Source organism: Haloferax mediterranei ATCC 33500 (assembly GCF_000306765.2).
Classification (GTDB): Archaea; Halobacteriota; Halobacteria; order Halobacteriales; family Haloferacaceae; genus Haloferax; species Haloferax mediterranei.
Genome location: NC_017941.2, coordinates 1,062,465 through 1,116,923 on the forward strand (window position 1 = coordinate 1,062,465; position 54,459 = coordinate 1,116,923).

General features: G+C 61.8%; 59 protein-coding genes and 3 tRNA genes (1 of these 62 cut by a window edge). 25 read left to right on the plus strand and 37 right to left on the minus strand.

What is annotated here, in order from left to right:
* A protein-coding gene (locus HFX_RS05420) for a PUA domain-containing protein (RefSeq protein WP_004572559.1) crosses the window boundary here: on the plus strand, positions 1–222 show its final stretch. It extends 258 nt beyond the left edge of the window; 222 of the gene's 480 nt are visible here — the last part of the coding sequence; the start codon falls outside the window, past its left edge; it ends in the stop codon at positions 220–222.
* A 51-nt stretch (positions 223–273) separates the two neighbouring features.
* Here HFX_RS05420 and HFX_RS05425 read toward each other — a convergent pair whose 3' ends face one another.
* Genes HFX_RS05425 through srp19 form a run of 3 tightly spaced genes read right to left on the minus strand, consistent with a single transcriptional unit; the run spans position 274 to position 1,823 of the window.
* Positions 274–1,272 carry a presenilin family intramembrane aspartyl protease PSH gene (locus HFX_RS05425; protein WP_004572558.1) on the minus strand — a complete coding sequence of 333 codons (999 nt, stop codon included), beginning with the start codon at positions 1,270–1,272 and terminating at the stop codon, positions 274–276.
* A gap of 48 nt (positions 1,273–1,320) precedes the next feature.
* Positions 1,321–1,545 carry an H/ACA ribonucleoprotein complex subunit GAR1 gene (locus tag HFX_RS05430; RefSeq protein WP_004572557.1) on the minus strand — a complete coding sequence of 75 codons (225 nt, stop codon included), beginning with the start codon at positions 1,543–1,545 and terminating at the stop codon, positions 1,321–1,323.
* Entirely contained in the window at positions 1,545–1,823 is a 279-nt protein-coding gene (gene srp19, locus HFX_RS05435) for a signal recognition particle subunit SRP19 (RefSeq protein ID WP_004572556.1), read from the minus strand. Before srp19 ends, HFX_RS05430 begins: the two co-directional genes overlap by 1 nt.
* A 119-nt stretch (positions 1,824–1,942) precedes the next feature.
* Between srp19 and HFX_RS05440 the strand changes: the two genes are divergently transcribed.
* The gene (locus tag HFX_RS05440) at positions 1,943–2,890 is read left to right on the plus strand and encodes a hypothetical protein (protein WP_004572555.1); all 948 of its coding nucleotides are present in this window, start codon (positions 1,943–1,945) and stop codon (positions 2,888–2,890) included.
* Between the two features lie 65 nt (positions 2,891–2,955).
* On the opposite strand, the gene HFX_RS05445 is transcribed toward HFX_RS05440, so the two are convergent.
* Positions 2,956–4,074, minus strand: a complete 1,119-nt coding sequence (locus tag HFX_RS05445; protein WP_004572554.1) for a PGF-CTERM-anchored ABC transporter substrate-binding protein — start codon at positions 4,072–4,074, stop codon at positions 2,956–2,958.
* 60 nt (positions 4,075–4,134) lie between these two features.
* Here HFX_RS05445 and btuC point away from each other — a divergent pair, with 60 nt between their 5' ends.
* The 4 genes from btuC (at position 4,135) to HFX_RS05465 (ending at position 8,708) form a co-directional block, all read left to right on the plus strand.
* Entirely contained in the window at positions 4,135–5,229 is a 1,095-nt protein-coding gene (gene btuC, locus HFX_RS05450) for a vitamin B12 ABC transporter permease BtuC (RefSeq protein WP_004572553.1), read from the plus strand.
* Positions 5,226–6,626 carry a heme ABC transporter ATP-binding protein gene (locus HFX_RS05455; protein WP_004572552.1) on the plus strand — a complete coding sequence of 467 codons (1,401 nt, stop codon included), beginning with the start codon at positions 5,226–5,228 and terminating at the stop codon, positions 6,624–6,626. Before btuC ends, HFX_RS05455 begins: the two co-directional genes overlap by 4 nt.
* Positions 6,627–6,749: 123 nt before the next feature.
* A complete protein-coding gene (locus tag HFX_RS05460) occupies positions 6,750–7,901 on the plus strand; it encodes a tubulin/FtsZ family protein (protein ID WP_004572551.1) in 1,152 nt (383 codons plus the stop codon).
* Positions 7,902–8,009: 108 nt separating this feature from the next.
* Complete coding sequence (locus HFX_RS05465; RefSeq protein ID WP_004572550.1) at positions 8,010–8,708, plus strand: RNA ligase partner protein; 699 nt, start codon at positions 8,010–8,012, stop codon at positions 8,706–8,708.
* Positions 8,709–8,888: 180 nt separating this feature from the next.
* On the opposite strand, the gene HFX_RS05470 is transcribed toward HFX_RS05465, so the two are convergent.
* Both HFX_RS05470 and HFX_RS05475 read right to left on the minus strand, forming a co-directional pair.
* The gene (locus tag HFX_RS05470) at positions 8,889–9,089 is read right to left on the minus strand and encodes a DUF7511 domain-containing protein (RefSeq protein ID WP_004572549.1); all 201 of its coding nucleotides are present in this window, start codon (positions 9,087–9,089) and stop codon (positions 8,889–8,891) included.
* Entirely contained in the window at positions 9,089–9,430 is a 342-nt protein-coding gene (locus tag HFX_RS05475; protein WP_004572548.1) for a winged helix-turn-helix domain-containing protein, read from the minus strand. Before HFX_RS05475 ends, HFX_RS05470 begins: the two co-directional genes overlap by 1 nt.
* Positions 9,431–9,615: 185 nt before the next feature.
* On the opposite strand from HFX_RS05475, the gene HFX_RS05480 reads away from it, so the two are divergent.
* Complete coding sequence (locus HFX_RS05480; protein ID WP_004572547.1) at positions 9,616–10,257, plus strand: helix-turn-helix domain-containing protein; 642 nt, start codon at positions 9,616–9,618, stop codon at positions 10,255–10,257.
* 95 nt (positions 10,258–10,352) lie between these two features.
* On the plus strand, positions 10,353–10,487 hold the full coding sequence (locus HFX_RS20685) for a DUF7560 family zinc ribbon protein (protein WP_425497317.1): 135 nt from the start codon (positions 10,353–10,355) through the stop codon (positions 10,485–10,487).
* Between the two features lie 33 nt (positions 10,488–10,520).
* On the opposite strand, the gene HFX_RS05485 is transcribed toward HFX_RS20685, so the two are convergent.
* Positions 10,521–11,021 (minus strand): halocyanin domain-containing protein, encoded by a 501-nt coding sequence (locus HFX_RS05485; protein WP_004572546.1) that lies wholly within the window; start codon positions 11,019–11,021, stop codon positions 10,521–10,523.
* Between the two features lie 100 nt (positions 11,022–11,121).
* Between HFX_RS05485 and HFX_RS05490 the strand changes: the two genes are divergently transcribed.
* The 3 genes from HFX_RS05490 to HFX_RS05500 are packed head-to-tail and all read left to right on the plus strand — an operon-like array spanning position 11,122 to position 12,836.
* Positions 11,122–11,406, plus strand: a complete 285-nt coding sequence (locus tag HFX_RS05490; protein ID WP_004572545.1) for an Htur_1727 family rSAM-partnered candidate RiPP — start codon at positions 11,122–11,124, stop codon at positions 11,404–11,406.
* Entirely contained in the window at positions 11,403–12,599 is a 1,197-nt protein-coding gene (locus HFX_RS05495) for a TIGR04347 family pseudo-SAM/SPASM protein (RefSeq protein WP_004572544.1), read from the plus strand. Before HFX_RS05490 ends, HFX_RS05495 begins: the two co-directional genes overlap by 4 nt.
* A gap of 51 nt (positions 12,600–12,650) precedes the next feature.
* The gene (locus HFX_RS05500; protein ID WP_004572543.1) at positions 12,651–12,836 is read left to right on the plus strand and encodes a hypothetical protein; all 186 of its coding nucleotides are present in this window, start codon (positions 12,651–12,653) and stop codon (positions 12,834–12,836) included.
* 241 nt (positions 12,837–13,077) lie between these two features.
* Here the strand turns inward: HFX_RS05500 and HFX_RS05505 are convergent, their stop codons facing one another.
* Complete coding sequence (locus HFX_RS05505; RefSeq protein ID WP_004572542.1) at positions 13,078–14,127, minus strand: NAD(P)/FAD-dependent oxidoreductase; 1,050 nt, start codon at positions 14,125–14,127, stop codon at positions 13,078–13,080.
* A 153-nt stretch (positions 14,128–14,280) separates the two neighbouring features.
* Here HFX_RS05505 and HFX_RS05510 point away from each other — a divergent pair, with 153 nt between their 5' ends.
* Together HFX_RS05510 and HFX_RS05515 are read left to right on the plus strand one after the other, a co-directional pair.
* Positions 14,281–14,565 carry a DUF357 domain-containing protein gene (locus tag HFX_RS05510; RefSeq protein ID WP_004572541.1) on the plus strand — a complete coding sequence of 95 codons (285 nt, stop codon included), beginning with the start codon at positions 14,281–14,283 and terminating at the stop codon, positions 14,563–14,565.
* Positions 14,566–14,624: 59 nt separating this feature from the next.
* Positions 14,625–16,664 (plus strand): histidine kinase N-terminal 7TM domain-containing protein, encoded by a 2,040-nt coding sequence (locus HFX_RS05515; RefSeq protein WP_004572540.1) that lies wholly within the window; start codon positions 14,625–14,627, stop codon positions 16,662–16,664.
* A 53-nt stretch (positions 16,665–16,717) separates the two neighbouring features.
* On the opposite strand, the gene cysS is transcribed toward HFX_RS05515, so the two are convergent.
* Positions 16,718–18,202 carry a cysteine--tRNA ligase gene (cysS, locus tag HFX_RS05520; protein WP_004572539.1) on the minus strand — a complete coding sequence of 495 codons (1,485 nt, stop codon included), beginning with the start codon at positions 18,200–18,202 and terminating at the stop codon, positions 16,718–16,720.
* Between the two features lie 74 nt (positions 18,203–18,276).
* On the minus strand, positions 18,277–18,771 hold the full coding sequence (locus HFX_RS05525) for a DUF7523 family protein (RefSeq protein ID WP_049917418.1): 495 nt from the start codon (positions 18,769–18,771) through the stop codon (positions 18,277–18,279).
* A 141-nt stretch (positions 18,772–18,912) separates the two neighbouring features.
* Here HFX_RS05525 and HFX_RS05530 point away from each other — a divergent pair, with 141 nt between their 5' ends.
* On the plus strand, positions 18,913–19,791 hold the full coding sequence (locus HFX_RS05530; RefSeq protein WP_004572537.1) for a CbiX/SirB N-terminal domain-containing protein: 879 nt from the start codon (positions 18,913–18,915) through the stop codon (positions 19,789–19,791).
* A gap of 2 nt (positions 19,792–19,793) precedes the next feature.
* Positions 19,794–20,894 carry a DR2241 family protein gene (locus HFX_RS05535; protein ID WP_004572536.1) on the plus strand — a complete coding sequence of 367 codons (1,101 nt, stop codon included), beginning with the start codon at positions 19,794–19,796 and terminating at the stop codon, positions 20,892–20,894.
* Positions 20,895–21,065: 171 nt separating this feature from the next.
* Here HFX_RS05535 and HFX_RS05540 read toward each other — a convergent pair whose 3' ends face one another.
* From HFX_RS05540 to HFX_RS05545, 3 genes are all read right to left on the minus strand, one after another.
* A complete protein-coding gene (locus HFX_RS05540) occupies positions 21,066–21,644 on the minus strand; it encodes a DUF7524 family protein (protein ID WP_004572535.1) in 579 nt (192 codons plus the stop codon).
* Between the two features lie 43 nt (positions 21,645–21,687).
* A complete protein-coding gene (locus tag HFX_RS19620) occupies positions 21,688–21,873 on the minus strand; it encodes a methytransferase partner Trm112 (protein WP_014732238.1) in 186 nt (61 codons plus the stop codon).
* 95 nt (positions 21,874–21,968) lie between these two features.
* Positions 21,969–23,300 (minus strand): adenylosuccinate synthase, encoded by a 1,332-nt coding sequence (locus HFX_RS05545; protein WP_004572533.1) that lies wholly within the window; start codon positions 23,298–23,300, stop codon positions 21,969–21,971.
* Positions 23,301–23,532: 232 nt separating this feature from the next.
* Here HFX_RS05545 and HFX_RS05550 point away from each other — a divergent pair, with 232 nt between their 5' ends.
* Positions 23,533–23,838: a hypothetical protein gene (locus tag HFX_RS05550; protein ID WP_004572532.1), complete on the plus strand. Its 306-nt coding sequence runs from the start codon at positions 23,533–23,535 to the stop codon at positions 23,836–23,838.
* A gap of 135 nt (positions 23,839–23,973) precedes the next feature.
* On the opposite strand, the gene HFX_RS05555 is transcribed toward HFX_RS05550, so the two are convergent.
* The gene (locus HFX_RS05555) at positions 23,974–25,371 is read right to left on the minus strand and encodes a hypothetical protein (RefSeq protein WP_004572531.1); all 1,398 of its coding nucleotides are present in this window, start codon (positions 25,369–25,371) and stop codon (positions 23,974–23,976) included.
* Between the two features lie 152 nt (positions 25,372–25,523).
* A complete protein-coding gene (locus HFX_RS05560; RefSeq protein ID WP_004572530.1) occupies positions 25,524–27,740 on the minus strand; it encodes a DUF7527 domain-containing protein in 2,217 nt (738 codons plus the stop codon).
* A 200-nt stretch (positions 27,741–27,940) separates the two neighbouring features.
* Between HFX_RS05560 and HFX_RS05565 the strand changes: the two genes are divergently transcribed.
* Positions 27,941–28,846: a hypothetical protein gene (locus HFX_RS05565; RefSeq protein WP_004572529.1), complete on the plus strand. Its 906-nt coding sequence runs from the start codon at positions 27,941–27,943 to the stop codon at positions 28,844–28,846.
* Between the two features lie 67 nt (positions 28,847–28,913).
* On the opposite strand, the gene HFX_RS05570 is transcribed toward HFX_RS05565, so the two are convergent.
* The 4 genes from HFX_RS05570 to HFX_RS05580 all read right to left on the minus strand — a co-directional run bounded on the left by HFX_RS05570 (position 28,914) and on the right by HFX_RS05580 (position 30,698).
* Positions 28,914–29,804 carry a CDP-alcohol phosphatidyltransferase family protein gene (locus HFX_RS05570; RefSeq protein WP_004572528.1) on the minus strand — a complete coding sequence of 297 codons (891 nt, stop codon included), beginning with the start codon at positions 29,802–29,804 and terminating at the stop codon, positions 28,914–28,916.
* Positions 29,797–30,135, minus strand: a complete 339-nt coding sequence (locus HFX_RS05575) for a hypothetical protein (protein ID WP_004572527.1) — start codon at positions 30,133–30,135, stop codon at positions 29,797–29,799. The genes HFX_RS05570 and HFX_RS05575 overlap by 8 nt, the downstream gene beginning before the upstream one ends.
* Positions 30,132–30,305 carry a hypothetical protein gene (locus tag HFX_RS19990; RefSeq protein ID WP_004572526.1) on the minus strand — a complete coding sequence of 58 codons (174 nt, stop codon included), beginning with the start codon at positions 30,303–30,305 and terminating at the stop codon, positions 30,132–30,134. The genes HFX_RS05575 and HFX_RS19990 overlap by 4 nt, the downstream gene beginning before the upstream one ends.
* 132 nt (positions 30,306–30,437) lie before the next feature.
* Complete coding sequence (locus tag HFX_RS05580; RefSeq protein WP_004572525.1) at positions 30,438–30,698, minus strand: hypothetical protein; 261 nt, start codon at positions 30,696–30,698, stop codon at positions 30,438–30,440.
* A gap of 228 nt (positions 30,699–30,926) precedes the next feature.
* On the opposite strand from HFX_RS05580, the gene HFX_RS05585 reads away from it, so the two are divergent.
* On the plus strand, positions 30,927–32,585 hold the full coding sequence (locus tag HFX_RS05585; protein WP_004572524.1) for a potassium channel family protein: 1,659 nt from the start codon (positions 30,927–30,929) through the stop codon (positions 32,583–32,585).
* Positions 32,586–32,861: 276 nt separating this feature from the next.
* Here the strand turns inward: HFX_RS05585 and HFX_RS05590 are convergent, their stop codons facing one another.
* A complete protein-coding gene (locus HFX_RS05590) occupies positions 32,862–33,710 on the minus strand; it encodes a cytochrome c oxidase subunit 3 (RefSeq protein WP_004572523.1) in 849 nt (282 codons plus the stop codon).
* Between the two features lie 228 nt (positions 33,711–33,938).
* Complete coding sequence (locus HFX_RS05595) at positions 33,939–35,015, minus strand: phytoene/squalene synthase family protein (protein WP_004572522.1); 1,077 nt, start codon at positions 35,013–35,015, stop codon at positions 33,939–33,941.
* 104 nt (positions 35,016–35,119) lie between these two features.
* On the opposite strand from HFX_RS05595, the gene HFX_RS05600 reads away from it, so the two are divergent.
* Positions 35,120–36,262, plus strand: a complete 1,143-nt coding sequence (locus HFX_RS05600) for an acyl-CoA dehydrogenase (RefSeq protein WP_004572521.1) — start codon at positions 35,120–35,122, stop codon at positions 36,260–36,262.
* 6 nt (positions 36,263–36,268) lie between these two features.
* Here the strand turns inward: HFX_RS05600 and HFX_RS05605 are convergent, their stop codons facing one another.
* The gene (locus HFX_RS05605) at positions 36,269–36,583 is read right to left on the minus strand and encodes a hypothetical protein (RefSeq protein ID WP_004572520.1); all 315 of its coding nucleotides are present in this window, start codon (positions 36,581–36,583) and stop codon (positions 36,269–36,271) included.
* A gap of 114 nt (positions 36,584–36,697) precedes the next feature.
* On the opposite strand from HFX_RS05605, the gene HFX_RS05610 reads away from it, so the two are divergent.
* On the plus strand, positions 36,698–36,973 hold the full coding sequence (locus HFX_RS05610) for a DUF7111 family protein (RefSeq protein WP_004572519.1): 276 nt from the start codon (positions 36,698–36,700) through the stop codon (positions 36,971–36,973).
* A gap of 37 nt (positions 36,974–37,010) precedes the next feature.
* Here the strand turns inward: HFX_RS05610 and HFX_RS05615 are convergent, their stop codons facing one another.
* The gene (locus HFX_RS05615; protein WP_004572518.1) at positions 37,011–37,682 is read right to left on the minus strand and encodes a protein sorting system archaetidylserine synthase; all 672 of its coding nucleotides are present in this window, start codon (positions 37,680–37,682) and stop codon (positions 37,011–37,013) included.
* A gap of 108 nt (positions 37,683–37,790) precedes the next feature.
* Between HFX_RS05615 and HFX_RS05620 the strand changes: the two genes are divergently transcribed.
* Positions 37,791–38,237: a cupredoxin domain-containing protein gene (locus tag HFX_RS05620; RefSeq protein ID WP_004572517.1), complete on the plus strand. Its 447-nt coding sequence runs from the start codon at positions 37,791–37,793 to the stop codon at positions 38,235–38,237.
* A gap of 174 nt (positions 38,238–38,411) precedes the next feature.
* Here HFX_RS05620 and HFX_RS05625 read toward each other — a convergent pair whose 3' ends face one another.
* Genes HFX_RS05625 through HFX_RS05640 form a run of 4 tightly spaced genes read right to left on the minus strand, consistent with a single transcriptional unit; the run spans position 38,412 to position 40,893 of the window.
* Entirely contained in the window at positions 38,412–39,068 is a 657-nt protein-coding gene (locus HFX_RS05625) for a 30S ribosomal protein S3ae (RefSeq protein WP_004572516.1), read from the minus strand.
* Positions 39,061–39,303, minus strand: a complete 243-nt coding sequence (locus HFX_RS05630; protein WP_004572515.1) for a KEOPS complex subunit Pcc1 — start codon at positions 39,301–39,303, stop codon at positions 39,061–39,063. The genes HFX_RS05625 and HFX_RS05630 overlap by 8 nt, the downstream gene beginning before the upstream one ends.
* The gene (locus HFX_RS05635) at positions 39,300–40,421 is read right to left on the minus strand and encodes a hypothetical protein (RefSeq protein ID WP_004572514.1); all 1,122 of its coding nucleotides are present in this window, start codon (positions 40,419–40,421) and stop codon (positions 39,300–39,302) included. Before HFX_RS05635 ends, HFX_RS05630 begins: the two co-directional genes overlap by 4 nt.
* A 4-nt stretch (positions 40,422–40,425) precedes the next feature.
* Positions 40,426–40,893 (minus strand): 30S ribosomal protein S15, encoded by a 468-nt coding sequence (locus HFX_RS05640; RefSeq protein WP_004572513.1) that lies wholly within the window; start codon positions 40,891–40,893, stop codon positions 40,426–40,428.
* Between the two features lie 226 nt (positions 40,894–41,119).
* Between HFX_RS05640 and HFX_RS05645 the strand changes: the two genes are divergently transcribed.
* Positions 41,120–41,191, plus strand: a tRNA-Ala gene (locus HFX_RS05645).
* A 442-nt stretch (positions 41,192–41,633) separates the two neighbouring features.
* Here the strand turns inward: HFX_RS05645 and HFX_RS05650 are convergent.
* Positions 41,634–41,843 carry a hypothetical protein gene (locus HFX_RS05650; RefSeq protein WP_004572512.1) on the minus strand — a complete coding sequence of 70 codons (210 nt, stop codon included), beginning with the start codon at positions 41,841–41,843 and terminating at the stop codon, positions 41,634–41,636.
* A 146-nt stretch (positions 41,844–41,989) separates the two neighbouring features.
* On the opposite strand from HFX_RS05650, the gene HFX_RS05655 reads away from it, so the two are divergent.
* A tRNA-Ala gene (locus tag HFX_RS05655) sits at positions 41,990–42,061 on the plus strand.
* 552 nt (positions 42,062–42,613) lie between these two features.
* On the opposite strand, the gene HFX_RS05660 is transcribed toward HFX_RS05655, so the two are convergent.
* Positions 42,614–42,889, minus strand: a complete 276-nt coding sequence (locus tag HFX_RS05660; protein ID WP_004572511.1) for a hypothetical protein — start codon at positions 42,887–42,889, stop codon at positions 42,614–42,616.
* Positions 42,890–43,082: 193 nt separating this feature from the next.
* On the opposite strand from HFX_RS05660, the gene HFX_RS05665 reads away from it, so the two are divergent.
* The gene (locus HFX_RS05665) at positions 43,083–44,594 is read left to right on the plus strand and encodes a DUF7289 family protein (protein ID WP_004572510.1); all 1,512 of its coding nucleotides are present in this window, start codon (positions 43,083–43,085) and stop codon (positions 44,592–44,594) included.
* A 22-nt stretch (positions 44,595–44,616) separates the two neighbouring features.
* Here the strand turns inward: HFX_RS05665 and HFX_RS05670 are convergent, their stop codons facing one another.
* The 7 genes from HFX_RS05670 to HFX_RS05700 are packed head-to-tail and all read right to left on the minus strand — an operon-like array spanning position 44,617 to position 53,401.
* On the minus strand, positions 44,617–45,393 hold the full coding sequence (locus HFX_RS05670) for a DUF7289 family protein (RefSeq protein WP_004572509.1): 777 nt from the start codon (positions 45,391–45,393) through the stop codon (positions 44,617–44,619).
* Positions 45,390–45,845: a DUF7266 family protein gene (locus HFX_RS05675; RefSeq protein ID WP_004572508.1), complete on the minus strand. Its 456-nt coding sequence runs from the start codon at positions 45,843–45,845 to the stop codon at positions 45,390–45,392. Before HFX_RS05675 ends, HFX_RS05670 begins: the two co-directional genes overlap by 4 nt.
* Complete coding sequence (locus HFX_RS05680) at positions 45,842–46,789, minus strand: hypothetical protein (RefSeq protein WP_004572507.1); 948 nt, start codon at positions 46,787–46,789, stop codon at positions 45,842–45,844. The genes HFX_RS05675 and HFX_RS05680 overlap by 4 nt, the downstream gene beginning before the upstream one ends.
* Positions 46,777–47,412, minus strand: coding sequence for a DUF7288 family protein (locus HFX_RS05685; protein ID WP_004572506.1), 636 nt, complete (start codon positions 47,410–47,412; stop codon positions 46,777–46,779). Before HFX_RS05685 ends, HFX_RS05680 begins: the two co-directional genes overlap by 13 nt.
* A complete protein-coding gene (locus HFX_RS05690) occupies positions 47,406–47,903 on the minus strand; it encodes a DUF7287 family protein (RefSeq protein WP_004572505.1) in 498 nt (165 codons plus the stop codon). The genes HFX_RS05685 and HFX_RS05690 overlap by 7 nt, the downstream gene beginning before the upstream one ends.
* Entirely contained in the window at positions 47,903–49,945 is a 2,043-nt protein-coding gene (locus HFX_RS05695; protein ID WP_004572504.1) for a type II secretion system F family protein, read from the minus strand. Before HFX_RS05695 ends, HFX_RS05690 begins: the two co-directional genes overlap by 1 nt.
* Positions 49,946–53,401: an ATPase, T2SS/T4P/T4SS family gene (locus HFX_RS05700; protein WP_004572503.1), complete on the minus strand. Its 3,456-nt coding sequence runs from the start codon at positions 53,399–53,401 to the stop codon at positions 49,946–49,948.
* Positions 53,402–53,733: 332 nt separating this feature from the next.
* Here HFX_RS05700 and HFX_RS05705 point away from each other — a divergent pair, with 332 nt between their 5' ends.
* On the plus strand, positions 53,734–54,135 hold the full coding sequence (locus HFX_RS05705; RefSeq protein ID WP_004572502.1) for a PPOX class F420-dependent oxidoreductase: 402 nt from the start codon (positions 53,734–53,736) through the stop codon (positions 54,133–54,135).
* Positions 54,136–54,355: 220 nt separating this feature from the next.
* On the opposite strand, the gene HFX_RS05710 is transcribed toward HFX_RS05705, so the two are convergent.
* Positions 54,356–54,428: transfer RNA gene (locus HFX_RS05710), tRNA-Arg, on the minus strand.
* Between the last annotated feature and the right edge of the window lie 31 nt (positions 54,429–54,459).

Below are 54,459 nucleotides of genomic sequence, written 5' to 3' on the forward strand. Positions count from 1 at the left end.
GGCGACGAGTCCATCCCGTTCGTTCGCGACGGCAAGAACGTCTTCGCGAAGTTCGTGACCGATGTGGACCCCGGCATCCGCCCGAGCGACGAGGTTTGCGTCGTCGGTCCCGACGGCAACCTCCTCGGCGTCGGGCGCGCGGAACTCTCTGCAGATGCCATGCTCGACTTCGAGACGGGGATGGCCGTGCGGGTCCGCGAAGGTGCGGGAAGCGAAGAATAGCGACGGGAAAATATCCCCAACCCCGGCGACTGCCGGAGTCGGAACCCGGTTTTACAGATACTGCGCTAGTCCGAGTGCTTCGACGAGCGGAACACCCGCAATCACGGCACCGATGAGATAGCCGCCGATGGCTCCGCCGTTGAGAAGCGGGAGTCCGGCGTGGGCGCGGCCTTTCATCACGGCCCACATGAGACCGGCGAAGCCGATGAACGTCCCGACCATGGCGAGCAGTGCGGGCAAATTCAACACCGGAAGCGCCGAGATGCCGAGCGCCGGGGCTTCCGAGAAGACCGCCGCCGACGCGACCATCACCGTCGGCATGACCGCGTCGCCGAGACCGATGAAGAACGCGTCGCGGTCGGCGGGGTCGCGTTCTTCGTCTGTGTCTCCTGCGTCTGCGTCTTCCGCATCGTTCCCGGCGTCCGCGTCCGCTGCATTCTCACCGACATCGTTTGCATCGCGCGCGAAGTCGTCGTCGAGGAGCGAGTACGAGAAGGTCGTCGGGATGACGAGCACGACCGGAATTCGGAGGTCCATCACTCCTTCGGCGAGGTCGAGCATGTGTTTCGTCTTGTAGACGCTGATAGCGTCGTAGACGGCGAGAACCGATAGGAGTACGAGCGACGGGAGCAGTCCGAAACTAATGCCGAACAGTCCTGCTGCGCCCGCGCCCATGAGCGCTCCCGAGATGTCGATGACGTACCACTCGGGATAGACGAAGAGCGCGATGGCGACGGCCGCCGAGAGACCGATTGCGAGGGGTTCGCTCGGGATGATGGCCGAGAAGACGTACCACGAGAGCAACCCGCTCGTAAAGACGATAATCCCGCGAATGAGTTGGTCGAGGTCGTATTTGAACGCCGCGAGCATGAACGCCGTCATACCGATAATCGCGCCGATGTAGACGAGGCTATTCGTCGGGTTTGACGGGTCGTCGAACGTCTGGTATCCGAGTTCGGAAAAGGTCGGAGCGAGGGCGAGCGCACCCACCTGTACGACGAGGAAGATGAGGGCGGCGAGGGCGACCCCTCGATAGGCGCGGCGTGACATGAAGGGGCGTTTCCACCCGAAGGCTTTGGGGATTGCGCTCTGGATTCGTCAGCGGGCGTAAAGTTTGCTGCCGACGAGTCGCGCTGGATTGCCGTCGTCAGCCGTGATAGCGACGTACGGACGGTCGACCGGGCCGAACACGTCGACGATACGGCCAACTGTCGAGAGCGATTCATCGACAACCATCGTGCCGATGTCCGGTTGGTCGTCGTCGCCGAGGCGAACGATAGCGAGTCCTTGTGCCGTTCGGGAGACGGTGCCGATTCGTCGCATCAGTCGCGGAGGATGTCGACGTAGGCGGCGGCGGCCTGTACGATGTCGTTTTTGGTGGCGTCGTCGGCGTTGTTCACGAGGACGCGACCGCGCGGCTCGAACTCACGGGAGTACTGTTTGTCTCGTTCGATGACCGCGTCGTAGCCGACCTGCTGGACGGCCTTCGCAACTTCGTCTACGGTCGGGTCTTCGACTGCTGCCGACTTGGAGACCCGCCGACCCTCGCTACGCGAAAGCGAGGCGTCGAGGTAGGCGGGGTAGATGACGTTCTCGACCATACCCGTGTCTCCGCCATCCGACGGTAATACGGTTGTGGTCTCTTCGGGGCGGGGAGCAGACGCCTGACGATTCCGTAGTCGGATGTTTATTATACAATGCGTGGTCGGAAACAAGTGACATGAGCGGATTCGGGTACGTTGGATTGGTTATACTGTCGGTCGTGTTCGTGTTTTCGTTCCGGTGGCTCGACCCGGGAGCTTCCGCGCAAGTGTCTCAGCAGTTCGGAATCCCCAGTCACGTGGGCTGGACGTTCGCTATCGCGGCGTTCCTGTGGGCGTACCTCCCCGTTCTCGCGGGAGCAGACATGGGCAACGAACTGTGGTTTTTCGGGTCCGTGGTCGCCGGGGTTGGGTTCTTTGCCGTGGCTGTCTCCGTGAGTTCGATAGACGCGTATCGCCTGTTGCGGCGTGTGTCCTTCGCCGAACCCGAAGCCATCACCCCGAGCGATACACACTCGCTCGTCGGCACTTCGGGTCTACCGATACCACTCTCGGGCGACCGGGAAGACGAGCCCAAAACACCGTTTTCCGGTCGCCCGTCTGTCTACACCGATTGGACCGTCCGAAGAGGAGATTTCAACAGTTCGAGGAGAGAGTGGAAGCATTTCGGCGAAGGGACTGAGCAAGCCGAATTCTCGCTCGGAGACGGCACAGTCGAGGTCACTGCAGAGGACCCCCGCACGTTCAACAAAAAAGAACACACGTTCACTATCGACCTCTCGAAGCACGTCCCGGAGCCCGCGGCCACGTTCCTCAGGGAGCATCCGGACCTCCCGGCTCCCGAGTCGTCGGACGACAACCTCCAATTCGCCGAGCGATATATCCCTGCCGACAGCTCTGTCACCGTCATCGGAAACGCGACTCAAGCCGCCGACCCCGGCGTCGTCTGTATCGAAGGAGCGTCTGAATCGGTCTTAATTCGAGGCGACGCCGAACTCGCGCGTTGCACGATGCGCAAGCGCGTCTATTGGCTCGGCGTCGTTGGCATCGTGATGATTCTCGGCGGGCAACTCTTGGCATTCTGGCTGTCCGCTGTGAGTCTCACTGACGTGCTCTCGACGTTGTGACCACTGGCACGCTACGTACTCGCGGGGAACGTGCGAAAATAAAAACTGTCGAGATGCGCTGTTCCTTACCGGTACCGAGCGAGAAGTGCTACGGCGGCAAGCGCGATAACGCTCACAACCGAACCGAATCCGGGTGCGTCACTCTCGGTGGTCTGTTCGGGTGTCGCGGTCGTTTCGGGTTCTTCTTCGGTAGTGTTCTCGGTCGCGTTCTCCTGAGTCGTCGTTTCAGTTGCCGAGTCAGTCGATTCCGTCACCGACTCGTTCTGGAGTTCCTGATACTGCTCGTAGGCGTCGGGGTGGACCGCCTTCATGATTTCCTCACTCGCTTCGACCGCGCGCGGCGCAGGCTGTTGGAGTTTGTTGGCGTCGACGACGATGACGTTGCCTTCCTGTATGGCCGTCGTGCTGTTGTAGGCAGGACTGCTCGGAACCGGCGCGTGTGAGGGGACGACGATGTACTCGGGATTCATGTCGACGACGGTCTCCTCGTTAATCTGGCCGAAGCCGGTGATGTTCGCCTCCGCCGCACCGTTTCGAAGCCCGGCGGTCGTCATAATCTCGGAGATGAACGTGTTCTTGCCCGAGGTGTAACCGAAGAACGCGTTGAGGCCGACGGGACGCTCGACACCGTCAAGTGCCTGTTCCATGTGCTGGATGGACGTGCGCATCTCCTCTGCGCGTTCGAGGCCGGAGTCGCAGTTACCGGTCATGCGACCGATACGTTCGGTTTTGTTCGCAACGCCGTCGAGCGACTTGCCGGACTCGAAGACGACGACAGTGAGATTGGCCGAGCGGAGTTGCTCGATGCGGTCGGGTTCGGCGTTGTACGAGGAGTTCGGGACGAGCACGAGGTCGGGGTCGAGATCGATAACGACCTCGACGTTGAGGCCGCTCGACGCCGAGACGTTCGTTTTCTCGCTCGCGCCGTCGAGGTACGTCGCGTACTGCGAGACGCCGACGACTTCGTCTTTCGCGCCGATTTCCCACATCGTCTGGGCGGCGCTCGGGTTGGTCGTAACGACGCGCTCGGGGTTCTCGGTGATGTTCACTTCGGTTCCCGTGGCGTCGGTGACTGTCATCGGGAACGTACACTGTGCAGTCTGGTCTGTGGCCGCGACCGGCGCTGGGACGCCAGCGAACACGGTCACGAGTGCCAAGAGCGCGGCAACGTATCGGTAGTTCACGATAGTGGCCTCATCGGCAGTTCAATAAATATTTGCCTACTGAAAGCCCGGTTGTGTTAGATGAGTGTTCGAACGCGGGCGACCACGTGGGCGATTGGCCTCGCCGCGCTTTTAGTCCTCGTTATCGTGGTGAGCGCCGGCATCGGTGCAGTCACCATCCCACCGCGGACCGTCGTCACAATCCTCGTCGACGCGGTCCCGATTCCCGTCGGTGTTTCCGTCCGTAGTTCGACTATCCTTCCGCTCGTGGGGTCGGTCCCGACGCCGAGCATCGAGTTCGTCTCGCCGTTCGATTTCACCGTTCCCAGAACCGCCCGCATCATCGTTCTCTCGGTTCGGCTCCCGCGGATTCTCCTCGCAGCGCTCGTCGGATTCGCACTCGCAACCGCGGGGACCGTCATGCAGGGATTCTTCCGGAATCCGATGGCTGACCCGTCTATCGTCGGTGTCTCGTCGGGTGCTGCTGTGGGTGCGGTGTCGACTATCGTACTGCCGCTTTCGATTCCGTTCGGACTCGAAGGAGCGGCCTTCGTCAGCGCCGTCGTCACCGCTTTCGTCGTCTACCTGCTTGCGACGGAAAACGGCCGAACGCCCGTTGCAACTTTGCTTCTCGCTGGCGTCGCCATCCAGACGTTTCTCGGCGCGGTTATCTCGTTTCTCCTCCTCCAGAGCGGTGAGAGCCTCCGGCAGGTCGTCTTCTGGCTCATGGGTCACCTCGCGGGCGCGACGTGGGACGAAGTGGGGATGCTTTCTCTCGTGCTCCCGCTTCCGTTTCTCCTCTTGCTCGTCCACGCCCGCGACCTGAACGTCTTACTCCTCGGCGAAGACGACGCCCACGCCCTCGGAATCGAAGTCGAGCGGGCGAAACAACTCCTGCTTGCTACGGCGAGTGTCGTCACCGCGGCCGCGGTTGCGGTTTCGGGCGTTATCGGATTCGTCGGTCTCGTCGTCCCGCACATGCTCCGACTCGTCGTCGGTCCCGACCACCGGATTCTCCTCCCGGCGTCGGCGCTGGCGGGCGCGTCGTTTCTCGTCGCCACCGACACGATTGCCCGGTCGGGCGCGGCTGAGATTCCGGTCGGCGTGGTAACCGCCGCGGTCGGTGCGCCGTTTTTCCTCTATCTCCTCCGCACGCGGGAGGTGCACTCGCCGTGAGTGATGCCTCCACGAGCGACGACCCCAAGAACGACCCCTTCGACGCCGACCCGGCAATCGAACTCGACGACGTCTCGGTGTCCCTCGGCGGCCAGCAGATACTCGACGCCATCTCCGCTGAGATTGGCGACGGGACGTTCGTCGGCCTCATCGGCCCCAACGGTGCGGGGAAGACGACGCTTCTCCGGACGCTCAACGGTGCACTGACACCGGAACGCGGGACCGTCAAAATCACCGGCGAAGATATTCACGCGCTCTCTTCGAAGGCGGCGAGCAGACTCGTCGCGACCGTCCCGCAGACGACGAGCGTCACCTTCGACTTCCCCGTCCGCGAGGTCGTCAAGATGGGTCGGACGCCCCACCGTGGCCGGTTCGACGGGTGGAGCGCGGCCGACGAGGCGGCAGTCGAGCGGGCGATGGAGCGGACCACCATCACGGCCCTCGAAGACCGCCCCGTTACGGAAGTAAGCGGCGGCGAGCGACAGCGCGTCCTCATTGCCCGTGCGCTGGCACAGAAGACGCCCGTCTTGCTCCTCGACGAACCGACCGCCAGCCTCGACATCAACCATCAGGTTCGGACGCTCGAACTCGTCTCCGACCTCGTTGCTGATGGGACGACCGCGGTGGCGGCTATTCACGACCTGAATCTCGCGGCTCACTACTGTGATGCTTTGGTACTCCTTTCCGGCGGCCGAATCCTGTCGGCTGGCGACCCCGAGATGGTGCTCACCGAGTCCAACTTGCAGACGGCATTCGACGCCGAGGCGGTCGTCTCCCGGCACCCCGTGACTGGTTCCGTCTACGTGACTGCACTCCCGCAATCGTCCGACGATGCGAGCGGTCGCGTTCACGTCGTCGGTGGCGGCGGAACCGGTGCGCGAGCACTCCACGTCCTCTCTGCCGCGGGCTATGCGCTTTCTGCCGGCGTGCTCAACGAAGGCGACACTGACGCCGAAGCCGCCCGACGGGTCGGTGCAGACCTCGCGACGGTCCCGCCCTACGCCCCAGTTGACGATGCTGCACAGGCGGCCCTCGAATCGAACATCGAAGCCGCCGACGTGACCGTCGTCGCAGACGTGGAAGTCGGCGAAGGGAACCTCGCAAACCTCGAAGCCGCGACGGCCGCTGAGTACCTCGTCCTCGTCGAAGAACGTCCGTTTTCAGAACGAAACTACGCCGGTGACGCCGGTCGCGCCGTCTACGAGCGACTCCGCGACCGAGGCCACGTGGTGTCTTCCAGCGAGTTACTTTCCACCGTCGGTGAACTCGCCTGCGAGTCGTTCCGCGAGCGTTCAGGCGAGATGAAAGACGATACCGATACCAGCGATGTGGAAGGTGACGCCGACGAGACGGACAGCGGTTTTGACGACTCACCATACCACTCAAATCAGTCCTAACGGGCCGTCGACGACTCACGGTCTCCCACAACTGTTAGCCATTGACTGATACGTGTCTACGCAGCGCATACTCAAACATAGTGCGTCCGTCTTGACATTCAGAATTTCGAGAGGAACCGGACTATGAAACTCGCACTCATCGGGGTCGGTCAGGCTGGCGGAACGGTCGCCGACGCCCTCATTGACTACGACCGACGAACCGGAACTGGCTTCGTCGCCGACGCAATTGCCGTCAATTCGGCTCGTTCGGACTTACGAGAACTGCGGCACGTCCCAGCGTCGCGGCAGGTTCTCGTCGGGTTACCTCACGTGATGGGTCACGGCGCCGGTGCAGACATCGAGCTCGGTGCAGACATTGTTGCCGAAGACATCTGCGATGTGCTCGTGATGGTCGACGACCTCCCGATTCACGAAATCGATGCCTTCCTTGTGGTTGCTGGACTCGGTGGCGGCACCGGCTCCGGCGGCGCACCCGTCATCGCACGTGAACTCAGCCGAAGCTACGCCAAGCCCGTCTACGGACTCGGACTGTTGCCCGCACGAGACGAAGGCGGTATCTACGTCATCAACGCCGCGCAGTCGCTCCAGACGTTCGTCCACGAGGTTGACAACCTCATACTCTTCGACAACGAGAACTGGCGTCGAAGCGGTGACGCTGCGTACGAGATGCCTAACGCGGAACTCGCCCGCCGATTGGGCGTGCTGTTCGGTGCCGACGGAACCGACGCCAACGCGGACTTGACTATCGAGACGTCCGAAATCATCAGTACGCTCGCAACCGGCGGCATTTCGACGGTCGGCTACGTATCGGTCGAACACGATAGACCCGAGCGAGGGCTTCTCTCTCGACTCGTCGGGAGACGCACCGACTCCGATGACACCCCTCACTCGACGAACCGACTCGCCAACCTCGTGAGACGTGCCGCCCTCGGCCGACTCACGCTCCCGTGTCAAATAGCCGATATTGAACGCGGACTCGTCATCGTCGCCGGGCCACCGGACGTGCTTACCCGCCGCGGTCTCGAACGAGGTCGGGCGTGGGTCGAAGACGAGACCGGGTCGCGGGAGATTCGTGGCGGCGACTATCCCGTCGAATCGAACTACGTGGCTGCTGTCGTCCTCTTTTCCGGTGTGTACGATGTCCCGCGTGTAAAGGAACTTCAGGCAGTCGCCATCGAGGCACAGCGAGAGATGTTCGCCACGCCCGAGTCGAATGTCGAACCACTCGAAAATCTCGTTGAGACCGATGCCGACCAACTCAAACCGCTGTTTTGAATCTGGGCTGATTCCAGTGTCGTCGGAACTGACTCATCACTCACACAGAGCTGAATGTACCTCTCACACGGGGAAGGGTCATGGTCCACGAGTGCGAATGTCTATCTAATGGCCGAGTACCCGCTCAAACAACGGTTCGTGCTCGACACCTCACTTTTTCTCTCCGAGGAGATTCGAGACGACGACGAAACGTTCGAAGAGGGAGTCGAGCGACTCCTCGATACGATTGCTGCCGCTCGACTGGACCTGAATATCTCGTGTTACATGCCGCCGTCTATCGCCGCCGAACTGGAGCACGTGCTCCGTGAACGCGGCGTTTCGGAGGACGTGCTCGGCAAACTCGACACGTGGGTCATCAAGAAACACCCCGACCGCTACGAGGTGTACATCCCCGCCGAAATCGTCTATCGGTTTATCGACGAGATGTCGGACCGGGTCAATCGCGGTCTCCGCGTCTCCGAGAAAGCCGTCCGGAAGGCCGAAGAGTCCAAACGGCGGTCCGACGGGGGGTCGGAACTCTCGGACGTGGATAAGGTAATCTCCGACCTCCGCGAGGATTATCGCGGCGCGCTCAGACAGGGCGTTCTCGACTCGCGTGAGGACTTTGACCTCCTCATCCTCGCCCGCGAATTGAACGCCGGTGTCGTTACCGAGGACACCGGCATCATCAGTTGGGCCGCCGACTTCGGTCTCAGGAATCTCCGCGGGCGGGCCTTTCCGACCTTACTCGAAGAGTACCTCATGGAACTCGACAGCCTCCGCCCGCAGCGCGGAGACGGCGACCCGACCGACCATAGCCGGTTATAATCGTTCGTCTTCGGCTAACCCGAACCGACCGCGCTCAGCCGTTCCCACCGACCGCGCCCAGCCGTTCCCACCGACCGCGCTCAGCCGTTCCCAACCGTCTCGGCCACGCTGCTACATAAGCTACCGACTAACTCGTCACGAGACACATTTGAGAATACCATTTTCGGCCCTGTAACGTCACTATCGCATCGAGTCGAGGTCGACGAACGTGTCGTCGAGTGCGGTCACCCACGTTGTCAGCAGTTCGTCCGGAGTCGCATCTTCGGGATGAATCGTACATTCTTCGCGTCCGTCATCGCGGGTGACGATGCGCGACGTAAGTCGCGGCCGCGTGGGAACTTCGGTGTTCGAACCCGGTGTGTGTGCTGATTCAGAACCCATCAGAACTCCCCCGGGATGACGACATCGAGTCCGTCCTCGTCGTTCAAACAGACCGTAACCGAGTCTACCTCCGTCCGATACTCGTGTGTGTGCGTTCCGTTTGCGCGTAACTGCAGGGTCTCTTCGAGAAGGTTCGCGTCCGAAAGCTGTTCGAGTTTCCGGTAGGTCGTCGAAAGCGGTACATCACACGTGCTCGAAAGCTCCTGTGCAGTCATCGGGTTGGCTGCGCCCTGAAGCGTCGTGAGTATCTGTCTGCACGCACGGTCCGAGAGTGCTTCGAGAACCTGCTCTGCCTGCATCTCGGCGGGGTTGGTCGGGTTGCGTCTAAGGCCGGTCTGCATGCTCATCTGGTGTTTGGTCCGCGTAGCCCGTCGAAGTCCACCCCGAATATGCGGGGCACTTTATACACCTCACAAACACGTCGCCGAAAATCCGCCCGGTCAACGCGGCTGAACAGGGCCCGCAATATAAAGGCCCGGTGTATCGTGGGTGTTTATATCAGGGCCTGGGGCCGCTGTGTACATACATGACGAGCGCAGCGGGCATCAGAGCAGAGTTGAAAGTGACGGGTCCGACGGACTGCCCCGTCGCATCGGTATCCGAGGGTGACACATCCGGGTACGCGCTGTCGCGAAGCATGTCCCCGAACGAGGATGGGGCTGTTACCGAGGAGTTCGTCTTCGACGACACCGACAGCATCCCCGATGAGATGGACCAACTGTTCGACTACGGCGACGGGAGCGTCTATCGGTTCGAACGCGAGGGCGGCGTCGGGTGTCCATGCGAGCAAGTCGAGACGTTCGACTGCCCCGTAGTTGACGTACAGACGCGTGACGGCGCGCTCTTCTTGACGTTCCATGCCCCCGATGTGGACACGCTCCGTGACGTTGTCTCCGCCCTTCGTGAGGCGTCCGGTTCAGTGGACGTGCGTCGGCTCCTCCAGTCGTCTTCCGACGAATCCCGCGACCTCGTGTTAGTCGAACGCGGACAACTCACCGACCGGCAGCGTGAGGTGCTGGAGAAGGCCCACGATATGGGATACTTCGACCACCCACGGCGCGCCAACAAGGGGGAGGTGGCGACCGAACTCGGCATCACGACGTCGACGTTCTCCGAACATCTCGCGATGGCACAAAAGAAGCTCATGGGTGCCATTCTACAGGACTGACGCGATGACGATTGCCGGAGAACTATCAGTGCCCCGTGAATTGAGGGTGTGCTCCCTCGGGTTCGAGGAGCCTACTAATAGTTGGTGAGCCTCCAATGCACGAGTTCGACGTGACCTGTCCACAGTGTGGTGAGCGATATCGGGTCAACGAACCGATGTTACAGACGCTCCGCGAAACGGGCTGTGTCCTGTGTACGGCACCGTTGAGTGACGCTGAAAAGATAGCGTGAAAGATTAGTTGCGTTTCTGCGGTCCAGCGGCGTCTACTCGACGACGACTGCGCCGACCATACCGAGTTGTTCGTGGGGAACACAGACGTAGCGGTACTCTCCTGTCTCTTCGAACGTGTACTCGAAGGTGTGGCCCTCAGTGCTGGTGATTTCCGACTCGAACAGCCCGTTTTCTCGCTCGACGACGTTGTGCGTCCCGCCGTTTCCCGTCCACTCCCAGACGACGGTCGTATCTGGTGAGACCTTCACTGCAGCAGGGGTGAAGGCCAAGTATCCGCCACCGTTGCCTTCTGCGCCGACAGTGACACTGACCGTGTCCTTGCCGGTCATGTCGTGGACGCCGTCGTAGTTGTCGGTTCGGTCGAACCAGCCGCCGAAGTCTCGGCTTTCGGTGTCGGCCGTGGTGGTCGCGTCTGAGTCGCCGTTTTCGCCTGAATCGGTATCCGCAGAGCTGGAACACCCTGCGAGAAGCGCAATTCCGGTAGATGCAGCCGTTGCGTGAAGGAAAGTCCGCCGAGAGAATCGTTCCGTCATCGTTCACTGCTACTTTGTACTGGAGCAAGTCTACTGCTTCGATTCCCACGCGCTGAAAACGTGCGAAACGAGCGTAGCGTTCCCTTCCGAAGGTGTGCACATGGATAGTGACGACGACCCGAGGCGAAAGGCCCGAATCGACGGAAGTCGCCAGTGGGAAGTACTCTTCCGCGAGGATTCGACCGAACCGATGCGTCACGTCGGCAGCGTGACCGCACCGTCCGGCGACCTCGCAGTTGAGCAGGCGAGAACTCTCTTCGGCGACGACGAGGGAGCGATATGGCTCTGTCCGGCCGACGAGATGCTTCGACTCGGCGGGAACGACCTGCAAGCCAAGGGAAATACGTCGTCGACTGCCGCCGAAAGTGAGGTATCCCCCGAATGATTTCGATTAGCAAACTCCTGTGTGGCCGCGGCGCCGAAGGCGACGGTCTCCGCTACGACGACCCGAACGAGAACTACGAGCAGATTCGAGAAGAGAAACAAAAGCGGCCTGTCGTCGTCTGGAACACGACGCGGCGGTGCAACCTCTACTGCGAACACTGCTATGCGGGTGCCGACCTCGACCCCGCGCAGGGTGAACTGTCGACCGCGGAAGCGAAGGGGCTAATCGACGATTTAGCCGCCTACGACGTACCGGTCCTTCTGTTTTCGGGCGGCGAACCGCTCGTCCGCGAAGACCTCGTCGAACTCGTCGACTACGCGACCGACGCGGGTATCCGTGCAGTCCTTTCGACTAACGGGACGCTCATCACGGAAGAGAAGGCGGCCGCACTCCGTGACGCCGGTCTCTCCTACGCCGGCGTCTCCGTCGACGGTCTCGAAGAGCGAAACGACCGATTCCGAGGGAAAGATGGCGCGTTCGACGCCGCGGTTCGCGGCATCGAGAACTGCCTCTCCGTGGGCCTCAAGACCGGCCTTCGGTACACCATCACCGAGCACAACGCCGCCGACATGGAAGACGTGGTCGACCTCCTGTACGACGTGGGTGTCGACCGTTTCTGTTTCTACCACCTCGACTACGGCGGCCGCGGCGGCGACATCGCCGACGCCGACCTCGACGACGAGGCCCAGCGACGCGCCGTCCGCCGTCTTTTCGACATGACCCGCGAGTACCACGAGGCAGGCGAGAACATCGAGACGCTGTTAGTCGGTAACTACGCCGACTCCGCGTACGTCGTCGAATACGCGGAAGAGGAACTCGGACGCGACTACGCCGACGAAATTCACCGGTATCTCCGCGTCAACGGCGGCGACCCGACCGGCGAGCGCGTCGCCGACGTTGACTACCGCGGCGACGTGCATCTCACGCAGTTCTGGCAGAGTTATAGCCTCGGTAACGTCCGCGACAGACCCTTCGGTGACATCTGGGACGACGAGTCCAACCCGCTTCTCGCCAAACTCCGCGAGCGGGAGCAGTACCTCACCGGGAAGTGCGCTACGTGCCAGTATCAGGACGTTTGTCGCGGGTCGTCACGCCTCCGTTCGCTCGCGGCGACCGGGGAGCTATTCGGTCCCGACCCGCAGTGTTACCTGACACCTGAAGAGCGCGGCGTGACTGTGGAACCGGCGGACTGAGCGGGCTTCGTCCCCGACTACTTATTGTTCCCCAGAGAGTGAACAGAGACCATGGAAACCGAGCGAGGAGTCCCGAATATTCTCGGCGGTGGTCTCGTGGGCGTCAGCCTTCTGTTCTTCGCAGTCGCGGTTGCCGACCTGACGAACGTGCTCGACGCGCCCCTATTTGCGAGCATCTACGCCGTTTTCGGCGTTATCAGCGTGTCTACCGGGCTGATTCTGTCACAACTCACGTAACGCGGAGAGAATGTGCAGTAGCGTAGTCACGGTGTGCGGAATTATAGTAGCGTTTGCAACTGGTGACACATCCGGTCGAATGACAGCGGTCGAGCGAGTGTACGATGACTTGCAAACGATACTATAGGTGCGATTAGCTATCTCGTCTTGAGTCTCGGCTACCAAGGCTTCGTTCCGAGTGCGTCCCCAGACGAGAATCGGACGCAACGAGAGAAAAGTGACTCCTAAGACGCCGAGTCGGTTATTCTGCCGCGCCGGTCGCGGCCTGCTTTTCCTCGCGTTCGAGTTCTTCGAGGTAGTCGTCGGCGTCGAGGGCGGCCTTTACGCCCATGCCACCCGCCGTCGCGGCCTGCTGGTAGTGGTAGTCCACCACGTCGCCCGCGGCGAAGATGCCGGGCACGTCCGTCGCCGTCTGGCCGCCGCCGGAGCCGCCTTTGGCGATAATGTAGCCGTCTTCCTCGCGCTGGACGCCCGTGCCTTCGAGGTAGTCGGCGTTCGGCGTGTGGCCGATGGCGTAGAACACCGCGCCAACGTCGAAGTCGAACTCCTCGGTCTCGGGGTCGTCGAGTTTGGCCGTCGGGTGGCCCTCGGGGTTGCGGACGAGCGTCACGTGGTCGACACCCTCCTCAGCGGAGCCGTGGAGTTCGGTCGCTTCGGTGTTGAGCATCAGCTCGATTTCGTCCTCGTCGACCTTCTCCATCAGGCGGTCGACCCAGTAGTCTTCGGCGCGGAACTCCTCGCGGCGGTGGACGAGATAGACCTTCGAGGCGAACTTCGTGAGGAAGTTTGCCTCCTCGACGGCCGCGTCGCCGCCACCGATGACCATAATCTTCTCGTCGCGGAAGAACGCGCCGTCACAGGTCGCACACGTCGAGAGGCCGTAGCCCATCAGGTCATCTTCGCCGGGGATGCCGAGCGTCCGCGCCGACGCGCCGGAAGCAGAGATGAGTGCGTCGGTGGTGTAGACATCGCCGTTCTGCAGTGTGACCGTGAAGGGGCGCTCCGATGCATCGACATCCTCGATGATGCCGTGGCGAATCTCCGTGCCGAAGCGCTTGGCCTGCTCTTTCATGTTGTTGATGAGTTCGGGACCGGAGATACCCTCGGGGAAGCCGGGATAGTTGTCGACTTCCGTCGTAAGGGTAAGCTGGCCACCCGGCTCGTCGCCTTCGAATACGAGTGGTTCGTTGTTGGAGCGCGCAGCGTAGATAGCCGACGAGAGGCCAGAAATGCCCGAACCAGCGATGATGAGCTTCCTGTGCTCGACGAACGAATCGGCGTCTTCTGTCATGGCTCGTAGTTCGCTTCAGCGGTGTCTTAAGGTTTCGCTGTATTGCGAGACCTGCTACAAAACCGCCACGAGAACACATATCACAGATGTGCGAGCCGGTCGTCACCAACACGGAGCGAAAGACCGGTATCCGTTGCGGACACACAACTGGACATGACCGCCGACCTTCACGAGAAGACGAACCGATACGAGAGCATGCTCGCCGATGCGCTCGATGAAGCAGTACAGGCCGTCCCCGAGGAGACTCACCTCGGCCACGCCGCCGCCGACTGCCTCGAAATGGCCGAATCCTATCTCGACGACGGCCGCCACTTCAAAGATACGGATGACTGGGTGAACGCGCTCGCATCATTCTCCTACGGGTACGGCTGGCTGGACGCTGGCGTTCGGATGGGACTGTTCGACATCCCGGACGACTCACACCTCTTTACGATGTGATTCTCGGCAGCTGACAGTACTGCCAACCCTTATAACACGGGTCCGTTTGTTTTCGCACGATGGACGGTACGTGGCAGTTTCATCCCATCTTTATCCCCCTCATTGTGTCTGTCCTCTTGGCGGGAGCAATCGCTGCGTACTCGTTTCGATATCGCACGACGACCGGTGCAACTGCACTCGGGACGATTACCGTCGCTTCAGCGTGGTGGTCCGCGTTGTATCTTCTCCAACTTGCCGGAACCAGTGTGGAGTGGCAATTGTTCTGGCTTCGACTGTCATATGTCGGTGTCAGCGTCCTCCCACCCGCGTGGCTCGCCTTCGCCCTCCAGTACGCCGACTCTCGAATCACGCCCACACGGAAGCGGATTGCAATTATCACCGTGCCGTCTGTTCTCTTGTCAGCCATGGTCATGGCGAATCCTCTCCACGGACTTGCGTGGACTGTGACCGGTATCACCGAGTCACCGCTCGTCGTCGTCCAGCGTGAACTCCACCTGTGGTACTACGCCCACGTCGCCTACTCGTATCTGCTGGTTCTTCTCGGGATGTCGGTTCTATTGCGCCGAATCCTTCGGTTGCGGCGAGTCCTCCGAATACAGGGACTCGCTATCTTCGCCGGTGCTGCCGTCTCACTCGCACCAAATATCTACTGGGTCCTGGGTGGTTCGGTACTCAACTACACGTCTATCGCGTTCGCCGCCTCCGGCGTGCTCTTCGCGGTTGCACTCTTTCGATATCGGCTCTTGGACCTCGTGCCAGTCGCCCGGGACACCGTCGTCGAGGAGATGCGAGACGCCTACGTTGTCCTCGACAAGGACCGTCGAATCATCGATTTGAATCCGGCAGCACAGCAACTGCTCTCGTCGCCCGATGATTCTATTGGATGCCATCTCTCGACGGTGGCACCGCCAATCGACGACCTTCTCGAAGACGTACAGGGCGACAGCAGACAGGATACGACAGTCGTCTTCGAGGTAGATGGGGACGGGACCCATCGGTATCTCGAAGTCAGGGCATCGCCGCTTGCCGAAGGTGAAAGCGGGATGGTCGTCACCATCCGTGACGCGACTGAGCGACAGCGTGCTCAGCGGCGATTTCAATCCTCCATCGAACACGCGTCGGATGTCATTGCCGTCCTCGACGAGGAGGGTCGAATCGAGTACGTGAGTCCGCCAATCGAAGAGTTGACCGGACATTCTCCGGACGCACTCATCGGCAAATCCAGTTTCGACCTTGTCGATGACGTGGACCTCGACTCGGTGAAACAGACGTTTTCCCGGATTTGTGAACTGCCGGGGGGAGCCGAACGATTCGAGGCGCGCATTAGCGGCCCCGGAGACGACCCCGTGGTCGTCGAAGGAATCGGACGAAACCTACTGAACGAGCCGTTCGTAGAGGGTATCGTCCTGAACCTTCGAGATATCACCGAACGGACGAAACGAGAACGGAAACTCAGTCGGGCGAACGAGCGACTGGAACGGTTCGCAAGCGTGGTCTCTCACGACCTCCGCAACCCGCTCAACATCGCATCCGGTCATCTCGAACTGGCGCGCGAGACGGGAGACGACGCCCACACAGAGACGGCACAACGCGCACTCGAACGGATGGACGACATCATCCAGGATGCGCTCAGTCTCGCCCGACACGGGCAAATCGTCGAGGACCCGACGCCGGTTCGACTCGGAAACATCGCTTCGCTAGCGTGGGATGTCGTCGTGACGGACGACGCGCAACTCACTATCGAATCGGACGGAACCATCGCCGCCGACCCCGACCGACTCCGGCGGCTCTTCGAAAACCTCGTTCGTAACGCGTTCGAACACGGCGGCGACGACATCAATCTCTGGGTCGGAACGACCGACGACGGATTCTACGTCGAAGATTCGGGAATGGGAATTCCAGAGGACAAACGAGACGACGTGTTCGAGTCGGGGTTTTCGACGAACAGCGGCGGAACCGGACTCGGGCTCGCTATCGTCGCCGAAATCGTGGATGCCCACGGCTGGGACATCTACGTCGAACACGGCCGAGACGGGGGTGCGCGGTTCGTCGTGAGCGGTGCGTCAGTCGACATCGGTGAGACGGCGACGCAGCCGTAGCCGGCAGTGACTTCGAGGCCGAAAAGAAAGCTGTTGAGTCGTGGTGTGACTGCTTACTCGAAGCGGAACGTCGCGCCGTCAGAACTGTCTTCGACTTCGACACCGAGAGCAGTCAGTTCGTCTCGAAGTTCGTCCGCGCGCTCGTAATTACCTGCCTCGCGTTCGGCCTCGCGCACGTCCAAGACGAGTTGCACGAGGTCTTCGGCGACTGAGACGTCGCCCCCGTCGCCCGACTCGCCGAAGGAGAGTCCGAACACCTCGCCACCGAGGGCCTCGAACGTCTCGATTGCCTCGCGGAGAGCGCGATAGTCGTACTCGTCGGCGTCGCCGACGTGTCGGTTGACCGCGCTTGCGAGTTCGAGCAGTTCCGCCATCGCCTCGCGGACGTTGAAGTCGTCGTTCATCGCCTCGCGGAAGTTCTCGCGGGTCTCGTCGACGGCCTTGCGGAGTTCTGTCGCTTCGACTTTCGTCCGCGCGTCGGGACTGTCGCACGCTTCGACGGCGGTCTCGTAGGCGCGTTCGAGTCGGCTCCAGCGCTCTTCGGCTTCCGAAATCGTCTCTTCGGAGTACGTCTGTTCGGAGCCGTAGGCGGTCGAGAGATAGAACGTCCGAATCACATCAGCGCCGAACTCGCCGAGCGCGTCGTGGACGGTAAAGAAGTTCCCCAGGCTGGAACTCATTTTGTCGCCTTCGGTCTGGAGCAAGCCGACGTGGAGCCAGTAGCGGGCGAACTGTTGGCCGGTCGCGGCTTCCGACTGGGCAATCTCGTTTTCGTGATGCGGGAACACGAGGTCGCGGCCGCCGACGTGGATGTCGATGGTTTCGTCGAGGTGGGTCATCGACATCGCAGAGCACTCGATGTGCCACCCGGGTCGGCCCTCGCCCCACGGCGACTCCCACGTCTGCCCGCACGGGTCCGTAAGCGGGTCAAGGTCGGGATGTCGGTGTTCGGCCGCCGTCTCGGGTGCGACGGCACCGGCCTTCCAGAGTGCGAAGTCGGTGGGGTTCCGCTTCTCGGAGCGCTCGCTGTCGTTTGCGCGGGACTCCAATTCTTCGAGTTTCTGGTTCGAGAGTTTGCCGTAGTCGTCGAACGTGGACACGTCGAAGTAGACGGAACCGTTCGACTCGTAGGCGTGCCCGCGGTCGACGAGCGTCTCGATGAGGTCGATAATCTCGGGAATGTGCTCGGAGACGCGCGGGTAGACCTCCGCTCGCTTCAGATTGAGGCCGCGCATGTCGCTGATTACGTCGTCGACGAAGTGTTCGGCGACGGACGATTCGTCCTCGCCGAGGTCGTCTTCGCCGATGCGGGCGGCAATCTTCTCGTTCACGTCGGTGAAGTTTTCGACGTGTCGGACGTCGTAGCCCTCGTATTCGAGCCAGCGGTGCATCAGGTCTGCGTGCATCCACAGGCGAGCGTGGCCGAGGTGTGCGTCGTCCGAGACCGTCAGTCCACAGACGTAGAGCAGCACTTCGTCGCCGTGCGACTCGAACTCCTCGCGCGCTCCCGTCAGGGTGTTGGTCACGGACAGGGTCATCGCTCTCGGCTACTCGTGGGAGGATTTTCAACCCGTCGGAACGAGTGTCGGAGAATCCCTCACTGCCGGAACACTCAGACGTACACGTTCTCGATAGCCGATTCGACGACTCGGAGCGCGGCGGCCCCCTGTCGACGCGGAACGACGACCGCCATCGTGTCGCCAGCGACGCCAGCCGAATCGACGACGACGGACTCGGCATCGAGGCGTGAGAGGACAGTCGTGAGGGCTGCCGTGTCGACTTCACCCTCGGCAATTATCGCGGTGAGCGGGCCACCGGCCGCAAGGTCGACACCGGCAACCGAGAGAATCGGCTCGTCGTCCGTTTCCTCGATATCCTCACCGACGAGTCCGACGCCGCTGCGCATCGTCACGGTCGCCTCGCGGGCATCGGGTTCGAGTTCGGGCAGGTCTTCGGCAAAGCGCCGGAGTGCGGCCGAAACCGCGTCGTCGTCTCCGAGGTCGAGATAGGAGGCGACGGCGGCATAGTTGACGACGCCCGCACGGAGCGCGGTGAGGAGGAACGGTCGTTCGCGAACGGCATCGCGCGCGTCGGCGGCGAGAGACATATCTGGGGGGTCGTCGGGCGTGTGCAAAAAGCCGCCGCCATCGACGCTTCGTGAACGGGCGGTGAACGCGAGTTGGCTGAACGCCAAGATTCCTTTTCTGGATGCGAAGTTCATAAGACAGTCCCGTCGTAACCCCCGGACATGCAAGCGCTGGTCATCGTGGCGCACGGGTCGCACCTGAACCCGGATTCGAGCGCACCCACCTACGACCACGCGGATACTATCCGCGACGTAGACGCGTTCGACGAGGTCCGAACCGGATTCTGGAAGGAAGAGCCGTCGATTCGTGAAGTCCTCCGAACCGTCGAGTCCGACGAGGTGTACGTGGTCCCGCTTTTCGTCAGCGAGGGCTACTTCACCGAGCAGGTCATCCCGCGAGAGCTTCGGCTCGATGGGTGGAACGTATCTGACTGGGAGTCCGACGGACTTTCGGCATCACACGTCACGCTCACCGCCGACGACGTACCCGAAAAGAGGGTCCACTACTGCGGTCCGGTCGGGACGCACGAGGCGATGACCGATGTCATCGTCCGTCGCGCGGAATCCGTCACCGGCGACCCGAACGTCGGCGGGGGATTCGGACTCGCGGTCGTCGGTCACGGAACCGAGCGCAACGAGAACTCCGCGAAAGCAATCGAGTACCACGCCGACCGCATTCGAGAGAAGGGTCGATTCGACGAGGTACAGGCGCTCTACATGGACGAAGAGCCGGAAGTCGACGACGTGACCGACTTCTTCGAGTCCGACGACATCGTCGTCGTCCCGCTGTTTATCGCGGACGGGTTCCACACGCAGGAGGACATTCCGGAGGATATGGGCCTCACCGACGATTACCGCATGGGCTACGACGTTCCCGCCGCGGTCGACGGCCACGATATCTGGTATGCAGGCGCTGTCGGCACCGAGGGCCTGATGGCCGACGTAGTGCTCGAACGCGCCGCCGATGCGGGCGCAGATATCGGCGACACGCTCGAAGTCGTCCGCGAACGAACCCGGAAGACGCCGCAGGCGGGTGACTAACGATGGAGCACGCTCTCGATGCGCTCGTCGATGCCGCCGCGACCGGCGACGGTGTCCACCTCGACGGGCTTCACGTAACGCACCACGACGACGGCTACCGACTGGAGACGCCCGAAGCGGAACAAGACGGTCTCTCCGAAGACGCACTCACCGATGCGCTCGCCGACAACACCGACTACGTGACCAACTGGTACTTCTGGAACCGCGTCATCGGTGAGTCCAGCCCGCAACGCCGGGCCTTCCTCCGGTGGGTCGAAGGCGCAGACGGCGGAGACGGGCGTTCCATCCCGGAACGCTACGACGCGCTTCGAGACGGTCTCCAGCGCGAGTGGGGACAACTCCTCGTCACGGTCACCATCGATGACCACGGCGAGCGAACCTACGAACTGCGCCACGCCGACGAGACCGACCTCGACGTGTCCGACCTCGACACGTACCACGAACCGTTCGCAGCGCGACAGTTAGCGACCTACGACGAAAAGGGCCGTTACCGGCCGCTGAAGACCGGCAACAACCTCGCTGGCGGCTGGGTCTTCCCCGACCTCGACGGCCGCGACCTCGTCGAGGCGGTCGAGACGTTCTACCCAGCGACGGTGCCGAACTGGTATCGCGAGCGCGAGGGCGAACTCGACATCGCTCACTGGGAGGAGACGATTGAGCGACAGACCGGCATGTACAGTGTCATCGAGACGTGGAACCGCGACGACGGTCACGAACACGTGAACTGGGTCGCCGAGACCTGCTGTGACGACTCGCAGTGTGTCAAACGGCGGGCGTGGCAGTACGACGACGAGACCGACCTCGACGTTGACGGCGGCGACGGCGTCTTCCCGTGCCGCGAACCCTGTTCGCTCGTCATCGCGGCATCCCGCAAGTGGACCCGACTCGAATCCGAGGAGACGAACACCTACGAGTTCGAACTCACGCCGTCGGAAAAAGAGCAGGTCGAAGCGATTATCGAAGCGGTCGCCGACGACCGCATCGACGACATCCGCGAAGCGGACGTATACGAAGGAGCCAACCGCTACCGGACGCGGTTCCTGCGCGCGAAGTTGTTCGACGACGACGGCAACCTCTGCGGTGTTCCGACGGACGACGAATAGAAATTAAAAACGGCGACGACGGCGACAGCGCCGGCCAACACACCGCCCGTCTCGCGTATGGAACACCGAGTGCCCCGAAGACCGTCGCGACCGTCTTCCTTCTTCCCTCCGAGCGACATCGCGAGGGCGAACGCTGAGAATATTGATGTATTGATATAATTGCAGTCGCAGCTACCAGACCGTCAGCACCAGCGCGACGAGAACGCCGCCGACGACGACGCCAGCACCGAGGGTGATGACGAAACTTTTGAAGACCGAGGCGACGCCGACCGCGAGTGCGAGCGCCGCGAGGGCGAGAAGCACCAGTGGAACGGTCTGTACGTCGACCCTCGGAAACACGTCAGCGAGGCTCTCTGTTATGCTCGGTTCCGGTTCGGGCGTCCGCGGCTTCGACAGCGTCTCGTCCACCTCGACCGGCGGTTTTCCATTACTCGGGTTGACAGTCACGTCGACGTAGACCGTCTCGGACCCGTGTCCGGAGACGATTTTGAGTTTCCCGGTCACCGGTTCGGGCGGCGGAGAAACGAACACATTGACTAACTTCGTCTGGCCGCCATCTACGAAGTGGTTCCCCTCGGAAAGCGTCATCACCCGCGAAAGTTCGTCATCGACGTGCAGGTGGACGTGGACCGCCTGTCCGCGGTTTTCGAGTTCGACCGCGAACGTGTCTCTCGTCGAGAACGATGGCGCTACCGAGAGGTCGTGAGGGCGCTCGTCGTTCAGCGTGACGGTGAGCGGCGCGTTCGACACGGTACCACCGTCGGAGCGGGAATAGAAAAACGTTCAGGTCCGGTTAGTTATCGCGCATGTCCGGCGGCAGGAGGTTCGGGATACCGTCCTCGATGGGGTATACCTCGCCGGTGACCGTGCCGATGAGCCGCCCCTCGATGATTTCATCGCCGTCACGCTCGTCGACTTCCAACTCGAGTTCACTCTTGTCGAGGGGGTCACAGAGGATGTCCATCAGGGATTCTTTCATCGTCGTGATGGTAGATTGCGCGAAGTAAAAGCGTACGGGTTCGACGCCGTCGAGTCAGCGACCGGGGGTCGAACTCGTCTCGGTCGTGTGTGTAATTACTCGTCGAACGGGTTCGCGAGGTGGACCGTCTGTTCGCGGTCCGGGCCGATGCCGACGGCGTAGACCGGCACATCGAGTTCGTCGGAGATGTAGTCGAGGTAGTCCTGTGCAGCGTCCGGGATGGCGTCGTAGCCTTCCTCGGCGACTTCGGCCCAGTCGACTTCCGGCCACGGTTCGAACTCCTTTAGGACGGGTTCGCATTCGGCCCAGCGTTCGGTCGTCGCGGGCATGGTCAGGCGCTCTTCGCCGTCGAGTTCGTAGGCGTGGCCGACCTTGATTTCGTCCAGTCCGGCGAGCACGTCGAGGTGGTTGACGGCGATGCCGGTGAAGCCGCTTGCGCGCGCGGCGTGGCGGAGCATCGGGATGTCGAGCCAGCCGATACGGCGCGGGCGACCGGTGACGGTACCGAACTCGCCGCCTTTCTCGCGGATGAAGTCGGCGAGTTCCTCGTCGTGGTCGTTGTCTTTCAGTTCGGTCGGCATCGGTCCCTCGCCAACGCGCGAGAGATACGCCTTGACGATGCCGACGACTTCACCCTGTCCGACGACGGTCGGTCCGAGACCGGAGCCGGTGGACGCACCGCCTGCCGTCGGGTTCGAGGAGGTCACGTACGGGTAGCTCCCGTGGTCGATGTCGATGAGCGTTCCCTGTGCGCCCTCGAACATCACGTTCTCGCCGGATTCGCGCCGCTCGGCGAGGAAGTCGCCACAGTTGACCGTCATGTCGTCTTCGCGGAGGCGACGGCCGAACTCGGTGTACTCGTCGACGAGTGCTTCGATATCACACTCGTCGCCTGCTTCGAGACCGTACACGTCTTCGATGAGCGCTCGCTTCTGCGGAACGACGTACTCCAGTCGCTGGCGGAGTACCTCGGGGTCCAAGAGGTCGCCGACGCGGATACCGCGGCGGCCCACCTTGTCCTCGTAGGTGGGGCCGATGCCGCGTCCGGTCGTGCCGACGGTCAGGTCCGAGTCGGCCTTCGCTTCCTCCTCGATGTTGTCGAGGCGGCGGTGATACGGCATAATCACGTGCGCGCGCTTTGCGAGGCGCACGTCGGGGTCGAGACCCTGCTCACGGAGGTCGTCAATTTCGGAAAAGAGCGTCCGGGGATTGATGACACAGCCGTTTCCGAGCACGCCGACCTTGCCGCGGACGGCCCCGCTCGGGACGAGCGAAAGCTTGTACTCCTCGCCGTCTTCGACGACCGTGTGTCCGGCGTTGTCGCCGCCTTGGTATCGAACGACGATATCAGCGTCGCCGCCCCAGAGGTCGACGAGCGCGCCTTTGCCCTCGTCGCCGAGTTGCGAACCGACGATGGTAACAGTCATACGTCGGCCGTTCCCCGCGCCGCACTAAACAGATTACGGTCGCGCCCGGAAACAGACTCACGTTCGTGCATATGTTGTTAATTGATAGGACCAATACTGCCATAAACACGCATTAACGTGACGACGGATAACACAACGGTTAATTAGTGCCCTCGACAAGGTCGGGCTATCTCATTATTCGCCGTCTCGGAGGGTAAGGCTTAAAGCCTACCAAGAAGAGTTAACAAATGGCATGATAGACCGACTTGAGAAAGAAGTTGATATGTTGGAGCGCCATCTGCAGGTTCTGAAGATGGTCATCGAGAGTGAGCCGATTGGCATCGTCAAGATGTCCAACGAGACGGGTTATCCGCACCACAAAGTTCGGTATTCCCTTCGCGTTCTCGAAGAAGAGAACCTTATCGAGCCCTCCAGCCAGGGTGCGATTACGACCGAGCGGACACAGGAATTCGTCGACGAACTTGACGACAAGCTCGACGAGATTGTCAACAAGCTCGAATCGATGAAAATCGAAGAAGCGGCTGAAGTCGAAAACTAATCTCCGATACGCGCGGTCGTTCTATCCTGTTTCGTACGACGAGTCTCACCGGGCACGTCTTCGATCCGGCCGCGTTAGCTACATCTCTCTTCGTCGCGTATGCAGCGTACTCTCGGTGAGAGCCGTTTCCATGTCTCACGTCGAGACGGGACGTTGTGCGTGCGCGTCGCTCGCATTCTGACCCTCCTCGGGACCGCTTCGAATCGAAGTGAGCCGCTCGGCAACTCGCTCCGGTTCGTCGACGAATGCGAGCGAATGGCAGTAAAAACGGTACGGCTCCGTCTCCGCAGCATCGTCCGTCCGGTCGAGTGCGACCATCGCTGCGTCCGTCGCCGGCGGACTGTCGAACAGCGCCCTCTCGGCGGTCGCGTCACGGATAGCGTCGAGCGGAACGCACCACTGGACGGCGTCGAGGCGGCGGTCATAGGCGACGAGTTCGTCGTCGGACAATCGGTATTCGAGCGCGCCGAACGCCAGTTCAAAGTGAACGACGCCGATGAGTGCGACGACGCCGATGTACGCGCCGAGCGTCGCCACGGTCGCCGCACCGAGAAGCGGGAGCGACGTGATTCCCCAGACCTCGTGACCGACGAGCGGGACGCCGACCAACAGCACGACTGCGATGGCGTACTGTCCTTCGACCCGACGAAAACTGCTCGCGGCGTTGCCGAACGGCAGGAGGCTGTCCACCGCGCCCGCGAGCCGGACGGCGCGTCGGTTCGGCCGAATCGTCGAGCACGGTTCGCCGCTCGGAAGCGAGGAGACCGTCGACGACGCCGAGTCAGTCGTATTCGCGGACGACCGAGTCGATTCCGTCGCCCCAGCCGCGTCGCCAAACGAGCGAATGTCGCGGACCGTTCGCCCGACAACGACGAGCCCCGCAACGAGCGTCAGGAGGTCACCCACTTCGGGACCCGTCGCGTGCAGGGCGGTGAGGAACCACAGCGGGACCCAGTACAGCATCCACAACCCGAAACGCCACCGCGGTGCGACGGCCCCTGCGGTCGGCCACTCCGAGCGCGCGTGGTTCCGAACGAGGAGTCCGTGTTTCGCGGCGGAAGCGAGCGTGCCCGCGGCGAGAATCAGCGGCGTTGGCCGCGACCAGAACTCGTCGAACACCGGCGACGAGACGACTTTCGACGACACCCCGACGGCCGCCACCGGGATAAAAAAGAACAGCGAGAGGAAGACGACGTTCACGAAGGGCCGCACGTTGTGGAGCGACACCGGTGGCAGCCGGTCGGCCACGGTGACGGACCCGACTTTCGCCGAGAAGAAGCGGAAAAACCCCTGCTCGTACGGCGACAGCGTCGAGTTCCCGCCTTCTGGCGCGGGAGCGGCCCCGGTCGGCGAAACCGTCTCCCGAGGCGCGGCGAACAACGTCTGGCACGTCCGCCGAACCAGCGACGTGGTCAGGTCGAGCCAGGAGAGGACGACGACCGCGTACAGCGGGTGCGAGGACGTGACGACGGCTGCCACCGCGACGAGTCCGACCCCGAGTACAGCGAGATACGACGACGGAGACCGCTTCACTGGTCGCCACTCCGGACCGTTCGATTTTAATAATACTGATAAGATACGAAACCGACTCAGTTCGAGGCAGACTCAGGTGTTGTCCCCGAACGTCACAATGCGGCGACGACCCAGTCAGAATTTGGAGGTGCGGCGAATTCGCCGGTGTGGTTCTACAAGTCGGGCACGTTCAGGTGGAACTCGCCGCTTCGTGCTTCGACCAGACAGAGGTGGTACCCCTGCTTGCGCGAGAGTTTGACGAAGCTCTTGCGCTTCGACCGACTCAGGAGACCGCCGCCGGTTTCGGCGGTGGCCGCTTCGAGGGCTTCGGGTTCGAAGAAGCTCTTCGTGACCACGAACGCCGACCCGAGCGTCTCTTTCGCGTCGGCGACAGCCTTCGAATCCTTGATGAGTTGCGTGACCATCGGCTGGGTGGCCGGGTCGCGAGAGTCGTTGAGGTTCGCGACGAACAGCGGTTCACCCATCTGGTCGCGGACGATAACATCGAACTGTCGCGGCTCCGTCTCACCCTCGCCGATTGGAACCGAAACGGTTCCGTAGAGTTCGATACGGTCGGCTTTCGGAATCGAGTCGAAGACGCCGGCGAGGCTCGACCGGTTGTCCGTTTCGCCGATTTCGTAGAGTAAGTCAGTGACAACCCACTTGGCGAAGCCGTATTCGGGTGTCTCGTGGAGGAACTCCTCGTACGGTTGCCCTTCGATGCCGAGTCCTTCGGTGTCGAACGTCGTGTGGTGTTCGAGACGGAGGTTCTCGACGACCTCCTCGCGGCTTGCCTGTCCGGCGTGTGCCTTCTCCAGTGTCGCCTCTCCTTTCCGGGCGTAGCGGACGAACAGGTTCGTTCCCCGTAGCGCCTCGTCGGGCGACATCGACCGGTCCGCCGACTTGATGCCGGCTTCTTCCAGCTCGGCTCGAAGCCGGTCGACCTCGGATTCGAGTTCGGCCACGCGGTCTTCGAGTTCTTCCGCACGGGCGCGGTGTTCATCGCGCTCGTTCCGAAGCGCGTCGCGTTCGGATTCGAGTCGGTCGCGTTCGGACTCCAGCGCGGACAGTTTCTCCTTCACCGGGTTCGCCTCTTTGGGGTCGACCGCGTTGGGTTGTCCTTGCTCGGTACTCGTTTGCTCGGACGTCCGCTTCCGCTGTTTCGGCTGCTTCGACTCCTGCTTTTGCGGTGGTCGCGGCCGGGTCGCCTGCTTCGTGGATTGTTTCCCACGTCGCGGCGTGCCCGGTCGGTCACCGACGGACTCCCCTTTCGCATCGCGGGGGTCAAGCGAGGGAATCGAACGGGCGTTCCGCCACTCTGCTTCGGCCGAGAATACATCGTCGCCCGGTGCTCCGCCCTCTGCGAGCGGGTCGGGCGCAGTCTCGCCGTTCTTCGACGTGGAGTCCGCGTCGGACGCCCCGGTTGCGGGTGCAGACGGTGAGTCCTCGCCCGACTCACTCGCCTCAGTCGATGGCTCGGCGTCAGTCTCTGCCGTACGGTGTTCCGAGTTCGCCGATGCCTCAGTCGTCGACGAGTCCTCGGACTGTCCCTGTGCCGTGGACGGCGTCTCGTTCGCTCCCCTCGGAGCCGACCCGTCCGTCTCGTCGGCGGATTCGGTCGTTCCGGTTGTTTCTGTCGTTGCCGGTTCAGCCGAAGCGGCGGTGGCGTCTCCGCCGCGCTCCGCTGTTTGCGAGGTGTCTCTGACAGCGTCGTCAGTCGGTGGTTCGTCGGGTTCGGCCTCGGCAGGCGCGTCCGAGTCGTGCTCAGTCCCGGCGGCAGCGGCGGCACTGCCAGCGCCGGCAGCAACGTCAGTCGATTCGTCGTCACTCGCTGCCGAGTCGTCGATTCCGTCGTCCGGAATCTCGACGAGGTCGATGTCGACGTCGAAGACCTTGTAGATACCAATCTCGTCGGTTGCCCGTTCCAACGCCTCATCGCCCGTAATGAGACGCTTGCTGTTTCCGACGAAGGCGGCGCTCATCGATTTCCCCCCGTGGTAGACGATGTAGTAGTCGCCGGAAAGGACGTTCTCGGAGAGTTCGACGTAGCCGGTGAAGCCACCCGCCGAGAGCGTTCCGTCCGCGTCGCTCAGCGGTGTCTCTTCCGTGTAGTATTGCGCGCGGATGTCGCCGCCGGTTTCTTGCATCGCATAGAGCAGTGGCAACGATGAGTCAGGCGCGCGATGGGCCTCGAACGATTCGCCGTCGAAGTCGGCTATGTCCCCGTCGAATACACCGAGGAGACGACCGTTGAGCATGAAGCCCCACGTCATGCCGGCTACGACGGCGCCTGTGAAGCCGTCGTCTGCGAGTGACCGGAGGCCCCCGTATCCTCGGTCCGTAGGTGCGGAGTCCCACCCAGTCACCGCGTCAATAATCTCGCTATCCATTTGGGGTTACATCACCGGAAGCGAATCAAATACTTTCCGGGCGAAACGAGCGAATAGTCCATTCATACTACATTTTTGTGTTCTGTATTGACAGTTTCGGCCGATAAACGAGGATTCGGGGACCCGGTCGAACGAGATTGGGTGGGGTAACGGGACAACTCGGGCGAACGATTATACCATCCGGCCGTGACGAGTCGTGCGTGACTAGACACGACGAACAGTTCGTCCGCTATCTCCATGCGAAGGAAACGGTGGACGACCGCGCACTCCACCGGCCGACGCTCGCGCACCTCATCGACTTGCTCGAGGAGCGCGCCGAGTCGCATCCGGACGAACCGCTCCGTGTCGTCTCCGTCGGGTCTGGAACCGGTTCGATGTGCCGCAGACTCCTCTCGTGGGGCGTCTTCGACGCGCACGACGAGATTAAGTACATCATGGTCGACCGAAAGCAGGGCATGGCCGACCAGGCGGCGGCCGCCTTCGCCGAGTGGTCCCACGGCGCTGGCTGGACGGCCGAGCCAACGACCGACGGCTTCAGAATCGAGCGACACGGCCGACGCGTCTCGCTTACCTACGTGACGAGTGACCTCTTCGAGGCGATGACGGTCCTCCCGAAAGCCATCGACCTCGTCATCGCGCACGCGGTCGTCGACATCCTCCCGCTTCGTCGCGCCGTCGAATCGCTCCTCTCGCGGTTGACTGACGAAGGAATTCTCTACGCGCCCGTTACGTTCGACGGCCGAACCTCGTTCCGCCCCGCACACGAGGCCGACGACGAGATTATTGCCGCCTACCACGAGACGATGCGCGGCGACGAGCGGGCAGGCCCGGACACTGGTTCCGACCTCTTTTCGGTCCTTCCGTCACTCGGCGCGCCGGTCGTCGCCGCCGGCGGGTCCGACTGGGTCGTCCACCCGCCACACGACGACGACGAACGGGTCTTCCTCGACCGTATTCTCGGGTTCGTCGAGGAGTCAGTCATCGAATCCGACCGCGTCGACGACGAGACGCTCGACCACTGGCTCAAAGCACGACACGGACAGTTGGCATCCGACGAGTTGGCGTACATCGCACACAACGTCGACGTGCTTGCCCAACTTGAATAAGACCCGCTCGCCGTCTCCTCTCACCCGCTGGCTCCCCTTGCTCGCTGGCTCTCCCTCGTCCAACTAACTAGTTCTCGACAGAAGTCACCTGACTGCCAGCATCCACAGGTCGTAATCGCCCGGAGACGTACAGCCAGTCTCGTCCAAATCCGAGGAGTAGGCCGCCCGCCGCGACACCGGTGACGAGCGGCATCCACGAATCAAAGACGCCGGGTGCCAGCGCGACCGGGACGACCGCCATCTGGAGTCCGGCGAGGACGCGGCGGGAGGTTCGTGGTGGGAGGTCGAACGTTGGTTTGTCGGTTCGCTCGCGCCACCACAGGCCGGCGACGAAGACGTACCGCGCCGCGCCAACCGAGAGATACCACCACGCCAATTCGCCGAGGGCGACACCAGCAAGGGGTGCTGCGAGGAGACCGAAGGCGTCGACGGCGGTGTCGAGGCGGCCTCCGAGACGGGTGACGCGACCGAGGCGGCGGGCGAGAGACCCGTCGACGGAATCGAGCGCGGCAACGACCCCGTAGCCGAGTGCTGCGGCCCACGCCCACACAGGGGTGGTTGCGCCGAGAACGGTGACGCCTGCGATTCCACTGACGCCTGCGATTCCACTGACGCCTGCGACGACAACTCCCCGAAAGAGCGTCACCGCGGTCGGGAGTCCAAGACTGTTGTATACGGGTGTCTCTCCGCTGTTGTTGTGTACAGACGTCTCTCCACTGCTTGCGTTCTCTGGCGCGTGCACGTACGTGTATCCCCAAAGCCCCGCGACGACGGCCAGCGCGAGGGCAGTCCATGCGATGGCGACAGTCGCTCCCGTGCCGGTTGCGAGAACCCAGCCAACACTCACCGTCCCCGCGACAGCGACGACACCGCTTGCGAGAACTCGATTTCGGGTTTGTCGCGTCCCCTCTGAGGGTGCCGATACCGAAGACGCGGACGAGAACGACTGCTCAGACATCGCCGACCAGCGCGCGTGCCCCAACAGCCGCGAGCATCGGCAGTACAAATCCGATAGCGACGGTCAGTGCGAAGATGGTTTCCATCGCAAAGAGCGCATCCAGTTCCCCCTGCCACCAGACCATGCCGATGTGGAGTGCGACCGCCACCCCGCCGAAGGTGAGTCCCTGCGGGACTGCTCGGCGGACGGAGGTGGCGAGGATGCCGACCAACACACCACCGAGAATGAGACCTGCCCAGTGGACGAACGCGGCCACGAGACCGATTATCGTGGCGACGACCAGCGCGAGTTCGGCGTAACGGCCGCGACGGAGGTCAGCCAAGAAGCTCATCGGTCACCTCCGGGGACGATGCCAAGCGAGCCATCGGGCTGGTCGAGCGTGAGCCGTTTGTATTCTCCATCAACCCATGCGTCGAGACCGAGATACGACCCACCAAGCAGTGCTTTCGTCACCAGCGCCGCCGCACACTCGGCGACGACTGCACGTGCCGTGGTGTTCATACGCACAATGGCGCCCGGTCGGAGGATAAATATTGCCCACATGATGCGTTTACGGGCGCGAGCCGCGAGTCGCAGGTCACTGGTGACGGGTCACCGACCGCAGGTCACAGGCCACCGGTCGTAGGTCATGTATCACGAGTCGTTCGAGTCCGCGGTTCGCCGGGCTCGGAATTCGACGGCCGAGAGCAACAGAAGGTAGGTGACGGTACCGAAGAAAACAACGACCAGTATGCTCGGCCCGACGACCGCGACGCTCACTGCGACCGCGATAATCGCTGCACCGACAGCGGCAGCCTGAACCGCCGTCTCGTCCCACATCGCACGGACCAGTGGCTGTTTCAGCGACAACACTACTTCGAGACCGAGGGTGCCGAGGATACCCGTGAGCGCCAACGAGAGGGAGAACCTCGGACGAAAAACAGCTATAGTAGCGTTTGCAACTGGTGACACATCCGATCGCACGACAACGTTCGATCGGGTGTGCAATGACTTGCAAACGCTACTATAGACCCGCCGCGACAGGAATCAGCACCACAACTGCGAGCGCGGCGTCTCGGCGACGACTCATGATATCTGTACCGGTCGAGTCCCTTTTTAGACACCGGCGTACATAGCGGGAGTATGTCGATTACCGGCGACGGCCCCGGGTTGTCGAAGGCCAAACGGCGTCTCGGCCGTTATCTCGCGGGCGCGGCGCTCTTGATGCTCACGTACGCCTTCATCTATCGGTGGGCGGTGGGGCAGTTCGTCGGAGGAGACGTGACGTTTCTCGGTGCAATGCACCACGTCGTCGAGACGTTCACGACGACCGGATACGGTGAGCAGGCGGCGTTCCTGGAGGACTCGCCACCGCTTCAGATACTGTCTATCCTGATGCAACTCACGGGCGTCACCACCGTCTTCCTCACGCTCCCGCTGTTTCTCGTTCCACTCGTGGAGGACGCCCTTCGGACGGCACCGCCGACGGCGTCCGACCTAACCGACCACGTCGTCATCTGTACGTTCACGCCCAGAGGGGACGCCCTCGTCGACGAACTCGACTCGATGGGCGTTCCCTACGTCATCCTCGAATCGGACCGCGACCTCGCCGAAGAACTCCACGGACAAGAATACGAAGTCGTCCACGGCGACCCCGAATCCGTCGAATCGCTCGAAGCCGCGAATGCGCCGGATGCGCTCGCTATCGTCGCCGACGACGACGACGAGACGAACGCGAGTATCATCCTCGCCGCGAAGCAGGCCGCACCGGACGCTCGGGTCGTCAGCCTCATCGAAGACCCACGCGTCATGGATTACCACCACTACGCCGGTGCCGATCAGGTCGTCTCGCCGCGCCGACTCCTCGGTGAGAGTCTCGCCGGGAAGGCAACCACATCCATCTCTTCGGACCTCGGTGACGCCATCGAAATCGGCGAGGACTTCGAGGTCGCGGAACTTCTCGTCCAGCGCGAAAGCCCCGTCGAGGGGAAGACGATAGCCGAAAGCGGTATCGGCCGAACGACCGGTGTCAACGTTATCGGGGCGTGGTTCTCGGGGGAGTTCGTCTCACCGCCCGCCCCGAACGCCGTTATCGACGAACACACAATTCTACTGGTCGTCGGTCGGGAGAAACAGCTCGAAGAACTCCGTGGACTCACGCGTTCGTCGGCGCGTCGCTTTCGTCGGGGAACTGTTATCGTCGCAGGCTACGGCGAGGTCGGGTCGACCGCGGCCGAAACACTGGCGAGCGCCGGTGTCCCCCACGTTATCGTCGACAAGGAGGACAAACCCGGCGTCGACGTCGTCGGAGATATCACCGACCCGCAGACGCTCGCAGCGGCGAACGTCACGGAGGCCCGCGGCGTGCTCCTCGCGCTCAGCAGCGACACGACCGCGGTGTTCGCCACGCTCGTCTCCGAGCATATCTCGGAGGAGACGGAAGTCATCGCGAGGGCGAATGAGACCGGGAGCATCGCGAAACTCTACCGTGCGGGGGCCGACTACGTCCTCGCGCTTTCGACCGTCGCGGGCCGGATGCTCGCCTCGACGGTCCTCGACGAGGAAGTCATCGCGCCGCAATCGCAGATCGAAATCGTCCGGACCCACGCACCGAATCTCGTTGGTCAGTCGCTTGTCGAGGCTGATGTGCGCGCCCGAACCAACTGTACTGTCATCGCCGTGGAGCGAGACGGCACACTCGTGACCGAAATCAGCCCTGACTTCCGCGTCGAGGAACAGGACGACCTCATCGTCGCCGGCGTCGACGAGGATATCTACCAGTTCAACGAACAGTTCGGGTGACGTGCGTACGCCGTCGGTGGGAGCGGCTTATGCTTATTATCGAGAGATACTATCGGTGGCGACGCTCACCGGGAACAGTACGTACGGCGACAACACGGATGCCACCAGTCTAGAAGCCAGACACGTCCAATTCGTTCGGGGGCAGCGGTCCGAACAACCCATGGCAGTGGACGCTCGCAGCCATCCCCCGTCAGGACGCGCCGGCACCAGTGGGTCTCGGAGCAGTCATATAAAAAGAATCGGTCGCGGCCTTGTCTGCGAACTGCTACGCGTCGATTACGCGCCGACTTCTGCGCCGACGTACAGGACGACGACGAGGAAGATCCAGACCGCGTCCACGAAGTGCCAGTACATGGAGGCCGTGCTCACGGAGACGTGGCGCTCGGCGGAGTACTGACCGCGAAGTGCGCGGACGAAGACGATACCGAGGAGGGCCGCACCGAGGGACACGTGGAGTCCGTGAAGCCCGGTGAGACCGTAGAACGCCGACCCGAAGATGCCCGTGGTGATTGTGAAGTCCGTGTGGACGATGAACTCGTAGTACTCGTACACCTGTCCCCCGATGAAGATGACACCGAGAAGCAGGGTGACGGCGAGACCGAGGATGAAGTTCCGGCGGTTCTCGTTACGGATAGCCACGTGCGCCCAGTGGAGCGTGAAACTGGACGCAATCAGCAGTGCTGTGTTGGCGATCACCAGCGACCCGGTTAGATGTGGAAGTTCTTGTGGTGGCCATGTGCCTGCGCGGATGAAGAAGTAGTACGTGAACAGGGCACCGAACGTCGCGAGTTCGGACCCGAGGAACGCAATCATTCCCCATCGAAGCTTCGACGCGCTCTTCTGGCTTGCATCGCGCGACCAGAAGTGGCTCACGAAGGCGTGGTACAACCAGCCGTAGATACCGGCCAGGAAGAGGAATATGCTGCCGATGAATACGGCGGGTCCGAGCATCTGCCCGACGATTCCGTCCTGTCCCATGACGTACAGACCGGCACCGGTGTAGATGCCTGCGCCCCCGACGGCGGTGACGAACGGCCACCAGCTCGCCTCGCCGAAGCCGCGCGGCCAGTCCTGAACCGCCGGCAGGTGGTGGCCGTGGTCGTCGTGTGCTTCTTCGGTACTCATAGGCCCCCGTTATAGTCGGGTTACTAAAAATCCTCCCAAACTGCGCCCGTCGTGCGACGACAGGGGTGGGACGACCCGTCAAGTAGCGGGGTGCCGAACCGTCAGTAACAGGGAGCCGAACTGCCAGTAACAGGGAGCCGAACCGCCGGTAACCAGTCGAAAGCGAATCGATGTACGCGATGGAAAAAGCGATTCCTGGCGGGTCGAACAGACGGTCTTCGATAGCCTTCAGTCGGCGTTGGTCGCCGCGCGATGGAACGGCTGCCGGGAGATGACCTCCCGCATCTCCGCGAGCGAGTCGGACCCAGCATCGTTCATCGCGGTGACGACAGCGAACACCTCTTGGCGCGATACCTTGACGCCCTCGCCCGTCACCGCGTGTTCGGGGTTGGCAACGAGTTCGCGGAGGGTTCCGACCGCGAGGAGGAACGGAATCGCCCACGCGGCGAGCGTGTTACCCTCGCGGAGGGGAACCGTCTCCAGATACGTCTGTGCGTCGTCGAGGAACGACTTGGCGTGGGTTGCGGTTCGCTGCACAACCGATGCCGTCTGGTCGTTGTGTTCTGGATTGATGACTTCCTCTTGTGGGACGCCAACGTCTTCGAGCCATTCTGCGGGAAGGTAGACGTTGTTTTCCGATGTGTAATCGTCGTGTACGTCCTTTGCGATGTTCACGAGTTGGAGGAGCAGTCCGAACTCCTCGGCGGTGTCGTAGAGGAGCGAGCGTCGCTCGCTGTCGACGTTCCCCCGCGTCACGAGGTTCGTGATGAGGTTGCCGACGGTCCCGGCAGCGTAGTAGCAGTACTCTTCGAGTTCTTCACGTGACTGGATGCGAAGACCGCCCGTCTTCGAGTAGCGTTCGACGAACATCGCCATTCCCGAAACCAGTTCCCGAACCGGCGGCGTAACCGCCTCGCGGACATCGGTCGGGAGGGCTTCGAACGTCCGGAAGACGCGGGTGGTGTTGGCGACGACCATCCAGTCGTCGGACTGTTCGTCCTCTGGAGGGAGATGCGGCTGCACCGCAGTAACGAATTCCTCGACGTTGGTGTCGTCGTCGGGGTCGAGTGCGCAGTCGTAGAGTCGGAGGAGGCGGGCCTGCTCGTCGGAGGCGATAGATGACGAATCCTCGACGGTGTCGGCGATTCGACAGAGGAGATAGCCGATACAGATGTGAGATGCCATCGGTTCGTCGAGGACATCCACAGTGAGGGCGAAGGTGCGGGAGACCCCCTGAACTGCATCGTGACACCAATCGAGGTCGTCATCAGTTGCCGGTGGCCGGGCATCGGCGTGTCGAGACATTCGAGCGTACCGGTATTATGGAAGGGGGGATAAAAAGTCTCGTGGGGTACACCTCGAAACGCCGCAGGAGAAAATCATAAGCATAGTCAATGAAAGAACCAGGTATGGACTTTGCGCTCACTGCGGAGCAAAAACAAATCAAGGATATGGTTTCAGAGTTCGTCGACGAGGAGGTCAAGCCTCGTGCGGCGGAAATCGACGAAACCGACGAGTTCCCCGCGGACCTCGTCCGCGAGATGGGCGAACTCGGGTTGATGGGCATGCCGTTCCCCGAGAAGTACGGCGGTGCTGGACTCGACTATCACTCCTACGCCATCGGGCTCGAAGAGATTTCTCGCGGCTCCGGCGGTCTCGGAACCATCGTCGCGGCGCACACGAGCCTCGCGGGCAACATGCTCTACGAGTTCGGCAACGAAGACCAGAAACAGACGTACCTCACGCCAGTCAACGAAGGAACCGACATCGGCGCGTTCGCACTCTCCGAACCGGGCGCGGGCAGTGACGTTCCCGCGATGGAGACGACCGCGGTGAAAGACGGCGATGAGTACGTCGTCAACGGGGGCAAGCTCTGGATTTCGAACGGCTCCGTCGCTGACACCGTCATCGTCTTCGCCAAGACCGACCCCGACGCAGGGAACAAGGGTATCTCCTCGTTCGTCGTCCGGCCCGAGGAAGACGACGGATTCATCGTCGAAGGAACGGAGCACAAACTCGGCGACAAAGGCTGTCCGACCGCCGAACTCCGCTTCGACGACATGCGCATCCCTGCAGACCGCCTTCTCGGCGACGAGGGAGACGGGTTCGTGCAAGCGCTGAAGACGCTCAACGGTGGGCGAATCACCATCGCGGCGCGCTCCATCGGTATTGCACGCGCGGCCCTCGACGACGCCGTGAAGTACGCCGGCGAGCGCGAGCAGTTCGACCAGCCTATCGGCGACTTCCAGGCAATCAAGCACAAACTCGCCGACATGGACACGAAGGTGCAGGCGGCGAAGCTTCTCATGCACAAGGCCGCGGACCTGAAGATTCGCGACGAGACGTTCATCAAGGAGGCCGCACAGGCGAAACTCTACGCCAGCGAGATTAGCCGCGAAGTCGCCAACGAGGGCATCCAGATTCACGGCGGCTACGGCTACACCAAGGACTTCGCGGCCGAGCGCTACTACCGTGACGCAAAGCTCAACGAAATCTACGAGGGCACGAGCGAGATTCTCCGCAACACCATCGGGGACTGGTTACAGAAGTAAGCGTCGTCAGTCGAGGGGTCGGTCGCCCGCGTCGGTCGTCCGTCTCTCGTTATTTTCCACGCGTTCTGTGAGCCACGCGTAGTACGATTCGACCCGGCTTGCTCCTGCATCGGTGAGTCCGTACACGTCGTGTATCCCTTCGGTTCGCCGTTCGAGGTGGCCCGCATCCACGAGCGCGTCGAGCGTCGCGTAGAACGACTGTGGGTCGATACGGACGTCGTAGTAGCGCTCTAATCGCGTCTTTACCTTCTGTCCCCGGAGTTCACCCGCATCGTAGAGGATGGCGCAGAGGTCGCGCCGACGGCCGCTCTGAAACCACATACCTCCTGTTCCTCGAAGGAGGGACACGTCACTTTCGTTCTAAATCTGGGACTCGTACAATCGGTCCTCGATAGAACCGGTACATTAGACACACCCCGGTTCTTAGCGACGGCTATGAGTGAGCAGGAGGCGACTGCTGACGGCATCACCGCGCGGTACTACGTCACCGATTCCGAACGCGTCCTCGAATTCGACCGCGAGGGCCGAACCGCCGCCGTGGCACAGAACATCGACGGCTATGCGATGCTGAAAGTACGACCGACCGTCGACGGCGACGAGTTAGAACGCTACTACGGTTTCGACATGGCGCTCGACCACGCCGCAGAACTTCTCGATGTCTCGCCGCACGACCTCCCGATTCCGGAGGATGCGGCGGACATGGGGATGTAAGCCGACTCGAAACGCGTTTTAGACGGGTAACCGCGACTTAGCCCCAGTAGAATCGCGGCCCTAAGAACAGATAGCCGAGTGCCAAGAACAGCAGTCCAAACGCGAATCCCTCGCCGAGATTCCCTGAGAGGACGATAGCGAGTCCTTGCACGACGCCCATCACGAGCGCATCCTGTGCGTGGAGGTCAGGGTACGTCACATCAGAGAGCATCAGCGCAGCCATGACCGCCGAGAGAACAACGAGCAGCATCGGGTCGACGAACCCGACCAGAACGCCGGCGGAGAGGATGGTGGCCGCAAGCGTCGTCGGAACGCCGACCGTCTCGTCGCTCCCGCTGTCGTAGGCCGTGTAGAGTGCCAAGCGAATGACGGCCGCCGCTACAAACAGCGCCGCAACGGCGACACCGGCGACGACTCGAAGTCGGTCGAAGCCCCACATTTCGCGGACGACAGAGACGACAAGGAGCGCCGGGGCGACGCCGAACGAAGCCACGTCCGCGAGAGAGTCGAGATACGGACCTGCGTCGGTCCCGCCGTAGCGTCGGGCGATGACGCCGTCGAGACCGTCGGCCATCGCAGCGAGGAGAATCGCCTTGGCCGCGAGGCGAACATCAATTGCGGTCAGGACCGCAGCGACGAACCCGAGTGCCGCATTTCCGGCAGTAACCACGTCGGCGGGGCCTAACCGACCGACGAATCGGGGTTTCATACCGATGCGATTGCGTACCTGCCCTTTCGCTCTTACGTTCTTCCTGCCTCCCGCGGGTTCGGCGGACGAACCATGCGACATATATCGGTCGCGTCCCGAGGGGCGGGTATGCGAGACGATGGGTCCTCAGACGGTCGTCAGACGCGGCGTCGATTCCTTGCGGCGACCGGGACGGTGGTGACTGCGAGCCTTTCCGGCTGTTCGACCTCGCTGGCGTCCGGTGACGATTTCGACGTCGGAATGACCGCCACCGCGTTCGACCCGCCGACCGTGACCGTCGAAGTCGGTGACGAAGTCGTGTGGCGAAACACGAGTTCGCGCGGCCACACGGTCACCGCCTACGAGGGCACCCTCCCCGAGGGTGCCGAGTTCTTCGCCAGTGGCGGCTTCGAAGACGAAGAAACCGCCCGCAACGCGTACTCGAACTCCCTCGGTGGACTCATCAAAGGGCGCGAGACCTACAGCCACACCTTCGAGGTCGCCGGCGAGTACGAGTATCTCTGTATCCCGCACGAACAGCAGGGCATGGTCGGTACGATTGTCGTCGAGGAGTAGTCGAATCCGGCCACGTTCTTCGTTCGAACCGCCGTCTTGAGCTTCGTGCGTCGGTTCCGGCTTCGACGGGCCGAAGACAGCGCTGTTTGAGACGCGGTGTTGCCACTTGTAGGCTTGCAGTGACGTGAAAAAGTCGAAATCGAAAGTCGAAGTCAGACCGTCGGTGTGACGGGCTTACGCTTCGTCTTCGTCGACGTCGACTGCAACGTCTTCTTCGTCGACGCTGACGGCGGCTTCCTCTTCCGCCTCGATCTCTTCGGGGCGGGCTTCGAGGGAGAACTTCTTGACCTCGACGCGGCGCAGGGGGTAAATCTGCTTCGCATCGCCGTAGATGGCCGACGAGAGGCGGCCCTCGACGACGCTCTCGGTGAGCGAGTCGTAGGTGTGGCCGGTGATAGCCTCTTGGGTGAGGTCGATCATAATGCGGCGGATTTCGTGTTCTTGGCTGCGGTCTGCCTTCTTCGTGGTGAAGGCGACAGGCTGGAGCTGAACACGGTGGTCGTCCTTCGTCACGGCGGTGACGTTGGCTTCGACCTTCGAGGCACCGCGGCGGACGAGGCTGCGGAGGTAGTCTCGGGTCAGCTCCTGCTGGACAAACTCAGTGTAGGCGGAGTCGCCGCCGACGTCGTTCACCTTGAACGTGAGCTTGACGTTGTTCGCACCCTGGTCGTTGTTGAGTTCGCCAAGGGTGGATTCGACGGTGCGGCCGTAGACCTTCTCGGGTTCGTCGGCGAAGGTTGCGCCGAGTTCCTTACGGTCGAAATTCTCGGGAGCGATGACCGTGTACCATCGCTTTCCGCGCTTCTGCTTAGAGACGGATCGTTCACTCATGGTTAGTGTCTGTGTGCGTTCGTGTTGCTTCGATGACGGTCTGTGCGACCGTCACGTTGACGACGTAATCATCGACCGTGGAGTGAAGCCCCCCGGTCGAATCGCGTTCGATTGTCGTGACAAGTTCGTCCCCCTCGACTGTCGTGTGCATCGAGTCCGTGTTGTCCGGGGTGAGTGCCGCAGCGACGACGCTCGGGTCGTCGTGCGTGGTCCGCAGGGTCGCACGCCGAGTCATCGGCGTACCTCCCTGACGGCCGCGATGACATCTTTCGACTCCACTGCGGGGTCGAAGGTCATCGTCGCTTCCTCGGCTGAGCCGGTTGCAGACGCATCGTCAAGTTCGGTCGCGGCCGCGGCCAGTTGCTCGTCAAGTCCGGCTGGACCGGTCGAGACGAGCGCCGCAGCACCGACACCGACCGCAAGAACGGTTGGTTCTGGCGACCGGAAGTCGCGGGCGAGACGCGCGACGGTCGCGAGTCTCCCGGGCGACGACAGGTCACACGAGAGCGCATAGAGACTCTCATAGCGGCCGGTGGTCGCCTCTCGGAGTGTTGCGTGAGTCGATTGCGCGTGCTTGCGCCACGCGTCCAGCGCCGAGTCACGAACGTCGTGACCGAGCGCCAGTGCGATTGCGACACCGGGCGTCTCCCGAACGGTTGCATCGAGCACGTCGGCAAATCCGCCGACGGTCGCAAACAAGCCGTTCGGGGTCGCGTCCGGATGAAGGACGCGCTCAACCGTCGTTACCGCCCGCGGGGTTGCCTCGCCGGTCGTCGCCTCGATAGCGACGAGGGAGGCAACCCGCCGGTGCGCATCAGCGTCGAGCTCAGCCGGAAGCGCCAGTTCGGCAAGTGCCGCCTGTGCGCGTTCTCTGTCGGCCGAAAACGGTGTGTGGACGAGCGTCGAGTGCGCCAACCCATCGGCGAGGTCGCCCGTCGGGACGGCCACACCGGGTCGGGAGTCGACGCCCGCGTCGGTCGCCGCCTCAACGAGTTCGGTCTCGCCCTCCGGAGAGACACCGGCGGCGTGGAGACCGGCCAGTGTGACCACCGGGTCGGGGTCGACACCGAGTTCGCGGACGACGGAACCGGCGTCACGCGGGTCGAGTTCGAGGTCTGCATCGGCGTCCGACAACCCCACGACGGCCGCGACGTCGTCGTTCGCGGCGGTGTCTGGAGCGTCGGTCGCCCGAATACGGAAGGGGACGTCGAGTGTCCTGAGCGCCCGCCCGATGACACCTGCGGCGGCGACAGCGGCACCGCTGGTGTGCACGCGGAGACGAACGAATGTCGCCTCGCGGAGCGTCGCGGCGGCGTCGGCGGCGGGTGTCTGTTCGGCGGGGCTCACGGACATCTAATTACTTTTCGAGGAGTTCGACGGCGACGTCGTAGCTGTACGTGAAGTCTTCGTCGAGCTTGTTCCCTTGGTAGTAGGAAACAAGACGGCGAATCTTCGACTCCGTGTTCTGGAGCGCACGACGGTTGGACTTGTCCTGCTGGTTTTCTTCCATGTGCTCGCGGAGGCGAACGGCGCGCTCCATGAGGTTACGGAGGTCCTCGGGGAGGTCGGACGCGGCGTCGTTCTCTTCGAGGATGGTGGTGACCTTCTTGCCCGTGGCGAGTTTGACGTCCGGAATCGGAACGCCCTTGACGCCTTCGTCGCGCAGTGCAAGGCCAATCTGGCTGGGGTCGTTGCCCTGTTCAGCAAGTTCGACGACGCGCGCTTCGATGTCTGCTGCGTCGACGTCACTCCACTCCGGTGCTTCGTCTGCCACCGGCTTGTCCGAGCTGGACGAGCCACGGCGGCGGGTGTGCATTCGTGCCATTGTTGCGGGTTGGAACCGCACTGACCGCAGAAACGAGTACCCCGTAGTCGCATTGACGACTACTGGGGCACTACCGCAATCCCAAGCCCGCAAACGCGGGCACGTCAGATTTGCGGCCGTGCTAGATTCCCATCGACATCTGCACGCGCGCCGGGTTAAACCGTTTCGACTCGCGGCGCATGAGAATCGAAGGGCTTCTAAATGGGTGGCGGCTATCAGTGGGTGCGGGCTCGTAGATCAGGGGTAGATCACTCCCTTGGCATGGGAGAGGCCCCGGGTTCAAATCCCGGCGAGTCCACTCACTTCCTTTCGGTCGTTTCACTCCCTCTAGTCGTTCGTGGACTCGCCGACGTCACGTTCGCTCCGCTCACGTGACTCCCGGCGAGTCCACTATTCTCCGCGACACTACCCAACGAGCAGTGGCTCTGTCAAGAGCCCTGCGAGTCCATACTGTGTCGCGTGAAATCGTGCCTGTTCGAGACGGGATTTGAACCGCACGAGCGACCGTAGGGAGCGAGTCAAGTTCAAATCCCGTGAACTCCGTTCACGGCCCACGCAAACCTTCGTTTGCTCACTCCCGGCGAGTTCACTCACTTCCTTTCGGTCGTTTCACTCCCTTCAGTCGTTCGTGGACTCGCCGATGTCACGCTCGCGCTGCTCGCGTGACTCCCGGCGAGTCCGGCAAACGCCCTCGGTATCGGTGGGCGCGAAGCAAACTGGTTCTAATCCACCTCGTGAGTTTACGCCTCGTCTTCAGCGACGCCGATGTCCTTCGCCGCGAGGTCGGTCACGTGCTGGACGATTTCAGGATCGACCTGCGCGATATCGTCCCCGTCGTGTTGCTGGTCGTTGTGTCGCTGAACCGCCTCGGGAAGGTCGGAAAGCGGCACACGAGTCGTCGTATCGCACACGTCACACACCACTGGAACTTCGAGGGCGTTGTCCGTCATACCACCCAGTTCGGCGAGCGACTGAAAAATACGGTCGGTTCGCTCTTCGCGTCCAGCGTGCGATGCGCTTCACGCGATCACCCCACAGCCGTCAAACGATTCGAAGCCCTTATTTATTCGACCGGGAAATGATTGGATGCGTTTGAGGGCTCGTAGATCAGGGGTAGATCACTCCCTTGGCATGGGAGAGGCCCCGGGTTCAAATCCCGGCGAGTCCACTATTCTCCGCGACACCACCCGACGAGCAGTGGCTCCGGTAGGAGTCCTGCGAGGCCAACCGGTGTCGCGTGAAATCGTGCCTGTTCGAGACGGGATTTGAACCGCACGAGCGACCGTAGGGAGCGAGTCAAGTTCAAATCCCGTGAACTTCGTTCACGACCCTCGCAAACCTTCGGTTTGCTCAGTCCCGGCGAGTCCACTCACTTCCTTTCGGTCGTTTCACTCCCTCCAGTCGTTCGTGGACTCGCCGACGTCACGTTCGCTCCGCTCACGTGACTCCCGGCGAGTCCACTATTCTCCGCGACACCACCCGACGAGCAGTGACTCCGGTAGGAGTCCTGCGAGGCCAACCGGTGTCGCGCGAAATCATGCCTGTTCGAGACGGGATTTGAGCAGCGAGCAAATCTCTGATTTGCGAGTGGGTTCAAATCCCGTGAACCCCGTTCACGGCCTTCGCAAACCTTCGGTTTGCTCACATTCGGCAGCACACTTCTTCTCGGGTATGTTCCGCTGTATCTGCTGTTCGGGTGTGTGATTCACGGCTGTCCGGGCTAACGAGCCGGGAATTCGTTCAGTCGCCGATGGTGAGCCGGCCTTTCCCGCGGGCCGACGTAAAAAAACAGCGAGATAACGAGGGCGAGGCCGAACAGCACGGCGGCGAGAAGTGGCTCATTTGAGACGAAATACTGCAACACCCAGACCCCATCCTCGGGAAGCGATACAACCTGTGTGGCGGTGTTTCTGGTGTAGAGAAACGCCAGCCCGTAGCGGAACGCGAGAGTGACCACCAACGACGACACGATTTCCCGAGGGCTGTTGACCTTCATGGCGTCTCTCAATACACAGCAAGAGGATTCAGTGTACTCCCCGTTCGAACCACGGCCGTCGTGGCGCTTTCGTTCATTTTCAATAGCGCATATGACAGCCACGTTTAGTTGACATTTCCAAACTAACAATTCAGATTGCTTGACTGTCACGTACCCCGCGACGTTTTGACCCCACACATCGTGGAGAATGGTAATGAGCGGTCGCCCTCGGGTTCCGTTAGTCTATCGCGTCGTCCGCGACCGGACGGCACAAACGTCGCCGATTGCGGTGATTCTCCTCTTGGCTATCACAGTGGTTGGGACGACAACCGTCGTCGCCTTCGGCGGGGTCGCCCTCGAAGAGACGAAACAGGAGTCACGACTCACGCGCGCCGAACACTCGATGACGCTTTTTGACTCCCGCGTCGCCATCTCCGCGCTCGGGGAAGGTGACACCCAGTACGTCGACCTCGGCGGGACCGGCGGCGGAAGCTACGTCATCGACGACGATTCCGCCTGGATTCGCATCACACACAAGAACTACACCGACGACGGCGACGACGAAGTACTCTACAACGAGTCACTCGGGAGCGTCGAGTACCGCGACGGCGACACGCGAATCGCTTACGAAGGCGGCGGCGTCTGGCGAACGCAGGACGGCGGGTCGACGATGGTTTCCCCGCCGGAGTTCCACTACCGCGGGGCGACACTCACGCTCCCTATCGTCCGACTCAGCGGCGACGGCTCGGCGTCGGGTGGCGTGCGGGCGAGCGTCTCGGCGACCGAGCGCGCTCGTCGCGTGTACCCGAACGAGACGGCAAGCTACACCACCATCCCTGACAGCTACGATAATCCCGTCAGCAACGGGACGGTCATTGTGGCAGTCCACAGCGACCACTACAAGGGATGGGCGTCGTTCTTCGAGTCACGAACGGAAGGGAATGTGACCGTTTACGATTCCAATAAGACCGCCAGCGTCGAACTGGAAACCCTGGGTCTCGTCGGCGAGTTCCAGATGCCGAACGAGGGCACGTCGCTCGACGTTCGAGGGATGGCCGGCGACCACAACGTCTCCACGTTCACGATTACGCTCTCGAACGACCAGCACCTCCAGAATATGGAGTGGGGGATGTACTACGACGGCGACCAGAAAGACCTCGAACTCCACGTCCAGGCCGACGACAAGTGTAAATCTGGCAGCTACGACGGCACGTTCGACCTGACGCTCTACTACGCGACCGAAGACGACAAGTACCACGGCTGGCAGGCGAAAAACCTCGACCCGGACACCAGCGACGCCGTGAGCATCGACTGCACGACGAGCAACCCCGAAGTCACCGTCGACTTCACGAGTTCGGAGCAGATGACGTACGGCGACATCCAGTCGGACAAAGGCTTCGGGAACCAGAACAAGTGGCACTTCGCGCCCGAAATCGTCGACGGAAGCGCCTACGACAGCGTCACCTTCGACGAGCACACCGCCGATAGCGGACAGACGTACCACAAGGGCGACGGCGACACCGCGGAGATGGCCTTCGTCGTCAACCACTACTTCTCGCTCGTCTCACCGCAGTTCGAACTGACAGTCACGGACGGTCCAGGCAACAGCCAGAGTGTCGATGAGTCCGGGTCGAGCGGTGAACTCGTCTACGACCAAGCGGAGGGTGGCCAGTTCATCACCTTCCTGCACGTCACAGAAAACGAGGTCGAAGTCCGAGTCGAGTGAGGGTAAATAAAAAAAAGAGAACTCAGTCCGCGAACGTCAGGTCGACCGCGGTCGAGACGACGTACACCCGTTCCGCGCCGTCGACATAGCAGGAAACGCTCGGGTAGTCATCGGAAGTCGCGGGTGCGACGACAGGGTCGCAGGTCACGTCCGGTCGGCGTGATAACTCGTCGCGCCAAAGCGCGGCCCGGGGGGAACGAACGGTGATGTTCACGTCGTACTGGCCCTCAGACCGGGCCGCGAGCACGTTACTCGCCGCCTTGTCGGCGCGGACGAGAAACGTCCCCGACCCACCGACGGCCGTCGTCGCCGATTCGTCCGGGCGCGTCACGAACGCCGGAATCAGCACGCGGTCCTGCGTGAGGACGAGCGACGGCGTTCGGACGAACGTCCCACTGTTTCCGCGCGTGCGGAGCAGTGCGTCGAAGACATAGACGAGTCGTTCCTCACTCGTATCGGCTTCGTAGACGACCGGCGAGACTTCGTACGTATTCGTGAAGTTGACCGACGAGTCCGTCGTCAACTCGCCGGAGATGACGAACTCGACAGGAGTGTCGAGATACAGTCGGGCTTCTTCGACTTTTACTTCCGTCGCACGACTCGGCGCGCCGCGGTCCGCGATGTCCTCCATGTTGTCGCCCAAAATGTCGAATGCCCGCTCGGCGTTGTTGACCCGCTCTACGTCACGGGTGTCTTGCAGGCCGGCCATCCCGATGGTCGTGACCACGGCAACCGTCGAGAGAATGATGGCGAAGACGAAGACGAACCCGAGTGTGTCGCTCACACCCCGGTCGTTCATGCGCCCACCTCCAGCGTTCCGGACGCCGTGTCGTAGGTGACGAACACGTCGCCGCCATCGACCCGACCGGCGTCGAGTGGCGCGGTCGTCTTCACCGGGACACGAACCGTCAGACTCGGGTCTGTCGACGTAAGTACGAGTTCGTTCGGCGACCCCGGCACGATTTCGATGGTATACGTCGTGCCAGCCACACGCGGCGGGAGCTGAACCGTCGCGTTGACGCTTGTCTTTCCACCGTCGGATGCGACGCGGTCGACCGATTCGATACCAGCAGCCAACCGGTTTCCGATAACGTCGAGTTCTGTTTCGGTGACTCGGGCGTGTTCGTCGGAGACGAATCCGCCGGCGGCGACCATCAGCCCAGAGACGAGGACGACGGTGATAGTCAGCGTGAGAACGTAGCTGAGTGCCGTCGAAACGCCGCGGGCGGTCGAGCGCGAACGAAGCCTCATGTAATCTCACCCGGTGCGACCCGAACTTCTCTAGAGACGTACGTCTCGCCGGTCTGGTAGACGTACGACACGTTCACGGCGTACAGCGCCTCTTCGGCGACCGGCGACGAGCCACTGTCCGCCGGTTCGTATTTCGCGGCGTCGAAGACGGTACTGTTCGTCTTGTTGACAAACAGTTCGTAGGTGCCTTCGGCCTGTGTCGAACTGCGATAGGTCACTGTCGTCTTGCCGCTGAGGTCGGTCTGAACAGTATCGAGGGGGTCACACGCCGTCCCGTTGAGTTCCCCTGCGGGAACGTCGAGTCTGACGTAATCGCCCGAGTCGGCGGCGACACTACACGTCGAACGCGACCCGCTAGCGTCCTCGACCGTCACGAAGACGTGTGTCGAATCTCGGTACACTTCCGTTTCGACCTGCGCACTTCCGTCGTCCAAGACGAGTTCGAACGCCGACCCGCTGCTCGTCGCCAGCGAGTCGCGCGAGACGTTGAACCGAACGCCGCGGACGCCGACGTCGGTTGCGAGTGTCCAGTCACCCGAGCCGCTTCGGTCCGTGAAGTCCCGCGTCGAATCCGACTGCGAGATTCGAGTTCCATCGACGCGGTCGGTGCGCGAAGCGTTTGTCACCGCCCCTCTGACGGCGGTGAGTGTGGCGGCGGTATCGCTCCAGTTTCCAAGGGCCAAGTCGAACGCATCGGTGAGCGACGAGTAGGACCCGCCATCGCGGTTCACTTCGTCGAGGAGTTCTCCCGCGCCCATCTCGACAGCGCCGCCGTGATTTACGGCTCCGTCGAGATTCGTGTCAGTCGTTCGCGTCGCGAGGTTCTCCGTGTATATCGCCGTGTTGAGCGTCAGTGCGAGGCCGACGAGGAGGACTGCGATTGCGAGGGCTGAGACGAGCATGAGTTGCCCGCGGTCGTCTCCGTCTCCGGTTACATCCGCCATACGACCACCTCCACGTTGACGAGGGCGTAGAGCGGGCCGGAACTCCCGTCTTGGACGAAGTACGTCTCGTCGGCAGCATCGTCTACGGACCGGAGCGTGTCTCTGGACCGGACAGCACGGTCGGCACCGCCGGGACCAGTTCCCGGTTTGTAGAGCGTATCGTTGTCGTCCAGACTCACCAAGCGAGTCCGCGAGACGGCGTGGTCACTCGGGTCACCCATGTAGACCAGTCGCGTCGTCCGGCGGACCTCGCGGTCCCGAAGGTAGTGAACGTAGACGTTGAAGGCGATGCCGCGCTCTAAGAACGACTGGTCGAGCATCGCCCCGAAGGACGTCGGCGGGCCGCCATCGACGTAGTATCCTTCCGCCCCGGAGTCGTAGAAGCTCCCGTTTTCCGGATGGGTGAAAAGGACGGTCCGTTTCAGCGTCCCGTTTTCGGCGGCCGCGGTCAGAATACCGTCTGCGACCGCTGCCTGTTGGTTCTCGATGTGCTGGCTCGACGTACTCGCAGTCAGCGGCGTCACGGCAGTTACCTGCAGCGCGAAGGTAACGCTCGCGAGCAGGACCGTCGCCGCGACAAACGCTTCGAGCGCGTGTGCCTGTGCGCGGGACACGGTCACCACACCCTCACCGTCAACTCGTGCAGTGCGCCGTCGAGGAGGACCGCACGGCGGGCCGAGACGACGCTTCGAGAGGTTGGAACCGGTTTACCCGTTGTATCGACGACCGTTCCGTGCCGTGAGAGCGTGACGTTCATCCCGTAGGAGTCGTCGATGCCGGTGGCGATGTTCGGGTCGGCGTTGTCGTAGTGACAGCCTGTGGGTGGCGGATTGCCATCGAAGAAGGCGTCCGTGCACGTCTCGTTGAGGACGTTCGGCTGTTCGGACTCGACGAGGAGATTTCGGGTGAGCGAGTCGGCCGCGCGGTTGGCGACGAGCGGTCGGTCCTGTTCCGCCTCGAACGGGTCGAGAATCTGTGGGATGGTCCCGACGACCCACGCGACGGCGAGAAGGAAGATACCGACGCCGATGGCGAAGTCGACAGTCGTCTGCGCGCGGGTTGCCCAGCGGTCACCGCTTCCAGCGTTCGCGTTCGCTCGCCGGCGTCGATTCATCAGCCAACCACCGTCCACACGCCGAGTGCGAGCGTCTGCAGGATGACGACGAATTTGACCCCCGCGAGGAGGTCGGCGCTGCGGATGTAGCCGCTGATGAACCCTGAGAGCATCGCCTGAATGGTGACGCCGTGGAAGAACAGAAGCGAGAGCAGGTCCGGGTCGATGGCCCCGCCGAAGTCCGGGCCGCCAGTTGCCCCGCCGCCCGAACTGGACGCCTGCGTCGAGAGTCCGGCCATCACGTCGAGGAACTGCGTTTTGAGGATGGCCATGACCGCGAGAAGCGTGATGTAGGTCATGAGGATGATGGCGACCTGCATCCGGGTCCGCGAGATGCGCTCGCGCTCGATATCGTCTTGATTTTCGGAAGCCTGTGCCGCCGTCGTCAGTACCTCCGTAATCTGGCTGGACGCCTCCTGTGCCTTGGTGATGAGTTTGACTGTCCGGGCGAGACGCGGGATGTGATACTTGTTGTTGAACTCGACGAGCGCCTCCCTGAGGCTCATCCCGTAGTGAACCTTCGCGTACATGACTTCGAACTCGTCCGCGAGTTTGCCTGACGAGGTATCTGAGACGGTCTTGATGGATTCGAGGAGCGTCTGTCCGGTGTCGTTCGCGCTGGACAGCTTTCGGAGGTTGTCGGAGAGTTTTCCCGTAATCGCCGACCGAGAGTGAACGCTCCACTCGTGGAAGGCGGTTAGCGGGACGGCTATCAGGTAGACCGGGACGTAAAACCAGATGAATGTCCCCCAGACCGGTTTCGCAATCATTCCGTCCCACGTCGTCGGAGCGGTCCCACCGACGACACCGATAGCGAGGAGCACTGCGGCCGCAGGCACCGTCAACGTGAGCGTGAACATCGGGTACCGTTTGAAGAACAGGTGCGGTTGGCGCAGGAGTACCTTCGTCTTGAACGTCCCTTCGCGGGATTTGATGCGCGAGAACAGGCTAAAATCGCCGACGTACGATTCGACGAGACCCATGTGGACGAGTCCTTCTCGCTGTTGGCCCTGCAGGCGGTCGCTTTCGTCTTCAGGGCTGAGGAAGCCGTCGCCCGTTTCGTCCTGTTTGACCGTCGAGACGAGGACGAGAAAGCCAACCCCAGTCAGTGGAATGAGCCCGTAGACCGTCGCGTAGAGGAGTTCCTGCTGTGCCTTCCCGAGCATGCTCATGATGACGAGAATGATGATAAGAAGCAGCGGGAACAGCGACAGCGTCATGTACATCTCGCCGAACAGCTCCATGGTTTCCAGGGTCTGTTCTTGCTGTTGTTTAGCCGTTCGGAGGTGCTTGTCCTTCTTGTCGTCGAGGAAACCCTGCATGTCGCCGCCGGAGTTGACGATAGAGAGCATGTCCGTGAGGAACTGCGCGAGTTCGTCGGAGGGCGTCAACACCGCCTGTTGTCGGATGGCGTTTCGGTAGTCGGTGCCGAAATACTCCGTCTCCTGAACGATGCTCTGGAACTCCCGCGAAACCTCGCCGTAGGTGTCTTCGGCCCGTGCCATCGCTTCCAGAATCTCCAGTTGGTTCAGCCCACCGACCGACAGGGCGTACATGAACGAAATCGAATCCGAAAGGAGCATGTTGATCTCTCGCTTGCGGGACGACGCCTTCGAGTACGGTATCGCGACGAGTGTCCCGAATCCGGTTCCGAAGCCGACCGACCCGAATACGATGCCCGAGATGACGACGGCAGCGGGCATCGCAAGCGACCGGAGGAGGTTCGCCGTCGACTCACTCGCCACGGGAATGCCCAGACTCAGCGACTCGGCCGAGATGAGCCCGAGTGCGAAGACGCCGTAGCCGACGAGCATTCCGACGAACCACAGTGCGAAACCGACGAGGACGCCGATAGCGAGTGCCCGCGAAAGGTAGAGTTCGACAGTGTTCGGCATCCGCGCCTGCTGGAGTTTCTCTTCGATGTCGGCGACGAACTCGCCGTCTTCGTCGAAGAGGAGTTGGAACAGCGGGTAGAACGCGTCGCCGAGCGTGTCCGTGCTGCGGTCGAGCCCACCGGATGTGCCCGAGTCGATGTTGCTCATCTACTCGTCCTCACCGGAGCCGGTCGGCTGTTCGTCCGCGTTCTCGTCAGAATCGGTCGGCTGTTCGTCCGCGTTTTCACCCGTCCCTTCACCGTCGGCGGTGGCCGCCGTCTCGTCTACTGGGTCGGGTGACGTTTCGCCGTCCGATTCGGCCGCCTGCTCGTCTGAGCCTTCACCTCCTGATTCGGCTCTCTGCTTGTTGGACTCGTTCGCAGTTGGGGTGTCGGTCTCCGCGGCTTCGAAGCCGCCCCAGGTCTCGTCGTCTGCGGTGTGGCTTTCGGTCGGGTCGTCGTGGGTCGACTGGTCGTACTCTGGTTCATCATGTGTCAACTGGTCGTACCCTGATTCGTCGTGAGCCGGGCTACTGTGACTCGTGTCACCCGCTTTTGACTCCCCGAGACCGAATGCACCGAAGAAGTCGTCGAGGTCGACATCGTCGTCGTTGGGGTCGGGGAACGACGGTGCGCTCTCATTGAAATCGAAGTGGTCGTCGGCGTCAACGTCAGACTCCTGAATCGAGTTCCACAGGTCGTCAGCCGACCCACTCTCGGCATCGTCGGGCCCCGATTCGAGCGCCGGGGTTTCGTCCTCACCGTCGAGTGATGACGGGCCGTCGTCGCCCGCAATTTCGGGCGTTTCGTCGCCTTCGTCAAGTTCTGAGCGTTCGGTTCCTTCGTCGAGTTCGGGGTCAGTTGTCGCCTCTTCGAGTGCGTCGAGTTCGGCGTGCTGTGCGGGGTCTGCTTCCACGTCCGGTTCGTTACGCATGTGCCCGAGTGCCTCTGCGACCTCGCCGACGTCGCGGCCACGGTAGTCGGGGAATAGCTCTTCTTCGGCCCGACGGAGAATCTTCTTGGCCAGCTTTCGGACGTGTTCCGGCGGCTCCGGTCGCGGGACCATCGCCTCACTTTCGGGGTCGATATTGATGTGGACTGACTCCATCTCGCGAAGGTCTTCGAGACTGCGTTCGAGGTCGTCGGTCGCCATCAGGCCGATGATGGTGTCTTGGTCGTTGATGAACGCCTGAAACGTCGCTGCGACCTGCGTATACGTGTTGAGACCGCGGTCGATGAGGTACGCGAGGATGACCTGCCGCTTGAATATCTCCAGTTCGAGTGTCTCCTGATTCCACCCGCGGTCGAATTTGATTTCTTCGAGCGTGTTCGACGACCCCATCTGGAGGAATTCGTCCGTCTCGGCTTGCCACTGATATACGTCCTGAACGTTGATTTCGTCGTTTTCGGGGTCGTAGTGGTTGATTTCGGTGAGCGACTTGTTTCGGCGTACCTTGTTGCCGCCGACCCGCGTCGATGTCTGGATAGAGACGAGGTCGAGCGCGGTGAACATCGTCTTCGAGACGTTGATTGGCGCGGTCGTGAATCGCTTGAGCACCTCGCCGACCGAGTCGGCGTGGAACGTCGTGTAGGTAGTGTGCCCCGTCGACATGACCTGAAAGAGTGTCCGGCCTTCTTCGCCGCGAATCTCGCCCATGACGATGTAGTCGGGGCGCTGGCGAAGCGCGGCTTCGAGCAGGTCGAACTCGTCTACGTCACCTTTGTCGTCGTCAGCAAACGACGGGCGGGTGACGGAGGCAATCCAATTCCGCTGGGGGAGTTCGACCTCACGGGTGTCCTCGATGGAGACGATTTTCGTATTCGACGGGATGAAAAGCGAGACTGCGTTGAGCGAGGTGGTCTTCCCGGATGCGGTGCCACCTGCGAAAATCAGGCTCTTGTCGTTCTCGATACAGAGCCACAGGAACGCCATCTCTTCGAGCGAGAACGTCGACCAGTTGATGAGGTCAATGGGCGTGAACGGAACGTCCTTGAACTGCCGGATGGTGTAGTTGGTTCCGTGGTCGGACACCTCACGGCCGAGCGTGAGTTGCGCACGCGACCCGTCGGGGAGCGTCGCGTCCACCTGTGGCCGTCGCTTCGAGATACCTTTGCCGGACCGCTGAGCGAGTTTGACGACGAAATCGTCGAGTTCGCCCTCGCCGTGATAGACGTTCGAGATTATCTGTTCGTAGTCGGAGTGGTAGACGAACACCGGCGAGTTGTAGCCGTCACACGAGATGTCCTCGACGTTGATGTCGTGTTTGATACCGTCGATGCGTTCGTACCCGATGAAGTCGCGACGGAGATAGTACTGCATCTTCCGAACCTGATAGTCGTTCAGGTCGTCGGCGTCGTCGGCGAGGACCGCCGATTCCGGGCGGGCCGCGATGCCGTCGATTCCGCCGAGTGGGTCATCGTCACCAGAATCTTGGCTTCCTCCGCCGAAGATGCTCCCCAGCCCGAATCGCGAGCCTAAGCCACCGAAACGCTGTTTTTGGTTGCCAGTGGTCGACGTACTCGTATCGTCACCGCCGCCGAAGAGACCGTCTAACCCGAGTCGAGAGACGAGACCCGAAGCGTCGGATTCGTCGTTGTCGACACTGTCTCCCGAAGAGTTGGGCGCGTCGTAGAGGTCGTAGCGAGACAGCAGTTCGTAGGTCTGTGCTTCGATGACCCGACCACGGTTGTCCGGACCGCCCTCGACGACGCTGTCGTCGCCGTATTTAATCGCGGTTCGAAGCTTGCTCGTGAGGAACTCAGTCAGGTCGTCTTCGATGCGATTCAAGTGCGGTTCGACGACGTAGTACTTCGTCTCGTTTTCCTTGACCGAGTGAAAGAGGATGACGAACGCGTAGGGCTTGTTGACCCAGTACCGCTCGACTTCGCGGAAGTGCGTCTTCTTCTCCATCGGAACCGCTTTTTCGAGGTCGTAGCGATTCGCCAGCGTCGTCGTTCCGTCTGCGCTCGAAAAGAACGCGTCTTCGTCGAGGTCGGGGTCGACATCGACGGTCCGCTCTTCGATTACCGCGTTGAGTTCTTCGGCCCGCTGTCCACCCCGTGCGAGCGCGTTCTCGATATAGTCGGGGTCGAATCCGAGGGCGTCTTCGGCGTCGAAGCGGACGATTTTACCCTCGTCGTCGCGTGGGCGCGAGCCGTCGTCCTCGTAGTAGTACTCGCGTTTGTAATGCTCCCACAGCCACTCGTCTTTGACGACGGGCGTCGTCTCGGGGTCGCAAAACGCCTCGAACTGCTCGTGGATGTCCGTCGCGTGTGCACCGCGTTTGCCGACGAAGTCGGTGACATCGACCGGGTGGAAATCGAGATACGCCTCGGGGTCGAGACTCACACCTTCCCAGTCGGTCCGACCTGGCGTCGGAATCTCCCGTTCGTCGTCGTCTTCCCACCGGGATTGTCCCGGTGCGTCGCTGCGAGCACGGGGGTCGAAGCCATAGAGGGCCGAAACATCACCGTCATCTCCGTACTCGTCGAGAAAATCTGCCCATGTGTACGCGCCGACACGGGCGTTCGACGCCTGCTCCGGAGCGGTGTCTCCCTCCGCCGGTGGCTCGGTGTCACCAGCTAACGCCTTGCGATTTGCTCCGTCGGCGTCTTCGGTTGCCATTGTCCTCCGGGTATTCGGGCCGATGGAAAAGTCTTTTTCTCATTTAATTCACAGTTTAAAACTTGTTTAAGTACTCTTTTTATAGTGTTTATTATCGTCGAAACAGACTTATCAACCAGAGTCGCACCTTAATTGGCTATTTAGGGATACAAAATAGGCGTCGTTGCTGTCGCTATCGACGGGTTTTCGGTTGTCATCTTGTTGTCTCGGGGAGTCTCGATACCCCTCAGGAAACGAGTCAGATGGGTCAATTGTCGAGTCTCAGACGAACCGAATTCGGGTCAGGTGCAAACAGGAGGTGTGTATTAGTAGATGTGTCACTAATTGTCACTATGGCTTCGATCCCTGCTGACTTCCAAGACCTGTTCGAGAAGCAGACGTTCGCCCATCTGTCGACGATTTTGCCGGATGGGAGTCCGCATGTGACGCCGGTATGGGTTGATTACGACGCCGATGCTAATCGCCTGTTAGTGAATACGGAACGTGGCCGCCGAAAAGAGAAAAACGTCCGAAATGACCGGCGAGTCGCAATCAGTATGACCGACCCGGAGAACCCTTACCGCATGCTCTCCGTCCGAGGTGAGGTCAACGAACTCACCACGGAAGGGGCACGCAAGCACATCGACGAGATGACAAAACGATATATGGGCGAGGATGAATATCCCAACCCAATCCAGACTGAACGCATTATTCTCTCAATCAAACCGGAGCACGTCAGCCATTACGAGCCGTAGCTGACGTGGCTGTGTATTTTAACGGGCGCTACGCGCTGCACTTCGTGACCTCCGGTCACGAGATTCGAACCTCGGTCGCAACAAGTTGCTCCCTGATTCGAATCCCTCGTGCCGTTTTCACTGCTCACTTCGTTCTAGGAAAACGAGCGCGACGGGAATCCCACGAGGCACCGCCGAGTGGGATTCAGGAGCGCCCGCTGAACGAACGAAGTGAGTGAAGCGGGCGCGACGGGATTCGAACCCGCGATCGAGAGGTTAGGAACCTCTCGCCCTGTCCACTAGGCCACACGCCCTACAGAAACGTCTTTCAGGGCGAATCAAAAA

Coding starts and splice junctions, on each gene's coding strand:
- HFX_RS05425 (WP_004572558.1), bottom strand. CDS start 1,272: ATGTCACGCCGCGCCTATCGAGGGGTCGCCCTCGCCGCCCTCATCTTC.
- HFX_RS05430 (WP_004572557.1), bottom strand. CDS start 1,545: ATGCGACGAATCGGCACCGTCTCCCGAACGGCACAAGGACTCGCTATC.
- srp19 (WP_004572556.1), bottom strand. CDS start 1,823: ATGGTCGAGAACGTCATCTACCCCGCCTACCTCGACGCCTCGCTTTCG.
- HFX_RS05440 (WP_004572555.1), top strand. CDS start 1,943: ATGAGCGGATTCGGGTACGTTGGATTGGTTATACTGTCGGTCGTGTTC.
- btuC (WP_004572553.1), top strand. CDS start 4,135: ATGAGTGTTCGAACGCGGGCGACCACGTGGGCGATTGGCCTCGCCGCG.
- HFX_RS05460 (WP_004572551.1), top strand. CDS start 6,750: ATGAAACTCGCACTCATCGGGGTCGGTCAGGCTGGCGGAACGGTCGCC.
- HFX_RS05465 (WP_004572550.1), top strand. CDS start 8,010: ATGGCCGAGTACCCGCTCAAACAACGGTTCGTGCTCGACACCTCACTT.
- HFX_RS05470 (WP_004572549.1), bottom strand. CDS start 9,089: ATGGGTTCTGAATCAGCACACACACCGGGTTCGAACACCGAAGTTCCC.
- HFX_RS05475 (WP_004572548.1), bottom strand. CDS start 9,430: ATGCAGACCGGCCTTAGACGCAACCCGACCAACCCCGCCGAGATGCAG.
- HFX_RS05480 (WP_004572547.1), top strand. CDS start 9,616: ATGACGAGCGCAGCGGGCATCAGAGCAGAGTTGAAAGTGACGGGTCCG.
- HFX_RS20685 (WP_425497317.1), top strand. CDS start 10,353: ATGCACGAGTTCGACGTGACCTGTCCACAGTGTGGTGAGCGATATCGG.
- HFX_RS05485 (WP_004572546.1), bottom strand. CDS start 11,021: ATGACGGAACGATTCTCTCGGCGGACTTTCCTTCACGCAACGGCTGCA.
- HFX_RS05490 (WP_004572545.1), top strand. CDS start 11,122: ATGGATAGTGACGACGACCCGAGGCGAAAGGCCCGAATCGACGGAAGT.
- HFX_RS05495 (WP_004572544.1), top strand. CDS start 11,403: ATGATTTCGATTAGCAAACTCCTGTGTGGCCGCGGCGCCGAAGGCGAC.
- HFX_RS05500 (WP_004572543.1), top strand. CDS start 12,651: ATGGAAACCGAGCGAGGAGTCCCGAATATTCTCGGCGGTGGTCTCGTG.
- HFX_RS05505 (WP_004572542.1), bottom strand. CDS start 14,127: ATGACAGAAGACGCCGATTCGTTCGTCGAGCACAGGAAGCTCATCATC.
- HFX_RS05510 (WP_004572541.1), top strand. CDS start 14,281: ATGACCGCCGACCTTCACGAGAAGACGAACCGATACGAGAGCATGCTC.
- HFX_RS05515 (WP_004572540.1), top strand. CDS start 14,625: ATGGACGGTACGTGGCAGTTTCATCCCATCTTTATCCCCCTCATTGTG.
- cysS (WP_004572539.1), bottom strand. CDS start 18,202: ATGACCCTGTCCGTGACCAACACCCTGACGGGAGCGCGCGAGGAGTTC.
- HFX_RS05525 (WP_049917418.1), bottom strand. CDS start 18,771: ATGTCTCTCGCCGCCGACGCGCGCGATGCCGTTCGCGAACGACCGTTC.
- HFX_RS05530 (WP_004572537.1), top strand. CDS start 18,913: ATGCAAGCGCTGGTCATCGTGGCGCACGGGTCGCACCTGAACCCGGAT.
- HFX_RS05535 (WP_004572536.1), top strand. CDS start 19,794: ATGGAGCACGCTCTCGATGCGCTCGTCGATGCCGCCGCGACCGGCGAC.
- HFX_RS19620 (WP_014732238.1), bottom strand. CDS start 21,873: ATGAAAGAATCCCTGATGGACATCCTCTGTGACCCCCTCGACAAGAGT.
- HFX_RS05545 (WP_004572533.1), bottom strand. CDS start 23,300: ATGACTGTTACCATCGTCGGTTCGCAACTCGGCGACGAGGGCAAAGGC.
- HFX_RS05550 (WP_004572532.1), top strand. CDS start 23,533: ATGATAGACCGACTTGAGAAAGAAGTTGATATGTTGGAGCGCCATCTG.
- HFX_RS05560 (WP_004572530.1), bottom strand. CDS start 27,740: ATGGATAGCGAGATTATTGACGCGGTGACTGGGTGGGACTCCGCACCT.
- HFX_RS05570 (WP_004572528.1), bottom strand. CDS start 29,804: ATGTCTGAGCAGTCGTTCTCGTCCGCGTCTTCGGTATCGGCACCCTCA.
- HFX_RS05575 (WP_004572527.1), bottom strand. CDS start 30,135: ATGAGCTTCTTGGCTGACCTCCGTCGCGGCCGTTACGCCGAACTCGCG.
- HFX_RS19990 (WP_004572526.1), bottom strand. CDS start 30,305: ATGAACACCACGGCACGTGCAGTCGTCGCCGAGTGTGCGGCGGCGCTG.
- HFX_RS05585 (WP_004572524.1), top strand. CDS start 30,927: ATGTCGATTACCGGCGACGGCCCCGGGTTGTCGAAGGCCAAACGGCGT.
- HFX_RS05590 (WP_004572523.1), bottom strand. CDS start 33,710: ATGAGTACCGAAGAAGCACACGACGACCACGGCCACCACCTGCCGGCG.
- HFX_RS05595 (WP_004572522.1), bottom strand. CDS start 35,015: ATGTCTCGACACGCCGATGCCCGGCCACCGGCAACTGATGACGACCTC.
- HFX_RS05600 (WP_004572521.1), top strand. CDS start 35,120: ATGGACTTTGCGCTCACTGCGGAGCAAAAACAAATCAAGGATATGGTT.
- HFX_RS05605 (WP_004572520.1), bottom strand. CDS start 36,583: ATGTGGTTTCAGAGCGGCCGTCGGCGCGACCTCTGCGCCATCCTCTAC.
- HFX_RS05610 (WP_004572519.1), top strand. CDS start 36,698: ATGAGTGAGCAGGAGGCGACTGCTGACGGCATCACCGCGCGGTACTAC.
- HFX_RS05615 (WP_004572518.1), bottom strand. CDS start 37,682: ATGAAACCCCGATTCGTCGGTCGGTTAGGCCCCGCCGACGTGGTTACT.
- HFX_RS05620 (WP_004572517.1), top strand. CDS start 37,791: ATGCGAGACGATGGGTCCTCAGACGGTCGTCAGACGCGGCGTCGATTC.
- HFX_RS05625 (WP_004572516.1), bottom strand. CDS start 39,068: ATGAGTGAACGATCCGTCTCTAAGCAGAAGCGCGGAAAGCGATGGTAC.
- HFX_RS05630 (WP_004572515.1), bottom strand. CDS start 39,303: ATGACTCGGCGTGCGACCCTGCGGACCACGCACGACGACCCGAGCGTC.
- HFX_RS05635 (WP_004572514.1), bottom strand. CDS start 40,421: ATGTCCGTGAGCCCCGCCGAACAGACACCCGCCGCCGACGCCGCCGCG.
- HFX_RS05640 (WP_004572513.1), bottom strand. CDS start 40,893: ATGGCACGAATGCACACCCGCCGCCGTGGCTCGTCCAGCTCGGACAAG.
- HFX_RS05650 (WP_004572512.1), bottom strand. CDS start 41,843: ATGACGGACAACGCCCTCGAAGTTCCAGTGGTGTGTGACGTGTGCGAT.
- HFX_RS05660 (WP_004572511.1), bottom strand. CDS start 42,889: ATGAAGGTCAACAGCCCTCGGGAAATCGTGTCGTCGTTGGTGGTCACT.
- HFX_RS05665 (WP_004572510.1), top strand. CDS start 43,083: ATGAGCGGTCGCCCTCGGGTTCCGTTAGTCTATCGCGTCGTCCGCGAC.
- HFX_RS05670 (WP_004572509.1), bottom strand. CDS start 45,393: ATGAACGACCGGGGTGTGAGCGACACACTCGGGTTCGTCTTCGTCTTC.
- HFX_RS05675 (WP_004572508.1), bottom strand. CDS start 45,845: ATGAGGCTTCGTTCGCGCTCGACCGCCCGCGGCGTTTCGACGGCACTC.
- HFX_RS05680 (WP_004572507.1), bottom strand. CDS start 46,789: ATGGCGGATGTAACCGGAGACGGAGACGACCGCGGGCAACTCATGCTC.
- HFX_RS05690 (WP_004572505.1), bottom strand. CDS start 47,903: ATGAATCGACGCCGGCGAGCGAACGCGAACGCTGGAAGCGGTGACCGC.
- HFX_RS05695 (WP_004572504.1), bottom strand. CDS start 49,945: ATGAGCAACATCGACTCGGGCACATCCGGTGGGCTCGACCGCAGCACG.
- HFX_RS05700 (WP_004572503.1), bottom strand. CDS start 53,401: ATGGCAACCGAAGACGCCGACGGAGCAAATCGCAAGGCGTTAGCTGGT.
- HFX_RS05705 (WP_004572502.1), top strand. CDS start 53,734: ATGGCTTCGATCCCTGCTGACTTCCAAGACCTGTTCGAGAAGCAGACG.